This is a genomic window from Paraburkholderia mimosarum LMG 23256 = NBRC 106338 (assembly GCF_000739815.1).
Classification (GTDB): Bacteria; Pseudomonadota; Gammaproteobacteria; order Burkholderiales; family Burkholderiaceae; genus Paraburkholderia; species Paraburkholderia mimosarum.
In genome coordinates, this window is sequence record NZ_BBJJ01000014.1 from 1 (window position 1) to 57671 (window position 57671).

Here is a 57671-nt window from a genome sequence, read left to right on the forward strand (position 1 = left end):
GACGGACATCGTCGCAAGCGAGGCGGTCCAGGCTTCGAGGCGTTGCTCGTCGCGCGCGGAAATTTCCGCATGCAGGTTCGCGGCGGCCTTCGGTGCTTCGGCGGCCGCTTCTACCAGACGATCGATTTCGGCGATCGTCTTGCTCGATTGCTGCTGGGATTGCGCAGCGATCTCGTTCGCGGTTTGTGCAAGCGTCGCGCAGATGTCCTGCTGACGTTGCGCGGTGGCCGCACTTGTCGCTTCCCACTCCTTGCGCAGTGCGGCGGCCATCGTCGCGAGCGCTTCGGCCCAGCTTGCGAGCCGCGCTTCGTCGCGCTCACCGAGCTTCGTTTGCAGCTCGGCATGCGACTCGTCCACCGCGCGCAGCAGCGAAGCCGAGTGTTGTTCGAACGCGGCTGCGGCCCTGGCGAGCGCCTGTTCGTTGCCGGCAGCGAGCGTTTCGCCCGCGCGTTGCTGTTGTTCGAGCGCCGCTTGCCACGCTTGCGACATCGTTCCCGAGGCGCTTTCGATGCGCGTCGACACGTTTTCGAGCAGTCCCGCCGCCCGTTGCTCGAAGCTGGCGTTGAAGCGCTCGAGCGCGCCGCCCAGGCCGGCGGCGAACGCCTCGTTCGTCTCGCGATGCTGGGCGAGCGCGCGGTTCCAGATTTCGGCGACGTTCGCGGTCGAGGCCTCGAAGCCGCTTACGAGCCCTTCGACTTGCCGCTGCACGGCCTGCGTGAGCGCGCCCTGCATCGACGCCGATTCGCGCGCGAGGCCCGCCATGGTCGCTTCCACGACCGGCTGGAGCGCCGCCCCCGCGGCGCGCGCGCTTTCGGCGGCGCTCGACTTGAGCGACTGGCCCACGGAGGCCGCGAGACGGCTCCATGCGGCCTCCGCGTTGGCGGCGAAGGCCTGCTGGCTCGCGATCTGCTGCTCGTGCTGCGCGGCGCTCTGGCGCTCGATCAGCGTCATCAGCGCCTGCAGCTTGTCGACCAGCGCGGGCATGGCGTCGGCCTGGCGTTGCAGCAGCTTGAAAGAGGCGTCGCGCTGGTGGGCGGGCGAAAAGGCGCGCAGCGTCGTGGCGATCTTCACGTCGAGCTGTTGCGCGGCTTCGATGCGCTCGCGGCGGCAGAGCGCCGAAAGCAGGCCGAGCATGGCGGACGTGGCCACACCCGCGATCGAGGTGCCGAACGCGAAGCCGAGGCCGTTCACGGGCGCGGCGAGCGAGGCGCGGATCGCATCGAGGTCCGCGGCGCTCTCCAGCGCCGCGCCCGTGCCCTTGAGCGTGACGACCATGCCGAGCAGCGTGCCGAGCATGCCGAGCAGCACGAGCAGGCCCGTGAGGTACGGCGCGAGCGCGGGGCCAGGCAGGGCCGCGCGCTCGCCTTCGATGCGTGCGCGCACCGGGTTGCGCAGGCCGGGGCTCAGGGTGTCGAGCCAGCCGGCGAGGCGCGCGGGCGGCGCGCTCAGTTGCGCGATGGCCTTCGCCAGCGTAGCCGTGGCCTGGTGAAACCGATAAAGCTCCCACGCGCCCGTGACATAGCACGCGCCGATCAGCAGCGTGACGGCGCTCGCTAGCGGATTCGAGACGAGATAGCCCGCGCCGATCCAGCAAACGGCGGCGAGGCCCACGACGAAGACAACGGGTTCAATGCGAAAACGGGACATAGCGCGGGACATAGCGTTTGGGTTAGCGGGTGCGAAGGGCGGCAAGGAGCCCCTCCACCGGTTGAAACCGGATCTCAAGTTCGGCGAGCAACACGCTCTGCATATCCTTGCGAAAGTCTGCGAGCCAGGCGTGGGGCGCCGCGCTTTCTCCTGAGGATTCGACCTGCGCCGCGGCTGCCGCCGCGCGCAGACGCTCGAAATGCGTGCCCAGCAGCGCCGGCACCCCGGCGAGCAGGCTGCGCTCGCGGGCGCCGAGCGCCTGCTCCATCACGGCATCCACCGTGGCGAGGCGTGCGAGCGCGGGCGCGCGCGCGGCCAGCGCGGCACGCAGACGGACGCGCAGCGTGCCGATGTCCGTCTCCATGGCCTGCTGCAGGGCGAGGTAGCGCTGGCGGAAATCCGCGAAATCGGGTTCCACATCGGCTTGGGCCTGGGCGCTGGCGGCCGGTGTGCGCCGTCCGTCGCGGCGCGCGGACGCACCTTCGCCCACAATGGCCTTTCTCAGCGCCGCGCGCACGCGCTCGCTCTGGCTCTGCTCGGCGCTGGCGCCCACGCGCGCCGCTGGCTCGCCGCCCGGCGCCTGAGCGCTGAGCGCCGTCGAAAGCGCGATCGCGTCCGTCCAGCCGAGCCACTGGCTCAGATGGTCCGAGATCGATTGACGGGATTCGGTCACCTCGGCGTCGCCGAAGCGGGCGAGTAAGCGAACGAGCGTCGGGCCGCTCAACGCGAGGCGTTGCGGGGCTAGCACTTTTTCACCTGGGTCACCTGGGCAAAAACCCGCTAGTTTACACGCCCGGGAGGGCGCGGCCGGGATCGGCGGTGTAACGGGCGCGAGAGCCGCGAGCGCAGGAGGCGTTCTCGCGGTCGCGAGGCCCCGCCGCGCGGGGCTTCAGCGGTTTCAGGCCCTGGCTTCCCCGGCCAGGATCTGCAGGATCGCCCGCTCGAACGTTTCGACGGGCTGGCCGCCGCTGATCAGATACTGCTCGTCGAAGATGATCCCGGGCACCGACTGGATGCCCGCGGCCTGGTACTCGTGCTCTTCGGCGCGCACCTCGTCGGCGTACCGGCCGCTCTCCAGCACCTCGCGCGCTTGTTGCGCGTCGAGCCCCACGGACTGCGCCGCCGCGACGAGCACCGTGTGATCGCTCGTGTCCTTGCCCTCGCCGTGATACGCGCGCAGCAGCGCGAGCTTGAGCGGCACCTGCTTGCCCTCGATGCCGGCCCAGTGCAGCAGGCGATGCGCGTCGAAGGTGTTGTAGATCCGCTCGCGCGGGCCGAACTCAAAGCCGACGCTCGCGCCGCGCTCGCGGATCATGGCGTGCGTCTGCTCGATCTGTTCGGGCGTACGGCCGTACTTCTTGCCGAGATAGTCGAGCACGGACTCACCGCCCGGACCCATCTGCGGGTTGAGCTCGAAGGGATGCACGACGATCTGCGCGTCGACGCGTTCGCTCAGACGTTCGAGCGCGAGATTGAGCGACGAGAGGCCGATTGCACACCACGGGCATGCGATGTCGGAGACGAAGTCGATTCTGATCGGTTGTTTCATGGCATTCCTGATACGGTTGAGCGGCGGCGCCACGCATCGAGACTGAGCAATTGCCGTGCGCGCTTCGCTGCGGTTTCGTCGGCTCATTCGTCCATCATGCGGGCCCGGACCTTCTTGCCCTTGACCTTGCCCGCGTTGAGCTTGCGCAGCGCGTCGCGCGCGATGCTGCGCTCCACGGCCACGTAGGTCGAGAAGTCGGTCACGTTGATCTTGCCGATCTGCGTGCCGCTGAAGCCCGCTTCGCCGGTGAGCGCGCCCAGCACGTCGCCGGGGCGGATCTTGTCCTTCTTGCCGCCGAGGATCTGTAGCGTCTCCATGGGCGGCAGCAGCGGCTCGTTGCTGGCGGCGTTGAGTTCCGCGAGGGGACGCCATTCGACTTCGCGCTTGAGCGCCTGCTCGATGCCGCCCACGCGGCCCATCTCGTCCATGCTCGCGAGGCTGAGCGCCCAGCCGTCCTGATCGGCGCGGCCCGTGCGGCCGATGCGGTGCACGTACACTTCCGGGTCGGGCGTGACGTCCACGTTGATCACGGCTTCGAGCTGCGCGATGTCGAGGCCGCGCGCGGCCACGTCGGTGGCGACGAGCACCGAGCAGCTGCGGTTCGCGAACTGGATCAGCACCTGGTCGCGCTCGCGCTGGTCGAGCTCGCCGTGCAGCGCGAGCGCGTGGAAGCCCTGCGCGCGCAGCACGTCGAGCAGATCGCGGCATTGCTGCTTCGTGTTGCAGAACGCGAGCGTGCTCACGGGGCGATAGTGATTGAGCAGCATGCCCACGGCGTGCAGGCGCTCGTCCTCCGTCACTTCGTAGAAGCGCTGGCGGATCTTGCTGTCGTCGTGGTGCTCTTCGAGCTTCACTTCCTTCGGATTGCGAAGGAACTGCTGGCTCAGCTTCGCGATGCCCTCGGGGTAGGTCGCCGAAAAGAGCAGGGTTTGGCGCTCCTTGGGGCACTGGCGCGCCACGGTGGCGATGTCGTCGAAGAAGCCCATGTCGAGCATGCGGTCGGCTTCGTCGAGCACGAGCGTGTTGAGCGCGCCGAGCGCGAGATTGCCGCGCTCCAGATGATCCATGATGCGGCCCGGCGTGCCCACGACGATGTGGGCGCCATGTTCGAGGCTCGCGGCCTGCGGGCGCATGGGCGTGCCGCCGCACAGCGTGAGCACCTTGATGTTCTCCTCGGCGCGCGCGAGGCGGCGGATTTCCTGCGCGACCTGGTCGGCCAGCTCTCGCGTGGGGCAGAGGATCATGGCTTGCACGTCCTGGCGGCGCGCGTCGAGACGCGAGAGCAAAGCGAGCGAGAAGGCAGCGGTCTTGCCGCTGCCGGTTTTCGCCTGGGCGATGAGGTCGTGGCCCGCGAAAGCGATGGGCAGGCTCGCCGCCTGGATCGGCGTCATGTCGACGTAGCCGAGCCGGGTGAGGTTCTCGAGCATGGCGGGTGCGAGCGGCAGTTCGCTGAAGGGCGTGGCGGGCGTTGCAGTGGCTTTGTTTGTCATGACGGGGTCTCGCGCCGGACGGGGTGAGGGCGACGCGGCCGTTCGGTAGAAGTGGCGTCGATGCGGGTGATGCGGGCGCGGTGAATGCGCGCGTTGGGGATTTTAACGGATGCGGGCGATTGCGCCCGCGCGCGTGTTCGCGCGAGGGGTGATGGCGAGCGGCGCTTCAGAGCCCATTAGCTATGGGTTTGTTAAGGATGGTGGTACCGGGCAATCAATCGCAATCAATCATCAGTCGCGGCTCGACGACGGGCAAAGCAAGACGTCCACGCAGGGTCAAATGGAGTTGCCTGGCCACGTATCTTCACGTGCCGGGGAATGGGAACTGTCGCCGCCCGAAACAGCCGGATCAATCCGTGGGCTTTGGTCCTGGCAGTAAATGCCCAGGTACGCTGTCAGGTTGCCGGATTGCGTGCCATGACGATCCATGCCGCGCCGTCGATCATCACCGACCGCTCGCCGGGGAGGCCCGCGAAGGCGGCACGAACCGCGGCCGAGGCGCGGGCGCGAATGTCGTCGGGCTGATCTGCGAGCGCACGCGACAGTGGGCCGACCTCGAGCGTCATCTTCACCGCGTCGTCGATCGCAGCGTCCCGCGTCCCGCCCGCACCGAACGGGACGGAAGCATCGAAGGGCGCGATAGCGATGTCGGTGAGGCCGGCCGCCGTCAGCATGCGTGCCACGCGCCCCCGGTCGCCGAACGAAAATGGGCCGGGCGCTTCGGGATCGGGCGGCGCGCTCGGCGGGAGGATGCCCTTGATCGCGCCCATCGGCAGGCGCACCCAATCGTTCTCGGCCGCGCCGCGCCAGCAGACGAAAGCGACCCGCCCGCCTGGCCGCAGCGCGCGTCGCATATGGGCGAACGCCGCTGTCGGATCGTCGAAGAACATCACCCCGAAACGCGAGAAGAGGATGTCGAACGCGCCCTCGGGCAGCTCTGCGCTGCTGGCGTCGGCCACCTGGAACTGGACCGGCGCATCCTGTGGCGCAAGCGCGCGCGCCCGGCCGATCAGCGCTTCGGATATGTCCACGCCCAGCACCTGGCCCCCCGCGCCGACGCGGGCGGCCAGAGCCAGACTCGACGCGCCCGCGCCGCAGCCGACGTCCAGCACGCGCTCGCCCGTCATGGGCCCGGCGGCTTCTATCGCGGCCTGGCCGAACACCGCCACCATGGCGTCGAGCCGGGCCTGGTTGGCGACCCAGCGCTCCCCGCTTTGACCATTCCAGTCGGCCACCTGATAGGCGTTTTGCTCTGCCATGTCATCTCCTTGCTCTGATTCGTTCTGAACTAGCTACCCTTTGTTCGAGACAAGGGGAGCCGAACCGATGCCGAGGTGCGCATCGCAGTCAGAGCCCCGCTTGTTCGAGGAACGCCAGAGGCCAGCGCGCCAGGCGTTAAGCGTCCACTATTCTTTTCAACGTGGCCCTTTGCATTGATCGCGGCGTCAGACGATTCGAAAAGGCTGCCATCTTGTTCGACAGGCCCGCGACCACCATAGCCTTTCCTCGCAACAACGCCCGAATACCGCTCGCGGCGACCGGACGAGGCTTCATGGTGAGGAGGCGCAGCAAGGCCGATGGGGTTGCGCCGGCAGCCTCATCGAAGCCCGTCGCGGTGTGCCCCGGGCAGAGAGTGGTAGCAACCACACCATGCGGGCGCAGTTCGTCGTGCAGGGCCTCGCCAAGGGCGAGTACGTATGCCTTGGTCGCCGCATAGGCCGCGTAGCTGGGAACGGCCTGGAAGGCCATGAGGCTGGCGACGAGAAGTATATGTCCAGATCGCCGCCTGGCCATATCGCGGCCGAAGAGATAGGTCAGCTCCGTGAGCGTCGTGATGTTGAGCTGGATCATGTTCGCGGTGCGCTCGATCGGCGTTTCCAATAAGTCGCCGTGCAAGCCGTATCCGGCATTGTTCAACAAGATGTCGACGGTCACCGACCTCGCGTCGAGACTGCATTTCAAGCGGCTGGCCGCGCCCGGCGAGGCAAGATCGATCGCCTCGACCAGCACATCCACCCCGTATTTGCGGCGGAGATCGGAGGCAAGCTTTTCCATCGACTCCTGCCGTCGGGCCGCCAATACGAGATTGACTTTCTGCGCAGCCAGTAGATCTGCGAATTCAAGGCCGAGGCCACTCGACGCCCCGGTGATAACAGCCCATTTTCCGGCGAAGCTGCTCATTGGTTCTTTCGGCATCGTTCTCTTCCTCAACTCTTTGGTCAACGAATGGGGCTCCGCCCCATTCTCAATCGGAACACCCGCCTATCCTTTCGATCGGCGACGGTCTCGCGAACCTGTTCGGCCGCCGCATCCAGAAGGGCCTACGCCAGGTCGGGCTCGTTGACGACACGTGATGGCGTCACCGCGCCGGGCGGGCGCCGCCCGTTTCACACCTTCGCTGTCCGTTCGAGCGGTGGCTCATGATTTGGCGCTGCATTACCGGTGCCGTGACGAGCCGCGCCGCCGAGTCGATCCATGCTCGCCCGGAGAATTCGAAGCTGCCCGAGGCCGTTCGAATGTCTTCCAGGATCGCGTCCCGGGTCTTCTGATCGATCTCCCCAGGGATGGAATCTGTGCTCTCAAACCACCATCGACTGCTGGGCGAAGATACCCGCCATCGCGCCCTGCGATGATGCCTGGGTGACCGAGGGCAAGAGGGGCGTGGCGAGGTCGCCGGCGGCGTAGATGCCGGGCATGCTGGTTTGGCGGCGCTCGTCGACCTTGAGGACGATGCCGGTGGGCGTATCCACCGTGGCGAGGCCCAGCGATTCATGCAGGCTTGCGGACGGCTTGTTGCGCGGCTGGGCGAACAGGACGTCGACCGCGACATTGCGGCGGGTATCGAGATTGACGGTGGTGAGATGGCCCTTGTGGTGGGCGATCTCGACGATCCGGCCATCGACGACAGGGGTGTTGCGGCGCGCCAGATCGGCCTGGATATCGGGCGCAATGTCATGACCATCGGCGAAGACAGTCAACTTGTCCGTCCAATCGCGGAACAGCCTGACAGACGGATGCGACTGCGGGCCCGACCAAACGAGGCCCCAATGCTGGCCGGCGACTTCGAAGCCGTCGCAATAGGGGCAGGGCACGATGGACGTGCCCCAGCTTTCGGCAAAGCCGGGAACATCAGGCATCTGGTCGGCGACGCCATAGCTCAGGATCAGGCGGCGCGCCCTTAGGCTTTCGTTATCATCCGTGACGACGCAGAAGTCGTCGATGGCGCCAGACACGCTCTCGGCACGGGCATCGACCAGCCTGATCGTTGGATAGCGCGCCAGCTGCTGCCGCGCCTCGACCAGGATGTCCAGCGGCGGCTTGTGATCGTGGCCGAGCAGGCCATGCGAGTGTCCGGCAAAGCGGTTGCGCGGCCGACCGGTATCGAGAACCGTGACCTTGCGGCGGGCACGGCCGAGCTGCAGGGCGGCGGCGAGACCGGCAAAGCTGCCGCCGATGATGATGACGTCATTCACGGTGATCGGCTCCGTGCTGTGGATGAGGGCTTGGGTTGAGGCTGGCTTGCAGGTTTTAGATACTTCGTGGTATCGTAATGCAAGAATTTGAATACTGTCAAGTACTGGAATTGTCGTGACCGAAAACAACCAGGGCCGGCGCGGCCGGCCGGCCAACGAGGCGCTTCGCCAAACGATAGTCGACGCCGCGTGCGAACTCTTTGTGGAATTGGGTTTTCAAGCGACGACCATGGACAAGGTCGCCCAGCGGGCGAAGATATCCAAGCTCAGCATCTATCGGCACTTCGAAAACAAGGAGGCGCTGTTCAGCGCGGCGATGGCGGCCCGCTGCCATCAATTTGCACCACAGGCCCTTTCTGAAGGCGTCGACGGTTCGGCCGAAGATCAGCTCATGGCGGTGGGATCATCCCTGCTTCGCACGCTGTTGAGCCCGGACGTCCGCAGTGTCGAAGCCATGGTTTTGGCCGACAAGACGAATCAAAAGTCGTTAAGCAAGCTCCATTACGATGCCGGGCCCGCCCATGTCATCGCCCAAATCGAGGCCGTGTTGCGTCAGTTGCACGCGAAAGCGATTCTGAACGTACCCGATGCTCTCCGGTCCGCCCGCTTGTTTGCCGCGCTTTTCAAAGGATCCGATCTCCTGCTTATCGCACGCTTCGATGAGGCGAGAGCAGAGGACGACAACGAAATCGAATCCTGGTGCCGGTCGGCCGTCGCCATGTTCATCGCCGCGCACCGTCGCATCTAAATGTGCGCTATCGCGGCCTGATGAAGAACACGCAGCAATTGCATACGCTGTTCGCACTGAGCAATTTGTGGATGACGCGAACGACTGATGCGCGAGGCCACAGCATGGCGCAAGAGCCGCCCGAGCGGGCAGGCAATCGGCGCCTTTCCTTATGCCGACGTCGCGCTGCATTCGAGCCAGGTGCCGCACTGCTTGCGCCGCATCGGCTCTACGTTGATGGCTCAGTGCGGCGGAGTTCTGAGCAACGTCCTTAATCGTCATTTGCCGCAATAACAAATGTCGAAGAAGGAAATAATTCCCGCGCGCGCGAGTGACCGTATTTTCAATAAAAAGTTTCGCGGGCATCGAATCGATTGATCGCCGGGCAATTCCATAATTGAACCGATTTCCACAATAATCGAATCTTCACGCCGATCGGGCGTCGCGTCATTGCCACACGACCTATTCGATCCGATCGCCGGGTTACTCAATATTTCCCATTGAGTACAAAGACTTAAGGCATAATAACCCGATATTTCCAGATTTCGCAAATAACTGTTACAGCCCTTGCTGGCCCGATTTAATCTGTTTGCCACGTAGACTTCCGCCGGGATTGCGGGGGTGGCTCCAATACCCGGAGCCGCTTTAGCGCGGTCTGAATGTCATAAGGAAAGTCATGAAGAATACTTTGATTATCGCGGGCGTCCTCGGCGCATTCGCAGCCTCGGCTCATGCACAAAGCAGCGTTACGCTCTACGGCGCGCTGGATGCGGGTATCGTCTACGCGAACAATGCAGGCGGCCACGCAGCATGGAACCAGGGTAGCGGCACCGTTGGCGACACGTACTTCGGCCTGAAGGGCAGCGAAGACCTCGGCAATGGCCTGCATGCGATCTTCACGTTGGAAAACGGCTTCAACCTCAACAACGGCAAGTACACCGAGAACGGCACGATGTTCAACCGTCAGGCGTTCGTCGGTCTGCAAAGCAACCAATTCGGCACGCTGACGCTCGGCCGCCAGTACGACTCGATGGTCGACTACCTCGGCCAGTTCTCGGAAGCAGGCCAGGGCTACGGCAACAACCTCGCCGCCCACCCGTTCGACAACGACAACCTCGACCACTCGTTCTCGATCAAGAACTCGGTCAAGTACCAGAGCGTCAACTACCAGGGCTTCAAGTTCGGCGGCCTGTACGGCTTCAGCAACGACGCCGGCCAGTTCGCGAACAACCGCGCATGGAGCGTTGGCGCATCGTATGGCAACGGCCCGCTGAACTTCGCGGCTGCCTACCTGCAGATGAACAACACGCGCAGCGGCAACACGAACGGCGCGACTTCGGCATCGAACGGCAACAACTTCAACCTCTCGGCTGAAACCCAACGCACGTTCGGCGCAGGCGTGAACTACAACTACGGTCCGGCGACGGTCGGCTTCGTGTGGACGCACACGCAGTACCAGAACCTGATCGCCGGCGGCCAGGGCGGCAACACGTTCTCGATCCCGACGGGCTCGAACCTTCGCCTCGACAACTTCGAGCTGAACGGCGCGTACGCGCTCACGCCGGCTCTCGCGCTGAACGCGTCGTACACGTACACGGACGGCAAGGCCACGGGTTCGAACGGCGGCGGCGATCCGAAGTGGCACACCGTTTCGCTGACGGCTGACTACTCGCTCTCGAAGCGCACCGACGTCTACGCAGGCGCCGTGTACCAGCACGCTTCGGGCCAGCTCGGCAACCTCGGCACGAACGTCGCAATGATCAACACGCTGTCGCCTTCGACCACGCAGAACCAGGTCGCCGGAACGGTGGGTCTGCGTCACCGCTTCTAAGCATTCTTTGCTCGCTCCCTGTCGGAGCGACGAAGCGTGCGGACCCGATCGGCCGGTCGGGTTCCGCGCTTCACGCGGGCCAGTCCCGCAGTTTCAATTGCTTTCTACCTGAAGCACGACCGGTTCGCGGTGCGTTGCGCGCTCATGAGGTGCGCAACGCCTGCGAACCGGTTTTTTTTGGTTCTTCGCAGCGGCGTTGCGACGTCGTTATGCAGCCACGGCGCGCGGCCTGTCATCCTTCTGGTCGATGCCGTGCACGAGGCCATCTGCATAGAGTGAGGGTCGCGCCGCCTTCGCCACGGGCAACGGGTTCGGCGCACCCGTTCGACGAGCCAGCCAGGAGCCCAGCCCATCATGTCGCAACCCGTATTCATCCAGGTCGGCGCGCTTGCCGAAGGATTCGCCCCCGCGAGCCACATTCTTCAACCCGTGAACGATCTCGAAGGGCGCACTTTCGCGCTGCATTTCGACGACGGCGGCGCTGACACGCTGCATTTCGCGGGTGCGCAGAGCGTCGAAGTCGAACGCACGCTCAGAGGCGCGACGATGCCGGCGCAGCCGCGCGAACGGCATCCGTGCCGCGTGACGTCGGTGCGCGACGGCATTTATCTGGTCGACTATCTCGGCGCCGACGAGCGCCTGTGCGACGACGAAGGCAAGCTGCGCCCGGCCGCCACCAGCTACGTGCTCGACATACGCCGGCACCTTTGCACGGCTGTAACCGGCACGCTGCCGAGTGAAGCGGAAACCCATATCGACGCCTTCACGCGTGTACAACGCGGTCTGGAGCTCACGGGCGTGCAGGCGCGGCTTCGTCACGGCCGCATCGGCGCGCGAGGCACGCCGTCCGTATCGCAAGCGCCGTTGCATGCCCCGACGCGCGAACTCATCGGCATGCGTAATCTCTACGCTTATAGCGCGACCGAGTGCTACGAACACATTTATCTCAACGACAACTTCTACGCGTGGCAATGTCTCTCGGGCGTCGAAGCAGGGCTCGCCGACGTGGACCGCTGTCATATGATCGGCATCGACACGCAGCTCTACCTGTTCGTGTGGCGCGAGAAGATCGTGCCTACGCTCGGCGTGGTGATGATCGATCTCGAACGCATGAAGACCGATGGCAAGATATTCGGCTACCAGGGCAGCCGCTTCGATGCGCTCTCGAACTTTCCGGTCGGCGCGCATGCCCAGGTGCTCAACGTGACGCGCTATCCGTCATGACCGGCGCAACGTCGTACTCCCACGATTTCGAAGGCAAGACGGTGCTCGTGACAGGCGGCGCGCAGGGCATCGGGCGCGGCATCGCCCTGGCGTTCGTGCGGTGCGGCGCGAGCGTCGCGCTCGCCGATCTTCAGGCGAATGTCGCGTGCGACTGGCTCGCGCTCGAATGCGCTCGCGACGAACCAGAAGGGCCGACGTATCGCGTCTATGAAGTGGATCTTGCGAGGCGCGAGGAAGCCGTAGACCTGATCGGGCGCGTCGAGGCCGACTTCGGCCGGCTCGACGTGCTCGTGCACAATGCGGCGTATTTTCCGCTCACGCCGTTCGACGCCATCACGCCCGCTATCCTCGAGCGCACGCTGGCCGTCAATCTGTGCGCGGCTTTCTGGCTCACGCAGGCCGCCACGCCCGCGTTCGTGCGCCAGGGCGGCGGCCGGGTGCTCGTGACGTCGTCGGTGACGGGGCCGCGCGTGGCGTACCCGGGGCTCGCGCACTACGCGGCGTCCAAGGCCGGCGTCAACGGCTTTATCCGCGCGGCGGCGCTCGAGCTGGCGCCGCTCGGGGTCACGGTGAATGGCGTCGAGCCCGGCATGATCCGCACGCCTGCCATGGAGAACCTCGGCGACGCCGCGTTGTGCGGGCACATTGCCCGCGCGGTGCCGCTCGGGCGTCTTGGCGAGCCGCGCGATATCGCTGGCGCGATGCTCTACCTCGCGTCGGAGCATGCCGCTTATGTAACGGGCCAGACGATCGTGGTGGATGGCGGCGCGACGCTGCCCGAAGCGTCCGCTGCGTTCGCGTGACGGTACGTGGCTTCGAGGCGGCCGCAAGCCGCACTGAGGCGACTCACAGGTGGCCGAAGGCGAGCGTCGGCACGTCGACGATCGACGAGCCGCCGTCCGCGACGATCGCGGCCCCGGTCACGATCGATGCGGCAGGCGACGCGAGGAACGCACACACGGCGGCAATTTCGTCGGCGCTCGCGGCGCGCCGCAACGGCACATCGGCGCAGACGCGCGCATAGGCTTCGTCGAGCGTATCGCCGTAGCGTGCGATGAGGGGCTGCATTTCCTCGTCGGCCATCGGCGTTCGCACCCAGCCGGGGCAGACGGCATTCACGCGCACGCCATGCGGGCCGTAGTCGCGCGCCAGCGAGCGCGTCAGGCCGAGCAGGGCATGCTTGGCCGTGGTGTAGCCGCACACATCCGGGCCTGCCGCGAGCGATGCGATCGAGGCGACCAGCACGATCGCGCCGCGGCACGCGATCAATTGCGGCAGGCACGCGCGCGCGCTGACGAACGCGGTGTCGAGGTTCGTGCGCATCGCGGCGGCCCATGCCGTGTCGGCGGTTTCGGTCGCGCGGCCCGCGCCGAGGCCGCCCGCGCATGCGATCAACGCGCTGATGCCGCCATCCAGTTTTGCCGTGATGCGCGTCCAGTCGGCGGCGCTCGCAGCGTCACCTTCGAGGACGAGGCCGCCAGTCTCGGCTGCGACGCGCTCGAGCGGCGCACGCCTGCGGCCGACCAGCGCGACGCGTGCGCCCTGGGCGGCGAAGCGCCGCGCACACGCTTCACCGATGCCGGTGCCGGCTCCCGTAATGACGACGTGGCCCAAGCCGGCCGCGGAGGGGTAGTTCATGGGGCGCTCCTGGGGGTGTCGATGAACATGGGGCGAGCATAGGCAATGCGCGCGCAGCGGCCTATCGAGCAAAAGGATGACAAGGCGCGCCGCCTCCGTCGCGCGCCGTTTGCCGAATAGCGCTCACGCCGTGCGAACGCTCGTGCGTAGCATCGAACGTCTGTCGCGCGGGAACAGGAGGACCGGTCATGCAGAGCAATACGCAAGGCAATGCAGCGCTCGAGGCGGCGGTCGCCACGATCGCGGGACTCTTGCGGCCCGGCGCGGTGGTTTTCTATCGCATCGGCGCGGATCATGCACCGTCGGGGTTCGAGCTGTTCGGGCTCGCGGAGTCGATGCATCGAACCTGGCTGCAACGCTATTGCGCGCTCGATCCCATGCATCCTTCGCGCAGCGTGCAGCAGCGCGGCAACGTGCTCACGCTCGACGGCGAGCTGCCTGCAGCGCTGCGTGAAGCTTCGGCCTACTGGCTGCACTTTCTGAAGCCTTACAGGGTGGTCGACGTCATGGAAGTGCTGTTGCGTGAAGAGGGTCGTGCGGCCGCGGCATTCTCGCTGCTGCGCTTCGCGCCCGACGCGCCCTTCAGTGCCTGCGATATCGAGCGCATGCACGTACTCCAGCCGCTGCTCGAAGTCGCGTTGGCAGCCACATGGGGCAGCGAGCCCGCCATGCACGCGCCGCGGCACGGGACGAGCCTCGCGCCGTGCCTCACGCATCGCGAGGAACAGATTGCCCGGCTGGTACGCAGGGGCCTTTCCAACAAGGCGATCGCGCGCGAGCTCGACCTTTCGCCGCCGACGGTCAAGACCCATCTGCTGCGGATGTTTCGTAAGCTGGGCGTGTCGAGCCGCACCGAACTGGTCGGTGCGTTGTTCCTGTAAAGGCATACTTCGGCTTCGTGCCTCGGCGCGTGTCTCCGCACAAACCCTGGCTTTTCCGCTTTACCCGCGCGGGTTGCCAATTTGTGCTGCCGGACTTCATTTTTGGCCTTCTACATTGCGTCCCAGCGGCGCGTTGTCGCACACGCCTTCGGCGTATGGCAGCAGCCTCAACGGACACAAGAGCGGCTTAATGGAGAGAGAGCGAATGAACGTCATAGCGGAACCAGCATCCTCGACCGAGCTGCGCAAAGGCGCACTCGGGTTGGGTTTTATCGTCTTTTTCGTGATTTCCGCAGCCGGCCCGCTGGTGGCGATCGCGGGTGGCTTCCCGCTCGGCATCATGCTGGGCAATGGCGCCGGCACACCCGCGCTCCTGATCGCGACGGTCGCAATCCTCCTGATGTTTGCGTCCGGCTACACGGCCATGTCCCGTCACATCACCAATGCGGGCGGCTTTTACGCGTTCACGGCGCGTGGTTTGGGCGGCACGGCGGGTGGGGCCGCGGCATTGCTGGCGCTGCTCGGCTACAACACGATGCAGATCGGTCTGTATGGCATGTTCGGCGCCGTCTCAGCGGGCTTTCTCAGCATGCATCTGGGTATCGACGTGCCGTGGTGGGCGTGTTCGCTCGCTGCGATGGCGAGCATTGCCTTGCTGGGCTATCGTCAGATCGATCTCTCCGCGAAGGTGCTCTCGTTGCTGGTCATGGGCGAATACGTGGTCGTGCTGATTCTAGACCTGGCCATTCTGAAAGCGGGCGGCGCACACGGTATCGACACGGTTTCCTTCAGGCCGCATGTGTTCATGGCCGGATCGCCCGCAATCGGTTTTCTGTTCTGCTTTGCGAGCTTCATTGGCTTCGAGGCCACGACGATCTATAGCGAAGAAGCAAAAGACCCGAAGCGAACCGTGCCGCTGGCGACGTATATTTCCGTACTCCTGATCGGTGCCTTCTATGCATTTTCGGTCTGGTGCATGATCATCGGCGCAGGCAGCACTGACGTGGTGAAGACGCTCACGGCACTCCCGGACCCCACGACCTTCCTTTATTCGCTCTCGAGCCGCTACGCCAACGCAACGCTCACCGACGCGATGAGTGTGCTCTTCATCACGAGTGTGTACGCCGGTTTGCTGGCCTTCCATAATTCCGCGGCGCGATATTTTTACGCAACGGGCCGCGAAGGTCTGCTGCCTGCCCGGCTCGGCCGCACCCACCCGGTGCATGGCAGCCCGCACGCGGGATCGGTGATGCAGACTGCGCTCGCTGCGGCTGTCGTCCTGTTCTTTATCGTCGCCAGGGCCGATCCCGTGCTGACGCTCTTCTCCTGGCTCACGAACGTCGCGACGTTGTGCATCATCGCGCTGATGGCCTTGTCTTCGGCAGCGGTCATGGCGTTCTTCAGCCGGCAGCCGGCGAGGGAGGAGAGCACCCTGCGCGTTGGGTTCCTCCCGCTTGTCTCCGGTGTTGCGCTGGGCGCGGTACTGGTTCTGGCCATCGTCAATTTCCCGACGCTCACGGGAGCGGGTCCGCTGCTTTCCTACTCCCTCACGGCGCTGCTGCCCATATTTGCCGTGCTTGGCGTGGTTGCGGCCTCCCGTCTGAAACGACGCGACCCGCGGGCGTTCGCGCAACTCGGCAGCTCGAAGCTCTGATTCACCCGTCCGCCTGGGGGGCGCCGGCGCGCGCACCCAGGCGACGCCAACCAACTACAAAACGACCATGAAACGCGAAATCTCCATCAATTCATTAGTGATACTAACCGCTGGAGTATGCGGCAGTGCGTATGCACAAAGCAGCGTAACGCTTTATGGAACTGTCGACGCCGGTGTGATCTATTCGACCAACCAGCAGGTGACGCATGCGGACGGCTCGGTGAGCGGCGGTCATGCGGTTCAGATGAGCGGCGGCAATCTCGTGCCGTCGCGTTGGGGGCTGATGGGCTCTGAAGACCTGGGCGGCGGTATTAAAGCGACGTTCGCCCTCGAAAATCAGTTCCTGACCGGGACGGGCGCCATGCTGCAAAGCGGTGCGCTATTCAGCCGGCAAGCGTGGGTAGGTCTGGGCGATGAACGCTTCGGCACGCTCACAGCGGGTCGCCAATACGATTCGTATTCCGATTTCCTCGGCGTGTACGCCTCGAGCAATAGCTGGGCAACCTTGTACGGCGCTCATATCGGCGATGTCGACAATCTCAACGAGGCCTTCAACTTCAACAACGCGCTCAAATTCACGAGCGCGAACTTTGGCGGATTCACGTTCGGGGGAACGTTCAGTTTCGGCGGACAGGCGGGGGATTTCGCGGCGAAGCGTGGTTACGCGCTTGCCGCTGCATACAATCAGGGCCCGTTTTCGCTCAGTGCCGGCTATCTGTCGTTGAACCAGCCTTTAGACGCAGCCCTTGGCGGGAAAACCGGCTACATCGGCGACTTCGCCTGCAGTAACGCGGCCGCGCAGTATTGCCAGCTGCAAAATGCGCAATCGCTGAAGGCATGGGGCGTGGGCGGCTCGGTCGCAATCGACAAGCTGACGCTTGCGCTGGTGTATACGCACACGCGCCTTGAAGACAGCCAGTATTTCGCCAGCGCGACGAACCCGGTCGGCTCCGATGTTTCTTTCGATATCGCCGAACTGAACGCCGTCTACAACCTGAGTCCCGAGTGGACGTTCGGCGCGGCATACCTCTTCAACAATGCGAAAGTGAGCGGCGGGAGTTCGACACGCTTCCACCAGATCAATCTTGGCGCCAACTACGCACTGTCGAAAAGGACGGCGCTGTACATGGTGGCCATTGCCCAGAAGTCATCGGGCGCGGGCCTCGGCGTCGACCCGGCTACCGGCGCCAATACGAATTACGCGCAGATCCCCAATCTCGTGAACAGCAATTCCGACCGGCAGTTGGCCGTGATAGCTGGTGTGCGCGTGAACTTCTAGGCGGAGTGGTTTGGGTATGCGCTGCCCGCCAGGGCGGGGCGGTCGCCGCGTCGGGCCGGGCAGGGTGCTCTTCCGGCGTTAGCCCAGGTCGCGGCGCGATGATGACCTTTGCATCAGGTGATGTGCCCCTTCGGACCGCAGGGTATCCGCACTATCCCTAAGCCCTCCATTGCTTGCCGATCTGTGCTGACGGTCGCCATTTCCGGACGCGTAAAGTACTTCGAGCGTTCGCGATAGCGGCGGCAGGCACTGAGGGAGACTCAGCCTCGGCGCGACGATCATGGAACGGTGGGAGCAGACGCCGGGCTGGTCCGGTTGATTAATGAAATGCGTTCTGACGCGACAACGCGCGAGCGGGAAATACGATGCACACTGACGAAACGGCTACGTACTACACGGCCACGAAGAAATACGAGCTGAGCTTTCCTTCACTGGAAAACGATATCGAAGCCGACGTTGTCATCATCGGGGGCGGCTTTTCAGGCATCCACACCGCGCTCGAACTGGCCGAGCACGGCGTGACGAACACGGTGGTGCTCGAAGCGCGTTATCTCGGCTTTGGCGGGACCGGCCGCAATGGCGGGCAGGTGATGGCAGGCATCGGTCACGACCTCGACGCCATCAAGAAGGACGTGGGCGAAGACGGTCTGCGCACCATCTTCGCGCTCAGCGATCTGGGGCCGCAGATCATGCGCGAACGCATCAAGCGCTATAACATCGACGCCGATTTTTGCAGCGGTTACGGCTATCTTGCCTACAACGCGCGTCAAGCGAAAACGCTGCGCAGCTGGGAAAAGGATTTCAAGTCACTTGGCAGTTCGTATGAAATTCGCTATGTCGAGGGCGCGGACGTCAAGCAGATCATCGGCTCGGACGTCTATCACGCAGGCCTTCTCCATATGGGCGGCGGCCACGTTCACTCGTTGAACCTGCTGCTCGGCGAAGCCAGGGCCGCGTCGGAAATCTATGGCGTGCGCATCTTCGAGTACAGTCCCGCGCTGCAGATCACCTATGGCGGCACGGTACACGTGCGCACCGCGAAGGGCAGCGTCAAGGCGAAAAAAATCGTTTGGGCGTGCGACGGGTTCAACAACAACGTCGAGCCGGAACTGCACAAAAGCACGATCAACGTCTACGCGTTCAACTCGATGACCGAGCCCCTGAGCGACGAACTGATCGAGCGAATCAGCCCGATTCGTGGCGCTTACAGCGACATCCGGCCCGTCATCAATTATTACCGCGTCACGAACGAGAACCGGTTGCTGTTCGGCTCCTCCACGTCGCTCGTCGAGCACATTCCCGCCGACCTGAAAGCGTGGAACCGGAAGCTGATGCTCGAAGTGTTCCCTTATCTGCAGGACGTGAAGATCGATCTGGCGTGGGGCGGCCCGATGGCCTCGACGCTCAATCTGTTCCCCCAGATCGGCACGCTGCCCGACCGGCCCAATGCGTTCTTCGTGCAAGGCTATTCGGGATTCGGCGTCACGCCGAGCCAGATCATTTGCAAGATTCTCACGGAAGGCATTCTCGGCGGATCGGACCGTTACCGCCTGGTCAGCTCGATCCCGCGCGCCACGATACGCGGCAAGGATCAATATCGCGCGCTGCTGGTCACGCTGGGCAAAGTGATGCACCAGAGCTCGGGCTACTGGCACGGCCGCCGGTGAACGAGAGCCGCAACCCATTTATTGAAAAGGAGTCGTTGAACATGAGTCTTGGCGCAATTCAACAGGGCATCAAAATTTCGGAACTCGATGCATGGGGCAAGCTGAGCGACCTCGGTGCGCAAATCCTGGAGGGGGGTGACATCGCTGCATTCGGCAAGATGACGCATGGCGCGCCGACCGATCCCATTTCTGCGGCCTACTTCGGCACGACGAAGGGTAAGTTCCGCCTCGTGTATCCGTTCTCGGAGCAGGCCACCGTGGTCGATGGCCAGATTCGCATCACGGACGAATCGACGGGCGAAACGCGCACGTTCACGGCCGGCGATTCGTGGTTCGTGACCAAGGGGACGTCGACCGTTTGGGAAGTGCTATCGGAAGGCTTCGTCAAGCACTACCTCGCATTCGCGTGAGGCCCGCCAGGCTGCGTTCAAACCGATACACGGGCTTCGGCCCCTCTCTTGGTGCAAGCAAACAATGACGAATCCCGCCACGCAAGCGGCACGAGCCGCCTTCAAGCAGTTTCTCGACCGCGACCTCGGTCTCTTCGTCAATGGCGGCCCTCAGCGCGCGCACTCAGGGCGCTGGCTCGACGTATTCAATCCCGCTACGGGCGAGCCAATTGCGCGCGTGCCGGACGCGGACAGCGTTGACGTGGACCGTGCTGTCGCGAGCGCGCATGAAGCATTCGAACAGCGTCGCTGGAGCGGCCTGCGCCCCGCCGACCGCGAGCGCATCCTGCTGCAGCTTGCCGACGTACTCGAACGGCACGGCGAAGAACTCGCCCAGCTCGAAACCTTGAATCAGGGGAAATCGATCAACGTTGCGCGCGCAATCGAAGTCGGGGCGACCGTGGAGTACGTGCGGTACATGGCCGGCTGGGCGACGAAAATTCACGGCGAAACGCTCGATGTGTCGATTCCGTTTCCGCCTGGCGCGAAATACACGGCATTCACGCGCAAGGAGCCGGTTGGCGTGGTGGCCGGTATCGTGCCATGGAATTTTCCGTTGATGATCGCGGTGTGGAAGCTGATTCCGGCGCTCGCCGCGGGCTGCACGGTGGTCATCAAGCCGTCGCCGGAAACGCCGCTCACGGCGCTGCGCCTGGCCGAACTGGCCATCGAGGCGGGCATTCCGCCTGGCGTATTCAACGTCGTGACAGGCGGGCGGGAATGCGGCGCCGCGCTTGCCGCGCATCCCCGCATCGCGAAGATTTCCTTTACGGGTTCGACGCCTACCGGGAAGCTGGTTGGCGCGGCGGCGCTGCAGAACCTCACCCGCTTCTCGCTCGAACTGGGCGGAAAGAATCCGGCGGTGATGCTGGCCGACGTGGACGTCGACCAGGCCATTCAGGGCGTGCTGGCTGGCGGCTTTCTCAATCAAGGGCAGGTTTGCGCGGCGGTGTCGCGCGTGTACGTGCATCGCAGCCAATATCGCAGGATTGCCGATGGCCTCGCCGACATTGCGCTGCAGATGAAAATCGGGCCCGGCTGCGACCCGGACGCGCAGATCAATCCGCTCGTGTCGGCGGCGCATCGCGAGCGGGTGGAGCGTCACATCGCGGTCGCGAAGGAAGCGGGTCTTCGCTTTCTCGCAGGCGGCGCGGCCGTAGAGGGGCCTGGCTTTTACGTGCGTCCGACCGTGATTGCCGACGTGCCGCCCGATGCAGCGATCATTCGCGACGAGGTTTTCGGTCCGGTGATCGCGCTAGTTCCGTTCGACGATCCTCAAGATGCGCTGCGGCTCGCCAACGCGTCGCCTTATGGCCTCGCGGCGAGCTTGTGGACCAACGATCTGCGCGCCGCCATGAACATGGTGCGGGAGATCGATGCGGGCACAGTATGGGTGAACGCTCATGTACCGCTCGATCCGAACATGCCGTTCGGCGGTATGAAGCAGTCCGGCATGGGCCGCGAGTTCGGCAAGGGTGCCGTCGAGAGCTTCACGGAGACGAAATCCATCTGTATCGCGCACTGATTCTTCCGCACTGGCCCTCCCTGGCGTTTATTTAGAACTAAAATGTCGAACGAGCGCTGGCTTTCGGTATGCTCAAGCGCTGATGGGCACGAGGTAAGCCTGTGGGAGAGTGGCGATGGAATTCAGGGTCCGGGCAACGTCCGATGTGCATGATCATTCGTTCGCGGTGAACGGCTGGGAGCAGGTGTATAACCAGCTCACGCCGGGGCGTTTCGAGAGTGTCGTCATGCAGGCCCAGGCGCCCGGTTTCCTGTTTTTTCGCGAGTCGACGAACCGGCGGGTCGCGCAAGCGGGCATCGCACCGCGTGGGCTCTCTTCGTTGGCGCTGCCGCTCCAACGCCCCGTTTCCGGGACGTTCCAGGGGTGCCGCCTCGATGGCTACGCCCTCTGGTTGCTGGGGTCCGGGGAGGAGTTTCGCTTCTATACGCCGGAGACGATGCATTATCTCGGCGTCAGCATCCCCACCAGCGACCTGCATGCACTCGCGGCAGCAGTGCTGGGCGAGAAGGCGCTGCCGCTGCTCGAGCGCAGCGTGGTGCCGGTGCCGACCGAGGAGGGCGAACGGGTTAGCGCCGAACTTTCCCGATTCCTCGATGCATTCCAGCGGCAACCCGCTGCTTTCGAGAATCCCGCTGCGGGCAAGCGGTTTCGTGACGAAATCATGAGCATGCTGCTGGAACTCTTCAATCCCCATCACGCCGACAAGCGCGACGTAACGCACGCGACCTACGCCGAAATCGTTCGGCGCAGCGAGCGCATCCTTCAGGATCGCCTGGAGGAACCGCAGACGGTCCTCGACCTGTGCGTGGCGCTGCGTTGCAGCCGTCGTACCTTGCAGACGAGTTTTCAGCGCGTTGCCAACGTGACTCCCATCGAATACTTACGCTCCGTGCGTTTGAACGGCGTGCGCCGCCTGTTGCGTTCGACCAGCCAGGACGAGCTCATGGTGGGGGATGCAGCTGCCCGATGGGGCTTTACGCACCCTAGCTATTTCGCGCGCGAGTACCGCGATCTGTTCGGCGAATTGCCGTCCCAGACGCCTCGCAAAGGTTGAACGCCTCGCGACGCCTTTCCACCTGAAGCACGACCGGTTCGCGGTGCGTTGCGTGCTCATGAGGAAAAACACCCCAAAGATTGGATCAATGTCCAACTTTTGGGGTGCAAATTACTAGCCGGGCTTTTCTTTGCCGGGGTAATGCATTCACTACCCCAGGCATCTGAACCGGCGATCAGAAGCTGTGGTACATGCCAACGTTGGCTTTCCACTGGGTGCCGCCCGATGCGGTGGCGCCGCTGTCAGCAGCCGAAGCGAAAGCGCCCTGAGCATGGACGTAGGCGCCCATGGCGTACACCGAGGTGCTCTTCGACAGCGAGTACGTAGCACCCAGCGACGCCTGGTTGATCGAAGCCATCGTGCGGCCTTCAGCGGCTTGCGCAGGTGCGGCTGCCGAACCGTAGACGTACGTGTATCCAGCAGCCAGCGACAGTGCCGCGTTCGCCTGGTATTGCAGAAGGGCGCCCATCACGTTGAAGTGAATCGAGTCCTGGCCAACGGCGCCGTTGCCTTGGTACTGAGCGTTCGAGTAACGCAGGCCAGCCGTGAACTGGCCGAACTGGTATTGGCCTGCAACTTGAGCGATGCCTGCTTTCTTGAACGCAATGCCTTGGTTGTAACCCGAGCTCGCGTAGCCCAGCGCAGTACCGAACGACGGTTGTGCCGTTGCGTTACCCCAGAAGCCGTCCTGGCTATCAGCGCGGAAGTAGCCGCCAGCGACCGTCAGACCACCTTGAGCGTAGTCAGCAGCCACCGACCACGATTGATTCTGGCCCATAGAACCGGCAACGCCACCGAACGAGTACGCGCCTTCAGCCTGGAAGCCGCCGATGACCGGCGTGATGTACTTCACGGCGTTGTTTTGGTTCGTCGTGTTGTCGTTGTTGTCCACGTCGCCCGGGGTCGAGAATGCGAGTGCCGAAATGCAGTCGCCCGTCAGGCATTGAACCATTTCAGTCACGGCGTCGAGCTGGCGACCGAAACGCACGGTACCGTACTGGTCCGAAGCGAGGCCTACGTAGGCCTGGCGGTTGAACAGCGAACGCGTCTCAGCACCAGCGGCGTTGAAGGCAATGGGGCCCTGGCCGCCGATTTTACCGGTACCGATGCTGTAACCATTTTCGATCTTGAAGACTGCCTTGAGGCCGCCGCCGAGATCTTCCTGACCCTTCATGCCCCACTTGTTCGAACCGGAGGCACCGCCTTCCATCGCGACCAACGACTTGCCACCGACGTTCGAGGTGTAGCCGATACTCGAGTCGAGCATGCCGTACAGGGTGACCGACGACTGTGCCATTGCTGCCGAAGATGCTGCGAAAGCGGCAACAGCGATAACGCTTGCCTTGATTTTGCTGTGTTTCATCTGTATTTCAGTTCCCTGAGTGTCTTTTGGATTGTTTATGTGTTGTTGCGCGCTGGAGGATAAGGGACCCCCTGCAACTCAAGGAAACGAAAAAAAAAGCTGTCGCAAAAACGTAACAGGGCGCAATGTCTTGTGCGGCCGGCGCTTGATGGACTATTCCGTCCGAGGCCGGCAACGCCGAATGGGCGACCGCTTTCCGGCTGCCGCTGACGTTTGAATGTCAGGCCGAACCGTCCTGTGACTGACGCTTCATGGCCGACTGCGGCTCTACGCAGCCGGTAGAAGCCGGCCAAAGCCTTCCACGTGGAAGTGCGCGGGCCAGCAGCCTCTCCAGTTCGTCGTTGGAAAGACCGATGCGAATTCGCCCTCCGTTCAGTGCGATCGTCGCGGGGTCGGCGCCCGGATCACGGACCAACGCTTCCACTTCGCGCGCGGTGCGAACGTTCTCCGGATAGGGCATGCCGTGAGCGATGAAGGTCGACTCCAGCGCGACAACCGGGCGGCTGCCGGCGATCCTTGTAGCGGCGACAGGGGGCTGAACGCCAAAGGAATGTGCGAGGTCTGCAACCATGTCCCTGGATCTTCGGGTATCTTGAACTTGAGTATGCGGCATCGGAGCGCTTCACGGCTCGTTGCCGGACGGGCTTCGTGCTGTGATCTGACGTTTTGACAGGCGTTGCCATGTGGCAGGAACGTTTTATCTACTTTCCTGAGAAGGCTGCAATCGAGGACGTGGTATCCGATCGACTGGCGGCCTGGCCGGCTATGGAATCGTTCCGAGGCCTTGTCGCCGAACCGGCCGGAACCGTGCGCGGCACGGCCATTGTCTTTCATGGCAATGCGGGGCATGCGGGACACCGTGCCTTCTATGGCGAGGCGCTTAACCGGCTGGGGCTTCGCGTGATCCTCGCCGAATATCCGGGTTACGGGCCACGCGAGGGCTCGCCAGATGAAGAAGGGCTGGTCGCCGATGCGCGAGAGACCATCGAGCTTGCGCATCGTTTCTACGGCGCCCCGGTGCTGCTCATCGGGGAATCGCTCGGGGCCGGCGTGGTCGCTGCAGCCGGCTCGCGCGAACCCGACAAGATTGCCGGCCTGCTGCTCATCACGCCATGGGACAGGCTCGAGCACGTCGCCGCTTTCCACTACCCATGGGCGCCGGTGAAGTGGCTGGTGCATGGCCGATACGACAGCGTGGCCCACCTGGCTGCGTTCGGCCGCCCGGTTTTCGTCATGGTTGCCGAACGGGACACCATCGTCCCGGCACGTTTGGGCGAAGCGCTTTACAACGCGTTGAACGGTCCGAAACAACTGAAGATCGTGGAGGCGGCTGAGCACAACGACTGGATTGGCCGCGTCGACGCTAGTTGGTGGCGAGAGGCAATCGGTTTCCTGCTTGCCCCTTCCCGATCATGAAATCCCGCTCCGTCCCGCCCCAGTGTGAACGCTTCTATGTCCTCGATGCGAAGAACAGGCCTGTCGAAGTGTTCGATCGCAGCGAGTGGTCGCGCTGGATGGCCGAAAACGAATTGATCTTTCGCCGCACGCTGCTCGAGGAGTCCGGCGTGACGGTCACGACGCGCTTTCGCGGTGTGGCCGACACGCGGACTGGGGAGTCCGCGCTCTTCGTGACGCGCATCGCCGGAATGGCGGTTCAAGATGACAACGAGAGCTATGGCGCAAGCACGCTCGGTGAAGCGCTCGAGTGCCACGAACGTATCGTGCAGAAGATCCTTCGGATGTTGACCGGGCAGTGAGCGGTGCGGAGATTTACCGCTGAAGGCCTGCCGCTTTCGAGTGTGCATCCGTCGCCTGTTCCGACACGGGAGCGCGGACCCCGAGGTCCCCGAGGGTCCCCGGTAGTCAGACGAATCGCACCCTCGTTGTCTCCCGCAGCGCAGTGAATAAAATTTTTCTCGTTTTCACCATCTTGAAAATTTAAATTCACATGGTCATACTACACGCGTACCTTGACCAGGACGACTCATTCCTCCCGTGAGAAAAACCGAATTCCCCGGTGTGATCGAGCGCATTCACTATGCATCCGCCACCGCGTCGGCGGCGTTGAAGCCCGTCGCGCGATGGCTTGCCTCGCATTCGCTCGACGCCGCGACGCTCACGATCGAAGAAGTCGCGCAAGCGTGCGGCGGCTCCGCTGCCAGCGTCAACCGGTTTGCCAGGCACGCCGGATATCGCGGGTTTTCGGAGCTGAAGGCGGAACTCGCCGCAGTCGTGCGGCAAGCGTTGCAACCGGTGGAGAAACTGGAAGCGCCGACGGCCCAGCAAGGTATCGGCGCATGGCTGGCAGATCATCAACGCAACCTTGTCGCGATGGATTCGTCGTTGCAACAGGAGCGACTGGCCCAGACGGTGACGCGTATCGTTGCGAGCCACTCTGTGTATTGTCTCGGGCTCGGTTTGAGCACCTGGTTGACCGGACTATTGGCGGACACGCTGATGCCATATCACCGGCGCGTCGTATGGGCCGCTGCTGGAGGCGGCAGCGAGCAAGCCGCACGACACATGGCGCACATTGGCACAGGCGACACGTTGATCGCGATCTCGCTGCCCCGCTATTCGCGCGACACGGTCGAGCTTGCGCGATTTGCCCGCGAACGCGGCGCTTTCGTCGTCGCCCTGACCGACAACCCGACCGCGCCGCTCGCCGCGACGGCCGACGCGGTGTTGCTGGCTCCGGCTGAACATCGGGTGCTGTCGTCGAGTGCGGTGGCCATGGTGGCGCTCATCGAAACATTGACATCGGAAGTGCTGAAAGCAACACCGGAGACAAAAGCAATGGCGGCCACTTTGTCACAAACGGTGTTGCCGTACCTCGTGTTCGACACCACACCGTCGACGCAGGCTAAAGCCGAAGCGGGCACGAGGCGCAGCAGCAAGAGCAGGGGCATTAGCCGAACGGGCGGCGATGGCAGTGCTGGGGTGCCTCGCAGGGTTCGCAACCGATCGTGACGCCGCGACGGTCACCTTCAATTGTCTCAGCAGGTCGAGAAGCAGAGGAGACACCATGAACACAACCTCCGATAGCGCTGCCGGCTCATCGGTCCAGCAGCTCAGGGACACGACGGGACTTGCAGGGCATCCGCGCGGGCTCACCACGCTGTTCTTCACCGAGATGTGGGAGCGATTCAGCTTCTACGGCATGAGAGCCATTCTCGTGCTGTACATGGTTGCGGCCCCGGGGCTTGGCGGCCTTGGTTACGACACGCCCCATGCGACGGCGATCTATGGCACGTATTCGATGGCCGCGTTTCTGCTCGCGCTTCCCGGCGGCATCATCGCCGACCAGTGGCTCGGCACGCGTCGAGCGGTGCTGATCGGCGGCATCATCATCGCATGCGGCCACTTCACCATGGCCATTCCTGCGGTCCCGACGTTCTTCGCCGGGCTCGTGCTTGTCGCATGCGGGACGGGTCTGCTCAAGCCGAATGTGAGCGCACTCGTGGGCGGCCTCTACTCACAGGATGACGAGCGCCGCGACAGCGGATTTTCGATCTTCTACATGGGCATCAACATCGGCGCATTCCTCGCGCCGCTCGTCTGCGGCTTTCTTGCGGAAGCTGAGCCGTTCAGGAAGTTGCTTCGCTCATTCGGTATCGATCCGGTCAATAGCTGGCACTTCGGTTTTGCAGCCGCAGGCGTCGGCATGTTGATCGGGCTCATCGTTTTCTGGCGGCAAAGAGGCCGTCTCGCGCATGTCGGCAACCGGAACGTGGCAAAGCCTGTAGAGGCGACACAGAAGCCGCAAGGTGGTCTGCTGCGGACGTCGGTCTATATCGCGCTCGGCGTGTTCACCGTCATTGGCACGTTGCTCGCCGGAAGCAACTGGCAGAACGTGCTTCCTTTCCTGCTGGCCTTCGATGCGCTCGTTATCGTTGTGATGATGGGGATGCAGGAACAACTGACACGCGCCGAGTGGAAGCGCCTCGCCGTGATGGGCATCTATTTCGTCGTGACGATTGCTTTCTGGTCCGCATATGAACAGAAAGGCTCGAGCCTGAGTCTCTTTGCCAAGGATATGGTGCAGCGAAATCTCGGCAGCTTCCTCGTACCGGCAGCCTGGTTCCAGTCGCTGACCGCACTGTACGTGATCCTGCTCGCCCCGGTGTTCGCGGCGCTCTGGGCATGGCTCGGCCCCCGGCAACCCTCGAGCCTCGCGAAGCTCGCCCTGGCGCCGCTGTTGATCGGCATTGGCTACGCCGGGTTTGCGATCATGGCCTCGTCGCTCTATGTCGGCGCCAGGGTCAATCCGCTCTGGCTTGCCGGTCTGTTCCTGTTCGAAGTGTTTGGCGAACTCTGCCTGAGCCCTGTCGGCTTGAACCTCGTTACGAAGCTCGCACCCGTGAAGCTCGTTGGATTGATGATGGGACTCTGGTTCTTCGGTAGCTCGTTCGGGTACAAGCTCGCTGGTTACTTTGCGGGCTTTTACATGCCCGTCCCGGCACGGTTGACATTGCTCTATGGGGGCATCGCCGCAGGGCTCATCGCCGTTTCTGCCCTGCTGTTCCTCATGATGCCGATGATGAGAAAGCTCGTCGGGGAAGAGCCGGCCCAGGCGGCGACTCACGCGCATTGATCCGATACGTAGGAGGAGTGAAATGGCACAGTACGTCCTGGCAATCCACGGCGGCGCCGGAACGCTGCAGCGCGGCGTCATGTCGGCGGAACAGGAAGCCGCTCATCGGGCAGCACTCGAAGAAGCGCTCGAGGCAGGCCATCAGGTTCTAAAAGGCGGTGGATCGAGCGTCGAGGCCGTCGTCGCCGCCGTTGTCGCGTTGGAGAATTGCCCGCTTTTCAACGCAGGGCGCGGCTCCGTATTCACGCATGCGGGCACGCACGAAATGGACGCGGCCATCATGGAAGGCCATACGGGGCGCGCAGGCGCGGTGGCTGGCGTGTCCCGCATCAAGAATCCGGTCGTTGCGGCACAGCGCGTGATGGATCGCTCAACGCACGTGTTGCTCTCGGGAGCGGGGGCTGAGCAATTCGCCGCCGACGAAGGTCTGGCTCTCGAGAGCCCCGAATACTTCTACACCGACTTTCGCTGGCAGCAGTTGCTCGCCGTGCGCGACACCGGACGCGAATTGCTTGATCACGACGGCACGGCACTGCTTCGCAAACAAGATCCTGGCGACGCGAGCGGACTCATCAATGGCGAGCACAAGTTCGGCACGGTCGGTGCGGTCGCGCTCGATGCAATGGGGCATCTGGCAGCGGCGACCTCCACCGGTGGCTTGACGAACAAGCGCCACGGGCGAATCGGCGATTCCCCGCTGATCGGATGCGGCACGTTTGCGGACGCACGCGTAGCCGTGTCCACGACGGGAACGGGAGAAGCGTTTATCCGCGCTGTCGCGGCTCATGACGTCGCAGCGCGAATGAAGTACGGTCACGCAACAGTCGATGAGGCTGCGCGCGCGGTCGTGAGCGAGGCGATCCCGCAGCAACGCGGCACGGGAGGGCTCATTGCCGTCGATGTCGAGGGGCATGTTTCGATGCCGTTCAACACCGAAGGCATGTATCGCGGCGTTGTTCAGAGCGATGGCAAGCGGTACATCGATATCTATCGGTAGCTGGCGGCCTTCGCCTGGGAGCCGTTCGGATGAAATCGGTGCACTTGCGATAGCCATAGTCGGGGCAACGAGCCTGCACACTGGCGGAATTTCGTGAGCTGACGCCTCGCAAAGGTTGAACACCTGGCGGGCGTAAGCCTCGCGACGCCCTATCCACCTGAAGCACGACCGGTTCGCGGTGCGTTGCGCGCTCATGAGGTGCGCAACGCCTGCGAACCGGTTTTGTTTTATGGCGCCTGCGCGTGAATTTGCACGCAGATAGTGCCGCCGCATTGCTTTGGGGCAGTGCGCGCCCCATCAGCGGGCGGGGCCGGGCGTGGCCGCAGGCACTCGCCGCCTGTTCGACGGTGCCCGCAGTTGCGTATGCGGTGAGCGTCTACACGCTGCTCTTCGCCTCGAATCGAGGGGGCATGCACCTGCTGGCACGGATCTCGCTCAATGTCGTGCCGAGAGGTGCGAAGCAATTTGCATCATCTTAGGATCGCTAGGGTTCCGGTCGGTGCAACGCATGAGTCCATGCCGCGCGTTCGATGCCTGGTCCGAGAGCAATCCGGTCTCGTCCACCACCTTGTCCGCAAGGCGGCGATGAGGCTCCACGGAGGGATAAAAGCCCGGGAGGTCGCGATGTCGTTCGGTCGCCCTCTCACGTCCTATCCCTTCGCAAAGGAGCCTCCATGCCGTCCAGCTTCGCTTCAGCTACCGCGCAGCCTGATCTTCCACACGTCGATGTGCTTTGGGAAACCGTGATTCCCGCGGGCACGCACTGGTCGGGCATCCTGCGCCGCGGCCTCGCGCTGCGCGTGATCGACCTCGAAGGCGGCGCGAATCTCGCCGCCGTGTTTCATCGCCAGGAAGATCTGCTCGAACGCTACAACATGGCCGATACGCTCAAGGCGCAGCACACGGCCCATCTCACGCGCGGCCACGTGCTCTACACCGACATGGGCCGCGTGATTGCCTCGATCACGGCCGATACGCTCGGCTGGCACGATCCGCTCGGCGGCGTCGGCGACGCGGCACTGTTTGCACGCAAGTACGGCGAAAAGCGCTACCAGGCGCATCGCAACGAGATGATCCGCAACGGGCGCGACAGCCTCGTGCTCGAACTCGCCAAGTACGGCCTCGGCGCGCGCGATCTCGTGGCCAACGTGAACTTCTTCAGCAAGGTCGCCGTGGGGGAGGACGGTGCGCTCGAATTCGTGCCGCGCCACTCGCGCGCGGGCGCGGCGTTCGACCTGCGCTTCGAAATGAACACGCTCGCCGCGTTCTCGACGGCGCCGCATCCGCTCGATCCGCACGCTCAATACGCGCCGAAGCCCGTGAAGCTCGTCGCCTGGCGCGCCTATGCGGCCGACGCCTGCGCGCCTGCCGACGATCCGTGCCGCACGGCCTGCGCCGAGAACGAGCGCGGCTTCGTCAACACCGACCGTCTGTTCGCCTGAGCGCAAGGGAGCCGTCATGCCGATCATCGAAAGCGCGCTCGACGAGCGCAACGCACACACCGATTTCACCTTGCCCGCGGGCGAGCCGTGGCTGCACGACATGAAGCGTGGCGAGACGCTGCGCATCGTCGATCTCGAAGGCAACCAGGCCGTGGACACGCTCTTCTACAGCAGCGCCGACCCCACGGAGCGATATAGCGCGCAGGACACCATCCGCGCACAGCGCAACCTCTATCTGAGCGCGGGCAGCGTGCTCATGTCGAACCGTGGCGCGCCGCTCCTTACCATCGTCGCCGACACGTGCGGCCGTCATGACACGCTGGGCGGCGCCTGCGCGGCCGAGAGCAACACGGTGCGCTACGCGCTCGAAAAGCGCCATATGCACAGCTGCCGCGACAGCTACCTCAACGCGCTCGCGCACTGCACCTGCGGCGTCGGCGCACTGCTCGGCAAGCGCGACATCGTCAGCAACATCAACTTCTTCATGAACGTGCCCGTTACGCCGCTTGGCAAGCTCACGTTCGAAGACGGCATCTCCGCGCCGGGCAAATACGTCGAAGTGCGCGCGGAACAGGACGTGACGGTGCTGATTTCGAACTGCCCGCAGCTGAACAATCCCTGCAACGGTTACAACCCGACGCCCGTGCGTCTGCTCGTCTGGGGGGCATGACGATGGCGCTCGACAAGGTTCTTATTGCCAACCGCGGCGAGATTGCGTGCCGCGTGATCCGCACGCTCAAGCGCCTCGGCATCGCATCGGTGGCCGTGTACTCCGAGGCGGACCGCCACGCGATGCACGTGATGCTCGCGGACGAGGCCGTTTGCATCGGGCCCGCGCCCGTCGCGCAAAGCTATCTGAACGCCGAGGCCATTCTCGCGGCGGCGCGCAGCACCGGTGCACAGGCCGTGCATCCGGGCTACGGCTTTCTTTCGGAAAACGAAGCATTTGCGAGTGCATGCGAGCGGGCGGGCATCGCCTTCATCGGCCCGCGCCCCGAGCACATGACGGCCTTCGGCCTCAAGCACACGGCACGCGAGATCGCGCGCGCCAACGACGTGGCGCTGTTGCCGGGCACCGGCCTGCTGCCCGACGTGGCGTCGGCGCTCGAAGCGGCGGCAACGCTCGGCTACCCCGTGATGCTCAAGAGCACGGCGGGTGGCGGCGGCATCGGCATGTCGCTGTGCCACGATCCCGCGCAGCTCGAAACCGCCTTCGCCTCGGTCGTGCGCCTTGGCGAGAGCAACTTCGCGAATAGCGGCGTGTACCTGGAAAAGTTCGTCGAGCACGCGCGCCATATCGAAGTGCAGGTGTTCGGCGACGGCAGGGGCAACGTGATCTCGCTCGGCGAGCGCGACTGCTCGGTGCAGCGGCGCAACCAGAAAGTGATCGAGGAGACGCCCGCGCCGGGCCTGACCGACGACGAACGCCGCGCTTTGCACGCCACCGCCGTGCGTCTCGCGAAAGCGGTGAGCTATGCGAGCGCGGGCACGGTGGAGTTCGTGTTCGACACGCAAACCCGCGCGTTCTACTTCCTCGAAGTGAACACGCGGCTCCAGGTGGAGCATGGCGTGACCGAGGAGGTGTACGGCGTCGACCTCGTGGAATGGATGATCCGCCAGGCCGAGGGCACGCTTGCGCCGCTCGACACGCTCGCACCGGCCAATACGCTCGCGCCGGGCGCGGCGAGCATCCAGGTGCGCGTCTACGCCGAAGATCCGAATCGCCAGTTCCAGCCGAGTTCGGGGCTGCTCACGCACGTGGCGTTTCCCGCCGATGCGCGCGTGGACACGTGGATCGACGCGGGCACCGAAGTCAGCGCGTTCTACGACCCGCTGCTCGCGAAGATCATCGCCACGGGCGCGACGCGCGAAGCGGCGCTCGCGAAACTCGGCGAGGCGCTCTCGCGAACCGGGCTCTACGGCATCGAAACGAATCTCGACTATCTGCGCGCGATCGTTGGCTCCGCAACGTTCGTGGCCGGCGAGCAGACCACGGGTTTTCTCGGCCGCTTCCTCTTTGCGCCGCACACCATCGACGTGCTCGACGGCGGCGTGCAGACCACGGTGCAGCAGACGCCGGGGCGCCTCGGTTACTGGGACGTGGGCGTGCCGCCCTCGGGCCCGATGGACGACCGCTCGTTCAATCTCGCCAACGCGCTGCTCGGCAACGCGCCCGATGCGGCGGGCCTCGAATTCACGATGGTGGGCGCGACGCTGCGCTTCAACACGGAAACGCTGTTCGTGCTCGGCGGCGCGCCGCTGTCCGCGACGCTGGACCGCGAGCCGGTGCCGTACTGGCAGGTGGTGCGCGCGAGCGCGGGAATGGTGCTCAAGCTCGGCGGCGTGACGGGTGCCGGTGTGCGCGCGTGCCTCGCGGTGAAGGGCGGCCTGCAGGTGCCCGACTATCTTGGCAGCAAGGCGACCTTCACGCTCGGCCAGTTCGGCGGCCACGCGGGTCGCGCGCTGCGCAAGGGCGACGTGCTGCATCTCGCGCCGGATGCAGGCAAGGGCGGGACGGTCGAAGCGGGCACGCGGCTCGCGGCGGAACGCGTGCCGGTGCTCACGCACGAGTGGGCGCTGGCGGTGCTCGACGGCCCGCACGGCGCGCCCGACTTTCTCACGCGCGAAGACATTGCGATGCTCTACGAAGCGCGCTGGACCGTGCACTACAACTCGAGCCGCACAGGGGTGCGCCTGATCGGCCCGAAGCCGCAATGGGCGCGCGCGGACGGCGGCGAGGCGGGGCTGCATCCCTCGAACATCCACGACAACGCCTATGCGATCGGCGCCGTGGACTTCACGGGCGACATGCCCGTGATTCTCGGCCCGGACGGCCCGAGCCTGGGCGGCTTCGTGTGCCCGGTCACGGTGATCGGCGAGGAACTGTGGAAGCTCGGGCAGCTGCGCCCCGGCGATACGGTGCGGTTCGTGCCCGCCGCGCCTGACATGCTTGCCGCTGCAAAAGAAAATGCGCACGAATGCGTGCTCTATCGCGCCGAGCAGGCGGGCGAAGGCGTGGGCGTGGTCTATCGCCGTTCGGGCGACCGCAACCTGTTGATCGAATACGGGCCGCCCGTACTCGATCTGAAACTACGTTTCCGTGTGCATGCGCTGATGAACTGGCTCGAAGCGCACCGCCTGCCGGGTATCGTCGATCTCACGCCGGGTATTCGCTCGTTGCAGGTGCATTTCGATCCCGCGCTGCTCACGCGCGACCAGCTGATCGATCATCTCAAGGATGCCGAGGCAGCGCTGCCCGCCGTCGATGCGATGCGCGTGCCGAACCGCATCGTCCATTTGCCGCTCTCGTGGGACGACCCGTCCACGCGGGTCGCCATCGAGCGGTACATGCAGTCGGTGCGCCCCGACGCGCCGTGGTGCCCGAGCAATATCGAGTTCATCCGCCGCATCAACGGCCTGGCGAGCATCGACGACGTGAAACGCATCGTCTTCGACGCGCGCTATCTCGTGCTCGGCCTCGGCGACGTCTATCTCGGCGCGCCCGTGGCGACGCCGGTCGACCCGCGCCACCGGCTCGTCACCACCAAGTACAACCCGGCGCGCACGTGGACGCCGGAGAACGCCGTGGGCATCGGCGGCGCGTATCTCTGCGTGTACGGCATGGAGGGTCCGGGCGGTTATCAGTTCGTGGGCCGCACCGTGCAGATGTGGAATCGCTATCGCACGACGACCGAGTTCGCGCCGGGCAAGCCCTGGCTGCTGCGCTTCTTCGACGAAATCCGCTTCTACGAGGTGAGCGAAGCGGAACTTGCCGAGTGGCGCAGCGAATTCCTCGCGGGGCGGCGCAATCTGCGCATCGAGGAGTCGGTGTTCGATCTCGGCGAATACGAGCGCTTCCTGCGCGACGAGGCCGCTTCGATCGCCGCGTTCAAGGCGACGCAGCAAGCCTCGTTCGATGCCGAGCGCGAGCGCTGGCGCGCGGCGGGGCAGGCGGACTACGTGGCCGAGGCCGCGGAGGACGAAGCGGCAAGCGCGGCGCGCGCCGCCGTTGCCCTGGCCGACGACTGTCTTGCGATCGGCGCCGATGTTTCGGGCAGCGTCTGGAAGCTGCTCGTTGCAGTGGGTGAGCGCGTCGAAGAGGGCCAGGATCTGGCGATTCTCGAATCGATGAAGATGGAAGTGACCGTGACCGCGAGTGCGGCCGGGGTGATCGAAGCCCTCGATTGCGCGGCGGGCGACGCCGTGGTCACGGGCCAGCGCCTGATGGTGATTCGTGTGGAATCCGAAGTATCAGGCGATACCGAACAAGCAACCGCCGTAAGCGGCGAGGAGGCCGCATGCGAATGAATCAGCACGACGATCTGCCCATGACCATCGATGCGCTGCGCGCACGGTATCTGGAGGGCAGCCTCACCCCGGCGCAACTCGTCGAGCGCATCGCCGCGCGTACCGCCGGCGACGATCCGCATCGCGTGTGGATCCGCGCGCTCACGCGCGACGAGATGATGCGTTACGCCGATGCGCTCGCGCAACACGATCCGGCCACGTTGCCGCTTTACGGCGTGCCGTTCGCGATCAAGGACAACATCGATCTCGCGGGCGTGCCGACCACGGCCGGATGCCCCGCCTATGCGTACACGCCGGAGCGCAGCGCGCCCGTGGTCGAGCGGCTGATCGCGGCGGGCGCGATTCCGGTGGGCAAGACCAACCTCGACCAGTTCGCCACGGGGCTTTCGGGCCAGCGCTCACCCTATGGCGCGTGCCGCAACGCGCTCGATCCGGAGTACGCCTCGGGCGGTTCCAGCTCGGGCTCGGCCGTTGCCGTGGCGCTTGGTCTCGCCGCGTTCTCGCTAGGCACCGATACGGCGGGTTCGGGCCGCGTGCCGGCGGCCTTTCATGGTCTGGTGGGTCTCAAGCCGACGAAAGGCGTGCTGAGCACGATGGGCGTGGTGCCCGCGTGTCGCTCGCTAGATTGCGTCTCGATCTTCGCGCCTTCGGCAAACGACGCGCAGCGCGTGTTCGAATGCGCACGCGGCGTGACCGAAGGCGATCCCTATGCGCGCGCCTGGCAACCGGGAGGCCGCGAAGGCGGCTCGCTCGCGGGCGTGCGCTTCGGCGTGCCGCGCGCGGCGCAACTGAACTTCTACGGTGACGCCTCGTATGCGGCAGCGTTCGACGCGGCGCTCGCGAAGCTGCGCGCAGCCGGGGCAGAGCTCGTAGAGATCGACATCGAGCCGTTCCTCGCCACAGCGCGGCTGCTCTACGAAGGCCCGTTCGTGGCCGAGCGTCTTGCCGCGATTCGCCCGTTCTTCGAGGCGCAACCCGAGGCGCTCCATGCCGTGACGCGCGAGATCATCGGCGGCGCGGCGCGCTGGAGCGCGGCCGACGCTTTCGCGGCGTTCGACCGGCTCGCCGCGCTGCGCATGGAGAGCGAACGCGTGTGGCCGCATGTCGACGCGCTCGTCACGCCGACCTCGCCGACCACGTCGACGGTGGCGGAACTCGAAGCGGACCCGATCGGCGTGAACGCGCGCTTTGGCTACTACACGAACTTCGTGAACCTCCTCGATCTCAGTGCGCTCGCCGTGCCGGCGGGCGAATGCACGACGGGCCGGCACGCGGGCAAGCCGTTCGGCATCACATTCGTTGCGCGTGCACACGACGACGCCTATCTGCTCGGCCTCGCCCGTGCCTGGCTGGGTGAGCATGGGTGCCCGGCGCCGCGTGACGCAAAGGACGACCCGGCGCCCACGGTTCGCGTGGCCGTGGTGGGCGCGCACCTGAGCGGCGAACCGCTCAATGGGCAACTGACCGGGCGCGGCGCACGGCTCGTCGAAAGCACCACCACGGCGAATGCCTATCGTCTTTACGCGCTCCCGCAGGCCCGACCGCAAGATCCCGCGAAGCCTGGCCTCGTGCGTGTGAACGAAGGGGGCACGGCGATCGAGGTCGAAGTCTGGGAGATGCCGACGGCTGCCTTCGGCTCGTTCGTCGCGGCCATTCCGGCGCCGCTCGGCATCGGCACGCTCGAACTCGCGAGCGGGAGCACTGCGCTCGGCTTTCTGTGCGAGAGCGCCGCGCTGGCGAACGCACCCGACATCAGCGCTTACGGCGGTTGGCGCGCGTATCGCGCGGCACAGTCGCAGTCGCAAACCCAAACCGAGCGCATCGGAGCATGAATCCCCACGCCCTTATATCAAGCAGTCCGCTGCATCTTTACTCCTGGAGATCCGTCATGAAGAGAACTCACCTTTCGTTCGCAAGCAAGGCATTCGAGGCGAGCAACACGCGCCAGGCGCAAGCTTCCGCACCCCTGCGCCGCTGGGCGTTACGCGCCGCAAGCGCACTCGCCCTCGCCACGGGCCTCTTCGCAGCCGGCGTGCAGGCCGCGAACGCCGCGCCGCTGCGTATCGGCTATAGCGACTGGCCGGGCTGGGTGGCATGGCAGGTGGCGATCGACAAGGGATGGTTCAAGGAGGCCGGCCTCGACGTGAAGTTCGACTGGTTCGACTACGCGGCCTCGATGGACGCCTACGCGGCCAACAAGCTCGACGCCGTGCTCGTCACCAACGGCGACGCGCTCACGATGGGCGCGAACGGCGCGAAGAACGTGATGGCGCTCATCACCGACTATTCGAACGGCAACGACATGGTCATTGCCAAGCCGCCCGCGCGCAAGATCCAGGATCTCAAGGGCAAAAAGATCGGCGTGGAGTTCGGCGTGGTCGATCACCTGCTGCTGCTCGACGCGCTCCAGCGTGCAGGCATGAAGGAGAGCGACGTCACGCTCGTGAACGCGAAAACCAACGAAACGCCGCAGGTGCTGGCTTCCGCCGACGTCGCGGCCATCGCGGCGTGGCAGCCGAATGCGGGCGAGGCGCAGCGCGCCGTGCCTGGCGCGCGCCCCGTGTTCACCTCCGCCGACGAGCCTGGCCTCATCTACGACGTGCTCGCCGTGAACCCCGTGAGCCTGGCCGCGCACAAGGCCGATTACGAGAAGCTCGCGAAAGTCTGGTACCGCGTCGTGAAGTACATCGACGACCCCGCCACGCAGCCCGACGCCGTGAAGATCATGGCCGCGCGCGTGGGCCTCACGCCGGCGCAGTATCTGCCGCTCCTCAAGGGCACGAAGCTGCTCACGCTGCCCGAGGCGCAACAAGCCTACGTGAAGGCCGACGGCTTTCGCTCGCTCTATGGTTCGAGCAAAGCCGCCGACGTGTTCAACGTGAAGTACCAGGTCTACAAGAGCTCGCAGGACGTGAACGCCTACGTGGACCCGTCGCTCACGAGCGCGCTCAAGTAAGGCCACGCTCGTCGAGCCAGTCGTCATCTAGCAGGAGAACAACATGGCCGGAATCAGCCAGACAGGGTGGTTTGCCGTACGCCGCGAGCTTTCGCCGCGCGGGAAGTGGATGTTGGGCATCGGCTCGTTTTTGTTGCCGCTGCTCGTGTGGTGCGTGGTGAGCTACGTGCCCTTCGTCTGGCATCCGCAGGTCTTGATCACGCAACCGGGCAGCGTCGATTATTTCCAGCCCGGCATGCGTGTCGAGAAGGCCGTGTTCGCCGACGAACTCGACCATGCGCGCGAAACGCATGCGGCGCTGCCGGCGGGGGTGAGCGCGAACCCGGTGTATCTTCCCGCGCCGCACGAGGTGCTGCGCGCGTTCTATACCGCGTTCACGACACCGCCCGCCGCGCAGGACGGCGTATGGCTGCACCAGAGCCTTTGGCATAGCATCCAGATCATTTTCTGGGGCTTCGTCGTCTCGTCGCTCGTCGGCGTGCCGCTCGGCATCGTATGCGGCACCTATAGCGTGCTCGCGCGCCTGCAGGAGCCGTTCTTCGAGTTCTTCCGCTATTTGCCGGCGCCCGCGTTCGGTGCGCTGATGGTGGCCGTGCTCGGCATTTACGACGCGCCCAAGATCGCCATCATCGTGATCGGCACGCTGTTCCAGCAGGTGCTCATCGTCGCCAACACCACGCGCAAGCTCGAATACGGCCTGCTGGAAGCGGCGATGACGCTCGGCACCGCGCGCCTGAAACTGCTCACGCACGTGGTGGTACCCGGCATCCTGCCCGACCTCTACCGCGACCAGCGCATCCTGCTCGGCTGGGCGTGGACCTACCTGATCGTTGCGGAACTGGTGGGCACGAGTTCGGGCATCACCTGGTACATCACGCAGCAGGCGCGCTACCAGCACTTCGACAACGTCTACGCGGCGATCATGATGATCGGCATCATCGGCCTCGGCACCGATCTCGTGCTCGCCTGCCTCGGGCGCAAGCTGTTTCCGTGGGACCGCACGCTCAAGGCGTGAGGCATGTAACGCCCGGCAGTCATTCGCTCTAATCGCAGCGCATAGCATCTCAAGGACCGCATCATGTTCAATCCGCAAACCGTTCCCGACTATCTCCTCCAGTCCGATGCGGTGCGCGCGCGTTTCGAACGGCTGAAAACGCGTGAGCCGATTCTCGAAGTGCGCAATCTCACGAAGCGCTTCGTCACGCCGCAAGGCGAGCACACAGCGCTCGCCGACGTGAGCTTCACCACTCACCGGCGCGAGTTCGTGTGCGTGATCGGACCTTCGGGCTGCGGAAAATCCACGCTCATTCGGATTCTCGCGGGCCTCGAAACTCAATCGTCGGGTGAAGTGCGCGTGAACGGCAAGGCGGTGAGCGGGCCCGGCGCCGACCGCGGCATGGTATTCCAGGGCTATACGCTGTTTCCATGGCTCACCGTCAAGAAAAACGTCATGTTCGGACTACGAATGAACGGACAGGGGCGGGCGCAGGCCGAGCGAGAGGCGCTGCAATGGCTCGATCTCGTGGGTCTCGAAAAATTCGCCAACGCCTATCCGCACCAGCTTTCGGGAGGCATGAAGCAGCGGGTGGCGATTGCGCGCGCGCTCGCCAACCGGCCCGGCATCCTGTTGATGGACGAGCCGTTCGGCGCACTCGACGCCCAAACGCGCGCGAAGATGCAGGCCCACCTGCTCGACATCTGGCGCAACGTCGACGTCACGATTTTTTTCATTACGCACGATCTCGACGAGGCGATCTATCTCGCCGATCGCATTCTCGTGTTAAAGGCGAACCCCGGTGCGGTGCAGGAGCTGATCGAAGTGCCCGTGCCGAGGCCGCGCAGCTACGCACAGTTCAATTCGCCGGAGTTTCTCGCGACGCGTGCGCGGCTGGAAGGGCTCATTCATCCCCCTGAGCAGCCTTCCGGGGACGACGCCGCCGTCCAGCCGCACATGATCCGTCTCACGGACATTCACGATTCGGTCGAGTAATGAATACGGTTTAGACGACAGCGGCGGCGCGCGCGTTGGCCTCTTCGCGCTTGACGCGCTCGATATCGCGAAAGCGTGCGGCGGGATGGTGCGCCGGCAAGGTTGCCGCGGCGCCGAAGAGCTTCTCGCGCAAGGTGCCAGGCGCGTATTCGCGCGGGTAGACGCCGCGGCGCTGCAGCTCCGGCACGAGATGGTTGACGACGTCCTCGAAGGTCTCGTGCGCGACCGCGTAGGCGAGGTTGAAGCCGTCGACGTCGGTCGCCTCCACCCATTGCTGGAGGTTATCGGCGACGGTCGTGGGCGAGCCGACGAACACCGGCCCGAGGCCGCCAACACCGCCCCACCTGGCGAGTTCTTCGATGGTCCATGCCTTGTCGCCGCCGGAGAGGTGCTCGACCGCGGAAACGATCGCATTGGTCTCCACGCGCCTGACCGTATCGGTCGGCAGGTATTGGCCGAAGTCGATGCCGGTCCAGCCCGACATGAAGACGAGCGATCCGTCGTATGAGACATGCTTGCCGTATGCCTCGAATTTCGCTTGCGCCCTGGCATCGGTTTCGTCCACGATCACCGTCACCAGGTTGTAGACGAGCAGCTCGCGGGGGTCGCGTCCGGCGAGCGCTGCTTCGCGGCGCACGTCGCTCACATAGCTGCGCAGCAGCGACTGCGTGGGCGCGGCGACGAATACGCATTCGGCATGCCGGGCCGCGAAGGTCTTTCCGGGGCCGGACGCGCCGGCCTGAAACAACACGGGCGTGCGCTGGGGCGATGGCTCGCACAGGTGATAACCTGGCACATCGAAGTATTTGCCCTTGTGCCCAATTTCATGCACTTTTTCCGGCCGCGTGAACACCCGCCGCTCCCGGTCGCGAACGACGGCGCCGTCTTCCCAGCTGCCCTCCAGGAGCTTGTAGAGCACTTCCACGTACTCCGTTGCGACTTCGTAGCGGCTATTGTGGTCGAGCAGCCCCGCCTGTCCCGTGTTCTTCGCGCCGCTCTCGAGGTACGAAGTGACGACATTCCACGCGAGCCGGCCTTGCGTGTGATGGTCGGCCGTTGAGAGGCGCCGCGCGAACGTGTAGGGATGCTCGAAGCTCGTGGAAGCCGTGATGCCGATGCCAAGGTGCTCGGTGACCATCGCGATGGGCGCGGCGAGCTGGAGCGGATCGTTCACCGGAATCTGCGCGGCTTGATGGAGCGCGTGATAGTTGCTGCCCTTGTAGACGTCGTAATAGCCGATCACGTCGGCAATGAAGATCGCGTCGAACACGCCGCGTTCGAGGATCTTCGCGAGATCCGTCCAGTAGGCGAGATCCTTGTATTGCCACGAGCGGTCGCGCGGATGGGTCCAGAGTCCGGGAGACTGGTGGCCCACGCAGTTCATTTCGAAGGCGTTCAAGCGGATGTTCTTGCTCATGGTGCTCACGTGCTCCTGTCAGCCGGTGCGTGCCTGGTGGGAACGAGCAGTATAGAAATGCGCGATTGGGCGATCCAATATCGAATTCGCGAATCGATATCGGCGCAGCAGATTTGTGCGCAAGGCGGTGCGCCGCGCTTGTCTCCACGCAGCAATGACGGATGCGGTCCATAGGTCGCCTTAGCAATGGCGTTCGCATGAATATGAGCAACCCTTCGTTGGACTCGCCACGGCGCATCGTTAGGATGAACGCATTGCTTCGTCCACGCGACCTTCATGTCCTCGCCGATCCTCACTGCCCACGCCATCACGAAGCGCTTCGGCGCAACGATTGCCTTGGCGCGGCTCGACTTCTCGATCCGCGCAGGCGAAGTGGTGGCGCTCATGGGCGCCAATGGCGCCGGCAAGTCGACGCTCGTGAAGATCCTGAGCGGCGTGCAGGCGCCCGACGAAGGCCGCATGGCGCTCGGCGGAAGCGAATACGCGCCGCGCACGCCGCACGAAGCGCGGCGCCAGGGTGTGGCGACCGTGCACCAGTCGATCGCCGATACGGTCGTGCCGTCGCTTTCCATAGCGGAAAACCTGCTGCTGGAGCAGCTATGCGATCGCGGCGCGCCGTGGTGGACGCCGCGCGCGGCACGCCGTGCCCGCGCGAAATCGCTTGCCGCTCGTGTTGGGCTCGATGCCGACCTCGATGCACCGCTCGGCTCCCTGTCGCTTGCGGGACAGCAGCGCGTCGCGCTGGCGCGGGCGCTCTCGACGCGGCCGAGCCTGCTGATTCTCGACGAGCCGACGGCGAGCCTGTCGGCGGCGGAGGCGGAGCGTCTCTACGTCTTGATCGAGGCGTTGCGTGCCGAGGGTGTGGCGGTACTGCTCGTCTCGCATCGCGTTGCGGACTTGAGGCGGCTGGCGACGCGCGTCGCGATCGTTCGCGACGGACGGATCGTGGCGGAGCGCCGCGCACCGATCGATTTCGACGCGGCGCTCGAAACGATGATCGGCCGGCCATTGCCGTCGCGCCAGCGTGCGCGCGCAGCGGCCGGCGAGACGGCGGCTCCGGTGCTGAGCCTGCGCGGCATGCGGCTCGGCCCGCAGGGCGACGCCTTCGACCTGGCGGTGCGCGAAGGCGAAATCGTCGCCGTGGTCGGGCCGGTGGGTGCGGGCAAGTCCCGGCTTGCACAGGTGATCTTCGGGGCCGCGCGTGCGGGAGGCGGCACGATGACGCTCGACGCTCGCGCGTGGCAGCCGCGCTCACCCGCCGACGCGATCCGCGCAGGCGTGTTCCTTGCCGGCGAGGACCGCTGGCGCACGTCGCTATTCCCGGACACGGTGCCGTTCGCGTCTATCGCCGGAACGATCAGCTTTCCCTTTCTCGCGCGCTGGCGGCGTAGTGGTCTCGCGCCTCGGGCACGCGAAGAGGCCGCCGCCCGTGAGGCGATCCAGGCGTTCGGCATCCGATGCGCGGGGCCCGGCGATCGTCTCGCGCGGCTCTCCGGCGGCAATCAGCAGAAAGTGCTGCTCGCGCGCTGGCATACCGAACCCGCCCGCGTATTGCTGCTCGACGAGCCGTTCCAGGGCGTGGACGCGCTCGCGCGTGCGGACATCGCTTCCACGCTGCGGCGTGGCTCGGCTGGCCGCGCCACGATCGTATTCGTCAGCGATCTCGACGAGGCCCACGAAGTCGCCGATCGCATCGTGCATTTCGACCGCGGTTCGATCGAACGGACTCGACCCGCCATGCCCCTCATTCAAACGGAACCGTGAAGCATCATGAAATCAGCCGCACCGACTCTCGAGCATGATGAATCACGCGCATCCAGCACCAGGCCGCGCCGCCGTCCAAACGCGCTCGCGTTGCTCGAACGCGCTGCCATCCTGGCGGTGCTTGCCGTGCTCATTGCCGTCTTCAGCGTGAAAGAGCCGGCATTCATCAGCATTGCCAACCTTTTCAGCATTCTTCAGGCGGTGTCGATCGTCGCGCTGCTCGGCATTGGCGTGACGATCACGCTCGCGGCCGGCGGCTTCGATCTTTCCGTGGGCAGCGTGGCGGCTTCGGCGCAGATGGCCGCGAGTTACGTGCTCGTGGTGTGGCACGGTAATGCATGGGGCGCCGCAGCGGCGTGCCTCACCCTGGGCATTGCGGCAGGGCTCTTCAACGGTGTGCTGATCACGCGGCTGCACGTGCCGGATCAGCTCGCCACGCTCGGCACGCTATTCCTGCTTGCGGGCCTGCAACTCATTCCCACCGGCGGACGTTCGCTCGCCACCGGCACGATCCTTCCGGATGGCAGCGAAGCGAGCGGTATGTTTCCGGACGGCTTCCTCGCACTCGGACGCGCGCGTCTTTTCGAAGTCGTTCCGGTGCCCGTGCTCGTGCTGCTCGCCGTGAGCGTGGTGGTCTCGTTCGTCATGGCGTCGACGCGTTGGGGACGCGTGTTCTATGCGATCGGCGGCAACGAGACCGCCGCACGGCTGGCCGGCGCCCCCGCGGCGCGCTACCGGAGCGCGGCTTACGTGGCTTCCGCGACGATCGCGTCGCTGGGCGGCCTGCTCATTGCCGCGCGCGTGGGGCGCGGCGATGTCAGTGCGGGACATTCGTTGCTGCTCGATGCCGTGGCGGCCGCGCTCGTGGGCTACGCGGTGTGGGGCGCGCGGCGGCCGAACGTGCCCGGCACCGTGATCGGCGCGGTGTTCGTAGGCGTTCTGCTCAACGGGCTGACCATGCTCAACGCGCCGTATTACCTGCAGGACTTCATCAAAGGCGCGCTGCTGGTGGTGGCGCTGGCGTTCACCTTCAGCGTTGGACGCAGGGCCGATGCGCGAGGCTGAGCGCCGTTGCATCGACATGGGGGGGCGGTGGGTCCGTCATGTGATGAATGATCAGTTACTCAACCTGTTCGACTGGAGTGAAAAACATGGCAGAGATACGGGAGCGCAACGAGGCGGCGCAAGCGAGCACCGCAGCCGGCACGGCGCCGCAGGCGGTGCGGGTGATCGCCACTGACGCCGAAGCGATCGAGGTGGCCCGGGCAGTGGCCGCCCGCCTCGCGCAAGGCGCCGCTGCGCGCGATAGCGAAAGGCGACTGCCGCGCGAGGAAATCGAGTGGTTTTCGCAATCGGGACTGTGGGGCATCACGGTGCCGAAAGCATATGGTGGCGCGGGCGTGTCGTTCGTCACGCTCACGGAAGTCTTCAAGCTGATCTCAGCGGCGGATCCGTCGCTGGGCCAGTTGCCGCAGAATCATTTCGGCCTCGTGGACGTGATCGCGCTCACGGGCACCGAAGAGCAGAAGGTTTATCTGTTCGGTGAAGTGCTCGCGGGCAAACGCTTCGGCAACGGATTTTCCGAGAAAGGCACGAAACACGTGCTCGATCTGAAGACGCGCGTGCGGCGCGACGGCGACGACTACGTGGTGGACGGCACGAAGTTCTATTCGACAGGTGCGCTCTTCGCGCACTTCGTCCCGGTGCTCGGTCTCGACGAAGAAGGTCGCGGCTGGCTCGCCTACATCCCACGGGACACGCCAGGACTCGCGGTCGTGGACGACTGGTCCGGCTTCGGTCAGCGCACGACGGCGAGCGGCACGGTTACGCTGGAAAACGTGCGGGTGCCTGCTTCGCTCGTGTTGCCGGCGCATCGCGTTTCGGAACTGCCGACGCTCAATGGGCCCGTTTCGCAGATCCTGCAGGCCGCAATCGATGCCGGAATCGCGCGCGCCGCGATCGACGACACGCTTGCGTTCGTGCGCTCGCGTTCGCGCCCGTGGGTGGACAGCGGCGTGGAGCGTGCGAGCGAGGATCCGTTGACCGTGCGCGAAATCGGCAATTTGCACATTCGCCTGCATGCGGCGGAGGCGCTGCTCGAACGGGCGGCCCGCCTGTTCGACGAGATCGCGGCGCAAGGCACGACCACGGAAGACGACGTCGCGCGCGCATCGGTTGCGGTCGGCGAGGCCAAGGTGCTCACCACGGAAACGGCCCTGCTTGCGGGAGAGAAGCTCTTCGAACTCGCGGGATCCCAGTCGACGCTGGCCGCGCACAACCTCGACCGCCACTGGCGCAACGCGCGTACGCATACGCTGCACGATCCTGTGCGCTGGAAGTACCACCTCGTCGGTAACTTCTATCTCAATGGTGTCAAACCGGCGCGTCACGCCTGGAACTGATGCGCTCTCACCCACGATCTCGATCCACAATCCAAACGTATGGGAACATCATGAGCATAACGAAACAAAAAGTGGCGGACGGTGCGCGATGGGGTCTGCCGGTGCGTCGCGCATTCGGTGCGATCGCGCTTTGCGCGGCCGGGATGCTGGGTGCGGCCGCACATGCGGATGCGCTCAAGGGAGCGCCTGCTCCTTTCGACCGGGGCGGCGTGAAGATCGCTTTGGTCAACTACCTTTCGGAGGGCGACTTCTTCCAGGCGTATGAGGCCGGCGCCCAGAAGCAAGCGAGGGCGCTCGGGGTCGATCTGCGGATCTACGAGGGGCGCCAGGACGCGGCGCAGCAGCGCGACCAGATCCAGCAGGCGATCAACCTGGGCGTGGCGGCCATCATCGTCAACCACGGCTTGCCGGAATCGCTCAAGGACGTCGTGCAGCAGGCGCTGGACAAAGGTATCAAGGTCGTGGCGTTCGACGTCAATCTCGCCAATCCGCGGATTGCGCAGATAGAGCAGAGCGATCATGATCTCGCGTCCCTGCTGCTCGCCCAGGCGGTGAAGGATAACGGCAAGTCGTTTTCGGCGGGCTACGTGTATGTAGCAGGCTTCGCGCCGCTCGACCGGCGAGACGAAGTGTGGCAGGCGTTCAAGCACGACAATCCGGGCGTGCAGGAGAAGGCGCGTTGGGGCACGGTGGACAATCCCATCGCTCAGTCGGTGGCGAACCAGGCGGCAGCGGCGTACCGCGCCCACCCGGAGATCCGGGTGGTATTCGCCCCTTACGACGAGTTCGCACGCGGCGCCAATCTGGCGGCCGGCGAGGCGAATCTCTCCGATAAGGTGCGCATCTATAGCGCGGACATTTCGACGGCGGATATCGAAGCGATCCGCGCGCCCAATAGCGCATGGGTCGCGACGGCCGCGACGAATCCAGCCGTGGTGGGCGCGGTATCGGTGCGGGCTGCGGCGCTCGAAGTGGCGGGGCAGCCGCCCGCTCGTCACATCGTGGTCAGACCCACGCTCGTGACGCGAGACGACCTCGTGAAGAACGACATTCGTACCGTTGCCGATCTCGGCGCGAAATTCCCGGCTTTCCGCGCGAGCGACGCCGCCACGGCGCCGTGGATACCGGCGGCCCAGTAGCGGGTCCGGGCCCGCGTCCCCATGCTGCGGGCGCGGGCGTTCGATGCGCCCGCGGCGGGCGGTGCCGCAAATAAATGCTTTCTTTGACGGCGGAAATCTATTCGTGCGTCGCGCTAACGGGCGCGGCATGCCGTCAGGATGCCTCGCAGCAGATCGATAGGGGGCGGCGGGCAGCCGGGGATTGCCACATCGACGGGCAAGATCGATGACACCGGACCGCACACTGCATAGCTGCCGGCGAATATGCCACCCGTGCACGCGCATTCACCTGCCGCGACAACGAGCTTCGGCGCAGGCGTTGCCTCATAGGCGGCGAGCACGGCCGCCTTCATGTTGAGCGTCACGGGGCCGGTTATCAGCAGCAGATCGGCGTGCCGCGGACTGGCGACGAATTTGATCCCCAGACCTTCGATGTTGTAGTAAGGATTGTTCAACGCGTGAATCTCCAGCTCGCAGCCGTTGCAGGAGCCCGCATCGATCTGCCGGATGCACAGCGCGCGACCGAGAACATCGAGTATTTCGCGGCGTATCTCCCGCTCCTCATGTTGCCATGCGTCTTCTGCCGTGGGCGCCGGTTCGTCTGGATGACCGCTGCGCGCGAATTGCCGGATAAGCTGCCACATCAGAGATCGTGCCCCGCGTAGTTCAGGTTGAACGACTTGTTGATCAAGGGGAAATCGGCAACGATGTTGCCGATGATCGCGTGCTCGAGCGCTGGCCAGGCCTGCCACGAAGGGTCGTGGCAATGGCAGCGCGAAACCTCGTCGTCGGCGCCGACTTCGAGCGCGACGAGCACATCGCCACGCCAGCCTTCCACCCAGCCCGTCCCGCGCGAAGGCGCGGTTGCCGGCTTCAGTTCGACGGCAAACGGTCCGGCCGGAAGATTGGCCAGCAGCGCACGTATCAGACGCAGGGACGCGTCGATTTCATCGAAGCGCACGGCAACCCGCGCCGCGACGTCGCCGCGCGGATCAGTTGCCGGCTGAACGGCGACGTCGTCATACGGAGCGGGTCGCAAGGATGCGCGCACATCGAAGGTATGGCCGCTGGCGCGGGCCGCGAGGCCGCGCACGCCGAAATGCGCGGCAACGTCGGCGGTCAATCGGCCTGTGCCGGCAAACCGGTCCTGCAATCCCGACTGGTCTTCGTAAATCTTGCGCATGGCGTGGACGTCGCGCTCCATCTGCTCACACTGCATGACCAATGCCTTAGCCGTCTCTGGGCGCATATCGACTGCCACGCCCCCCGGCACGATCCGGTCCATCAGATAACGATGCCCGAAGGCGTGAGCGTTCAGCCGGATCCAGTCCTCCTTGAGTCGTGAGAACTGGGCGAGTCCGAAGGCAAACCCCGCATCGTTGCCTAGCGCCCCAAGGTCGCCCAGATGATTGGCGACACGCTCCCTTTCCAGCAGCAGGGCGCGCAGATGCAACGCGCGGTTCGGCACCGCGACAGCGCATGCCTGCTCCAGCGCCATGCAGTACGCCCATGAAAACGCAACGGTCGAGTCGCCCGCGATTCGGCCCGCGACCCGATGCCCACCGGAGGCCGGGGTACGTTGGAACAGCCGCTCGACGCCGCGGTGCAAATAGCCTAGACGCTCCTCCAGGCGCAGCACCTTTTCCCCTACGACCGAAAACCGGAAATGCCCCGGCTCGATGATGCCGGCGTGGATGGGGCCGACCGCGATTTCGTGAACGCCGTCTCCCGCCACTTGCACAAAGGGGTAATCCGCTTCGCTCGATTCGAATCGTTCGACACCGGTTGCCTGTCCTTGCAACGGAAAATAGTCGCGCGGCCAGTTGCCGTGATTGAGCCACGGCCGGGTGTCCTCGGCACCGCGGGCCTGCAAGCCGGCGAGATCGAAGATCGCGCGCTGCATGCGGGCCGCGTAGGGAAATATGGCGGCCAGATCGGGGAAGCCACTTTCGCCATGCGGGCTACGCGCCATCGCAAGACGCGCCCACAGTATCCCGTCTTCACATTCGTACGCGGCGTTCGCCGAAAGAACCCCTTGGGGTGTTTCGCTCCCCCACATCGCAATGAGCCGGCTCCCCTCGGATCGTGCAGTACGCGCAATGTCGAGCCAGCCCGCCTCGTCGACTTCAGCAACGCTTGCCGATACCTGGCCGGGGCTGCGCTGGAGGCGGGTCGCCGAGTCGAACGACAACGAATCGAGTCGCATGGTCTAACCCCCCAGCATCGTCGCGGCCTGGCGATACCAGGTTGCGAGGTAAGGCGGCACATAGAGACCGAGCATCAGCCCGAGGCCCAGATGCACGAATACCGGCAGCAGAGCGGGGCGATGCTCGAGCGATTTCGCCGTTGTCGTTCCACCGAACACCATCTGCTGTACGCGCGCGAAGATGGCCGCGAATGCGACGGCGAGCGCGAGCAGAAGCAAGGGCGCGGTCCAGGGGACGGTGTTCATCGCGGTCGTCAGGATCAGGAATTCGCTTGCAAACACGCCGAACGGCGGCAGGCCGAGAATCGCGAGCGCGCCGAGCATCATTCCCCAGCCGACTGTGGGGCTGACCTGCAACAGCCCGCGAATCCCCTCGATGGTTTGCGTGCCTGCCTTCTGCGCCGCATGGCCGACCGTGAAGAAAATTGCCGACTTGACGAGGGAATGGACGGTCATGTGGAGCAGTCCGGCGAATGTCGCGATCGGGCCGCCAAGTCCGAACGCAAACGTCATGAGCCCCATGTGCTCGATCGAGGAATACGAGAACAGCCGCTTGACGTCCTTCTGGCGAAACAGCGAGAAAGACGCAATCAGCACTGACACCAGCCCGAACCCGACCAGCATCTTTCCGGGCAGCCCATTGCCCAGCGCGCCATCGGCAAGCACCTTGCAGCGCAGCACCGCATAGAGCGCGACATTGAGCAGCAGTCCTGAAAGTACCGCCGATATCGGTGTGGGGCCTTCCGCGTGGGCGTCGGGCAACCAGCTGTGCATCGGTACGAGTCCGACCTTGGTGCCGTAACCCACGAGCAGGAACACGAAGGCGATCGACACGATGTTCGGGTCGAGCTGCGTCCTGGCCGCGGCGAGGCTCGTCCAGAGCAGCGCATCGCTGCCGCTCAACTGCTGGCTGGCGGCGAGGTAAAGCAGGATCGTGCCGAACAACGCCTGCGCGATCCCGACACCGCACAGGATGAAATACTTCCACGCGGCCTCGAGGCTCGCGGCCGTGCGATAGACGCTCACTAGCAGCACGGTCGCGAGCGTGGCGGCTTCCATCGCGACCCACAGCACGCCGAGATTGTCGGTGAGCAGCGCGAGCAGCATCGCGAACATGAAGAGCTGGTACATGCTGTGGTAGAGCCGCATGCGGTTTGGCGTCATCCGGCCGCGGTCCTCTTCGACCTGCATGTACGGCCGCGAGAACAGCGACGTCGTCCAGCCGACGAACGCGGTCAGCGCGACGAGGTACACGTTGAGCGGATCGACGAAGAATGCGCGTCCGAATGCGAACGACGGCCCATGCTCGACGGTGCGCGCGGCGAGCACGACCGTCGCCGCGAAGGTCGCGAAGCTGAAGGCGACGTTCAGGTGACGTGCGACATGGCTCGCTCGCGTGAGCGCGAGGCATGCGGCGGCCACGAGCGGAATGCCGAGCACGGCTAGCACGACGTGGGCGTCACTCATCCTTGAGTTTCTCGATGTGATGGATGTCCAGGCTGTCGAACTGCTCGCGGATCTGGAACATGAATACGCCCAGAATCAGGAGTCCGACCAGCACGTCGAGCCCGATGCCTAGCTCCACGATCATCGGCATGCCGTTGGTCGCGGCCGTTGCGGCGAAGAACAGGCCGTTCTCCATCGACAGAAAGCCGATGACCTGGGGAATCGCCTTCGCGCGCGTGATCATCGCCATGAACGACAGCAGCACGCACGCGAGCGCGATTCCGAGCGTGCCGTGCGCGACCGAAGTCGCGAGCTGGCTGATCGGCGAGGCGACGTTGAACGCGATGATGACGAGCACGATGCCGATCAGCATCGTCGTCGGAATGTTGATGAGCGGCTCGACATCGGTGCGGACGTCGAGCCTGCGCACGAGCCGGTACAGGATCCACGGAAGCAGGCCGACTTTCAGCACCAGCGTCAGGCCGGCGGACACGTACAGGTGCGCATCGTCCGTCACGAATCCGAGGATCGCGTTGGCGAGCACCAGTGCGACGCCCTGCAGCGTATAGAGGTGAATCAGCGAGAGAATGCGGCGCTGGCTGAGCATCGCGAACGACAACGCGAGCAGGACGGCCGCGAGAAAATTGATGAGTTGCGTGGCGTAACCGTGCATTCATGCCCCCAGCAGAATGTGCACGAGCATGCCGATTACCGCGAGCAGGAAAGCGGTGGCGAGAAACTCGGGAACCCGAAATATGCGCATCTTCGCGTTGGCGGTTTCCACGGCGGCGAGCGCCGCGCCCCCCACCATCAGCTTGATGAAAAGCGCTGGCAACGCGAGCAGCAGGGCAAACGGGTTGCCCGCCCCGGCGATCCCCCACGGCACGAACAGCGCCAGACCGATGCACGAGTACGCGAACAGCTTGAGGCTCGCCGCCCATTCCATCAGCGCGAGGTGACGCCCTGAATATTCGAGGATCAGCGCCTCGTGGATCATCGTCAGTTCGAGGTGAGTGGTCGGATTGTCGACGGGCAGTCGTGCATTCTCGGCGAGCGACACCAGCGTGAACGCGATGCCCGCGAAGGCGAGGCTCGGATAGATCGTGAGCTCGCCCCGGCCGAGTGTCGCGACGATGCTCGTGAGCAGGGTCGACTGCGTGATCAGCGAGGCCGAGAACAGCACCATCAGCAGCGCGGGTTCCGCGAGAAAGCCGATCAGCATTTCGCGGCGGGCGCCGAGCGTGCCGAACGCGGTGCCGATATCCATCGCGGCGAGCGACAGCGCGACGCGCGCCAGCGCGAAGAGGCCGACGAGCGCGATCGCATCCGCGGCGGGCGACAGCGGCAGTTCGGTCGACAGTGTGGGCACGATCGCACACGCGAGCGTCATCGCTGCCCAGACGACGTAGGGTGCGCCACGGAACACCGGACTTGCGCTGTGCGCGACGACCGACTCCTTGTTGAAGAGCTTGTGGAGCATCCGGTAGGGCTGCCAGATCGACGGCGCGCGCCGGTTCTGCAGCCATGCCCGGCACTGGTTGATCCAGCCCGTCAGCAGCGGTGCGCCGGCAAGCGCCACGACAATTTCGAGGGCCTGGGAAATCACGCCGGAGAGGCTCACCATCGTCTCACCAGCATCAGGAGGATGATCAGCACCGCGAAGCTGTAGGTCAGGTACACGGCGATCTTGCCCGTCTGCAGCCGGCCCGCCCATTGCGCCGCGCGTTGCGTGAGCGCGGCGATGCGCTCGTAGAGCATGGACCAGGTGCGGTCGGTGACCGACACCCGGTAGACCGGCTGCGCATCGAACGGCGACGGCAATTGCCGCTCGACCTGCAGCAGCGGTGCGAAGATCTCCCGGATCGGCTGCCCGAACCCTTCGGCCGTGTCCTGCATCCGTGCTGTCGGGAACGGGAAGCCGCAGCTCCAGGGGGCGGCGCGCCGCAGACGGCCGTGGTAGAAGCGCCGCACCAGCACCCACGCGAGCGCGCAGCAGGCGATGAAGAACAGCATGAACACGGCGGGCATGTAACTCGCCCGGGCCGTCGACACCGGCGCGAACAGCAGCCAACCGTGATTGCTCCCGGCGACACCGGCTCCGACGAGCGAATGCGTGACAGGGTCGAGCAGCTTGACGAACTGCACGGGCATCAGCCCGAGCAGCACCCCCGCCACGGCGAACCAGCAGAACGCGAGCCGTTCCCAGGTATTCGCGTCGCGCGCGCGGCCCAGTTTTGCTTCTCTCGGCTGCCCGAGGAACACGATGCCGAAGAACTTGACCATCGTATAGCCCGCGAGCGCGGCCGACATCGCGACCAGCGCGGCCACGATCGGCACCGTCATGGCGAGCACGGAATCGGGCAAGCCCGGCGCGAACAGGAAGCTCTGCAGCAGGAGCCACTCCGCGACGAATCCGCTCAGCGGCGGCAATCCTGCGCTGGCAGCAACGCCGGCGAGCACGGCCCACGCGGTCCACGGCATGTAGCGGATCAGGCCGCCGAGCTTGCCGAGATTGCGCTCGCCGGTGGCGTGCAGCACGGCGCCCGTACCGAGGAACAGCAGACTCTTGAACGATGCGTGCGCAACGATCTGATAGAGCATCGCGGTCATCGCGAGGGCCGACAGGCGCGGCATGCCGCATGAATGAAACAGCACTGCGAGCCCGAGCGCCGCGAACATCAAGCCGACGTTGTCGATCGACGAATAGGCGAGCAGGCGCTTCATGTCGACCTGGATCGTGCTGAACACCACCCCGAGCAGCGTGGTGCCGACGCCAAGCACGAGCAGCAGCACGCCCCACCACGCGATCTGCACATGGAGCAGGTCGAACAGGGTGCGCAGCATGCCGTAGAGGCCGACTTTCAGCACGAATCCGCTCAGGAGCGCGGACACCGGAGACGGTGCCGCGGGGTGGGCATCGGGCAGCCAGACATGCAGCGGGAACAGGCCCGCCTTGGCGCCGAATCCGGTGAGCGCGAACAGGAACGCAAGCGACGCCCAGAATGCGTCGAGCGACTGCGCGCGCATGTTCGCGAATGTGTAATCGCCGGTGCGAGCCTGCAGAATGCCGAAGCAAAGGAGCAGTGCGAGCGCGCCGACGTGCGAAATCAGGAAATACAGGTAAGCGGCGCGACGGATTTCGCCGATTCGATGGTTGGTCATCACGAGGAACGTTGCCGACAGCGTCAGCGTTTCCCAGGCGACCATGAACACGTAGGCGTCGTCCGCGACGAGCACGAGCGCGATGCTCGCGACACACACGTGGTATTCGAAACAGATGAGCCCCGGTGCGGTCCCTTCGCCCTTGCGGAAATAGCCGGCGGAAAAGGCTCCGATCCCCGCGCTGACGAGGCCTAGAACGAACAGGAAATAGCCGGACAAGCGGTCGAGGCGCAGATGGAACGGAAGGCCGGGCAGGCCGACGGGCAGGACCAGGGTGGATGGCTCGGCGAAGATGCCGGCAAGGCCTGTCGCGCCCAGCAGCAATCCGGCGAGCGCGCCGAGCGGAAACAGACCGTGTGCGACAACACGCGTGCGATGCAGAACACAGAGACCCAGCGCGCCGACCGCGAGCCAGGCAGCCACGACCAGCAGGACGAAATGGACGACAGGCACGGGTGCCATCCGCAATGTCTCCAGTGCACTCGGATTGGAGGAGGATGGACAGTGCCCGGTACACCGGCCCTGTCCTGGCCGTAATATTACATCGAAAGTTTCATATAGCTAGCAGCATATGATAATGACGTTATCATATGAGATACATGCGGCGAAAAGCGGGGGCTTCACGCGCGCCGGATCGCGTCGCCATTGGATTCGAGGGCGAGTGTATTATAATCTGATTATCATACTTGCCTTTTCTTCCCTGCCAATGGAAACGAAAACCGCGCGCTTGACCATCCTGATCGACCCCGCCAAGAAGGAAGCATTCGAGAAGCTCTGTGCCGCGCAGGATCTGACGTCGTCTCAGGTTGTCCGGCAGCTGATCCGCGAATATCTCGAACAGCACGGCGTGACCTACAAGACCAAGAGCCCGCTCGCCAAGCGGGTCGGGCGTAACGCTGGCTAAACCCGGGCTGGCTGAACCCGGGAGCGGTTTCAGGCGCCGCATTCCCAGTGCGCGTGCCCGTTCGCGCGCCAGATCAACCGTTTCGGGTCCAGGCTTGCGCCGCTCTTGAGCCGCCTCGCAATGGAAGGCAGCTTCAGGTCATCGGCCCACGCATACGAGAAGGCGCGATCGAGCAGCACCTGCGAGGACGGCAGGCGGCTTCTGCCTTTCCAGGCGAAAGCGACGAAATTGCTGTCGTCCGCGCATCGGACCACCGCGTATGAGCAACCGAACACGGATTTCAGTCGTTCGACGTACAGGTCGAGCGCCGGTTCGTCGTCGGTAAAATTCATCGCGAGGACGCCCGTTTCCGACAACCGTTCGCGGCATGCGGAGAAGAACGCGATATCGGCGCACTGGTGGGCGATCCCGCCCGGCACGTAGGCGTCGACCAGGATGGCGTCCGCGGCGAAGCCTTCGTGGCGGATGTAGTCCGCGCCATCGGCGAGCACGACGCGCAAACGCGCGTCGTCTGCCGGTATCCTGAACACGTCGCGCAGCGCAATCACTTCAGGGTCGACCTCGACCGCGGTGATCTTCACCTCAGGCAGATGCCGATAGCAGTACTTTGCCAGCGACCCCCCGCCCAGCCCGATCATGCAGATGTGCCTCGGAGCCGGCTGCAGCAGCAGGAATCCCATCATCGTGCGCGTGTAGCCGAGCGTGAGCCTGTCCGGCGCGCGAAGCGACATGCAGCTCTGGGTGGCAAAGTGATCGAAGTGCAAGGACACCGCGTGCTGCGTTTCCAGCACGAAGGGTCGCTTGTCGTTCAATGGCGTCGAGAGGAACTCGAGGAATGCGTCACTGGATGTCCGGTCGCCGTCCATTCTCGATATATCCCATAGTCAAACAAGTGCGTAAGCACCGATGCGTTTCGCGTGCGGTTGCAAGGCGCCAGATCGGGCCCGTTTCCGGAAAGCCGGCCTTGCACAGGAAGCAGCCGCGCGCACACGGCATTATAATGCAAAGCACATTTCCTTACCTCTGGATTATAATTGGTGAATTGCCGCCCTTCAGCGAACTTGCGGGCGGATTCGCTGAGGATGTCGTCATGTTCGATCTGGATGGAGCGTTGCTGCTGCCTGACCGGCGCCTGGTGCGTCTGCGGGAAATTACCGGAAATCGGGGGCTGGTCGCGGTGGGAGTCGGGCGCGGCGGCGAACGCGGCTTCCAGATGGTCCACCGGTTCCATGAGGTCGGCGAGCAGCTCGCGGCGGGCGGCATTCACCTGGCGTTTGTTTATCCGCGCGAATCGTCCCGGCACGTGCTGGATGCGATCTCGGTGGCGAGCGCGCGGTTCCGGCGCCATCCATGGCTCCTTCTGGACGTGGACGGACAATGTTTCAGGCAGGGCGTGTGGCCCCGATCGCTCGAGGCGGTGCACCTGGACCAGGACATGAAGCGACTCGCCGGCGTCGGCATCGACCTGCAAGACACGTCGTGGGAAAGCCAGCTCCGGGCGTTCCTCACGCGCTGCCAGATGGAGACTTCGGCCTGAATCCGCGCCGTCGGCGCGCTTCAGAATTCCCGCATTCTGCCGTTATGCAGTGGATTGCATGCCGAGTTGCGCAGCTGAGGTTGCCGAATGCCGGGAACGCCTGCGTAGATGGGCTTGTGCGGGCACACAGTCTCCTTAATAGCATGGAAAACCCTGGAATGGATGCCGGAAGCGACTACTGCATTCCGGTCGGCGACCTGCCTATGCCCGTCATTCGTTACGACGCGCGTGGCCAACGGCGCTATATGAATCGCGCAGCCAGGGCGATGATGAACGCCGCAACAGGCGTGTCGAACGTCGAAGCCGGCGTGCTTTTACCGCAGGCGCTGCAGAAATACCTCGATGCGATCCAGGAGGTCGCGTCCACCGGCATCGCGCGCGAAATCGAGCTCACGTTCGATGCCTTGCCGGAGGCCCAGCGCAAACACTACCTGGTGCAGTTCGTAAGCGAGCCGGTTCAGAACGGCGCCGCGGGGGTGCTCGCGATCTACGTCGATATCACTGCCCGCAAACAGGCGGAGGCGAAGCTGCGCGAGCGCGAGGCGTTTCTCGAATCGCTGCTCGATACCGTCCCCATTCCTGTCTTTTCCAAGGACAGGGAAGGGCGGTATCTACACCTGAATCGGGCTTTCGAAGAATTCCTTGGGATTGCGAAGCAACGATTCATTGGCAAGACCGTCTTCGAGACGAGCCCATACGAGTTGGCCCAAACCTATTTCGACATGGACGAGGATCTCTTTGCGAAAGGCGGGATCCAGCGATACGAATTCAAGGTTCAGAACGCAAGCAAGGCCGTGCGCGACGTGGAGTTCAGCAAGGCGGTTTTCCACGACGATGAAGGTCGCCAGGCCGGTTTGATCGGCGCCATCCTGGACATCACCGAACGCAAACAGGCTGAATTCGAGCAGCGGGCACAGTTCGAGAGGATTGTTCAGCTCAACAGGCGTCTCGAAGACAAGGCGCTCGAACTTTCCGACGCACGCGCACAGCTGATGACGGTGCTGCATACCATCCCCGACATGGTTTGGCTGAAGAGCACCGCTGGCAATTTTCTGCTGTGCAATCACAGCTTCGAGCAGTTCGTCGGCAAACCGAAAGCGGGAATTCTCGGAAAAACCGGGTACGACATCTTCGATGCCGACGTCGCCGATTTCTTCCGGGAACGCAACGAGGCCGCAATCGGCGCGATGCACGTTTGCGTGAGCGAGGAGTGGGTGGTGGCGCCGGCCACCGGCGAAAAGACCCTGCTCGAGACCCGAATGCTGCCCGTGTTCGACGCGGGAGGAACGGTGGCGGGCGTACTCGGCGTGGCGCGAGACACGACCGAAAGGCGGCGCTTCGACGAAAGGCTCGCCACCCGGGAGCGGGAGTTCAGAACGCTCGTCGAGAATTCTCCTGACACGGTCGCCCGTTACGGCAGGGACTTCCGGCGTATTTACGTCAATCCGACTTTCGCATCGCTTTCTGCTGGCGGTGCAGACGCGCTGCTCGGCAAGACGCCGAGTGAGTTTCCGGGCGGTCCCAGTACGGTTCTCTATGAGCAGCAGATTGCGGAAGTGTTCGCAAGCGCGAGCGACAGGGAGTTCGAGTTGACCTGGCCGGCCAGCGGCGGCAAGCAACTTTGTCATCTGATCAGGTTGACGCCGGAACTGGGGCCGGGCGGAGCAGTTGAAACCGTCCTCGCCGTGGGGCGCGACATCTCGGAACTCCACGCGTCCAGAGGAAAAATCCATCGTATGGCGTATTTCGATGCGCTCACGACGCTGCCGAACCGCGTCATGTTCAACGAGCATCTGCGCCGGGCAATCTCCGTGCGTTCATCGGGCCGTTTTACCGCCGTCATGATGATCGACATGGACCGCTTCAAGGAGGTCAACGATACGATGGGCCACGCGGTCGGTGATGATCTGCTGCGTGAGGCGGCGCGCCGTCTGCTCGCGTGCGTGCGTCCCGGCGATACCGTTGCCCGTTTTGGAG

48 protein-coding genes, 1 pseudogene and 1 riboswitch (1 of these 50 running past the window's edge) are annotated in these 57671 nt (G+C 64.6%); of the genes and pseudogenes, 31 read left to right on the forward strand and 18 right to left on the reverse strand.

The window, feature by feature from the left end:
* The 7 genes from BMI01S_RS13015 to BMI01S_RS13045 form a co-directional block, all read right to left on the reverse strand.
* On the reverse strand, positions 1-1647 hold a 1647-nt coding region (locus BMI01S_RS13015), incomplete at its 3' end, for a DUF802 domain-containing protein (RefSeq protein WP_042289429.1).
* Between the two features lie 22 nt (positions 1648-1669).
* Positions 1670-2395, reverse strand: a complete 726-nt coding sequence (locus tag BMI01S_RS13020; protein WP_028230374.1) for a DUF3348 domain-containing protein — start codon at positions 2393-2395, stop codon at positions 1670-1672.
* A gap of 150 nt (positions 2396-2545) precedes the next feature.
* Positions 2546-3196 carry a DsbA family oxidoreductase gene (locus tag BMI01S_RS13025; protein WP_028230375.1) on the reverse strand — a complete coding sequence of 217 codons (651 nt, stop codon included), beginning with the start codon at positions 3194-3196 and terminating at the stop codon, positions 2546-2548.
* 83 nt (positions 3197-3279) lie between these two features.
* Entirely contained in the window at positions 3280-4686 is a 1407-nt protein-coding gene (dbpA, locus tag BMI01S_RS13030) for an ATP-dependent RNA helicase DbpA (RefSeq protein ID WP_028230376.1), read from the reverse strand.
* Positions 4687-5081: 395 nt separating this feature from the next.
* Positions 5082-5945, reverse strand: a complete 864-nt coding sequence (locus tag BMI01S_RS13035; RefSeq protein ID WP_028230377.1) for a class I SAM-dependent methyltransferase — start codon at positions 5943-5945, stop codon at positions 5082-5084.
* Positions 5946-6081: 136 nt separating this feature from the next.
* Positions 6082-6882 carry an SDR family NAD(P)-dependent oxidoreductase gene (locus BMI01S_RS13040; RefSeq protein WP_028230378.1) on the reverse strand — a complete coding sequence of 267 codons (801 nt, stop codon included), beginning with the start codon at positions 6880-6882 and terminating at the stop codon, positions 6082-6084.
* Between the two features lie 383 nt (positions 6883-7265).
* Entirely contained in the window at positions 7266-8159 is an 894-nt protein-coding gene (locus tag BMI01S_RS13045; protein ID WP_028230379.1) for an NAD(P)/FAD-dependent oxidoreductase, read from the reverse strand.
* A gap of 115 nt (positions 8160-8274) precedes the next feature.
* Between BMI01S_RS13045 and BMI01S_RS13050 the strand changes: the two genes are divergently transcribed.
* The 5 genes from BMI01S_RS13050 to BMI01S_RS13070 all read left to right on the forward strand — a co-directional run bounded on the left by BMI01S_RS13050 (position 8275) and on the right by BMI01S_RS13070 (position 12744).
* A complete protein-coding gene (locus BMI01S_RS13050) occupies positions 8275-8907 on the forward strand; it encodes a TetR/AcrR family transcriptional regulator (RefSeq protein WP_028230380.1) in 633 nt (210 codons plus the stop codon).
* Positions 8908-8994: 87 nt separating this feature from the next.
* Entirely contained in the window at positions 8995-9180 is a 186-nt protein-coding gene (locus BMI01S_RS41915) for a hypothetical protein (protein WP_028230381.1), read from the forward strand.
* Between the two features lie 382 nt (positions 9181-9562).
* Positions 9563-10717 carry a porin gene (locus BMI01S_RS13060; RefSeq protein ID WP_028210341.1) on the forward strand — a complete coding sequence of 385 codons (1155 nt, stop codon included), beginning with the start codon at positions 9563-9565 and terminating at the stop codon, positions 10715-10717.
* A gap of 351 nt (positions 10718-11068) precedes the next feature.
* Positions 11069-11941, forward strand: a complete 873-nt coding sequence (locus BMI01S_RS13065) for a MoaF C-terminal domain-containing protein (protein WP_028230382.1) — start codon at positions 11069-11071, stop codon at positions 11939-11941.
* Complete coding sequence (locus tag BMI01S_RS13070) at positions 11938-12744, forward strand: SDR family oxidoreductase (protein ID WP_028230383.1); 807 nt, start codon at positions 11938-11940, stop codon at positions 12742-12744. Before BMI01S_RS13065 ends, BMI01S_RS13070 begins: the two co-directional genes overlap by 4 nt.
* Positions 12745-12787: 43 nt before the next feature.
* Here BMI01S_RS13070 and BMI01S_RS13075 read toward each other — a convergent pair whose 3' ends face one another.
* Positions 12788-13579, reverse strand: a complete 792-nt coding sequence (locus BMI01S_RS13075; protein WP_028230384.1) for an SDR family NAD(P)-dependent oxidoreductase — start codon at positions 13577-13579, stop codon at positions 12788-12790.
* Between the two features lie 188 nt (positions 13580-13767).
* Between BMI01S_RS13075 and BMI01S_RS13080 the strand changes: the two genes are divergently transcribed.
* The 7 genes from BMI01S_RS13080 to BMI01S_RS13110 all read left to right on the forward strand — a co-directional run bounded on the left by BMI01S_RS13080 (position 13768) and on the right by BMI01S_RS13110 (position 22088).
* A complete protein-coding gene (locus BMI01S_RS13080) occupies positions 13768-14460 on the forward strand; it encodes a helix-turn-helix transcriptional regulator (protein ID WP_028210337.1) in 693 nt (230 codons plus the stop codon).
* A gap of 205 nt (positions 14461-14665) precedes the next feature.
* Entirely contained in the window at positions 14666-16114 is a 1449-nt protein-coding gene (locus BMI01S_RS13085) for an APC family permease (protein ID WP_028210336.1), read from the forward strand.
* 67 nt (positions 16115-16181) lie between these two features.
* Positions 16182-17393, forward strand: coding sequence for a porin (locus BMI01S_RS13090; RefSeq protein WP_042289434.1), 1212 nt, complete (start codon positions 16182-16184; stop codon positions 17391-17393).
* 365 nt (positions 17394-17758) lie between these two features.
* Entirely contained in the window at positions 17759-19060 is a 1302-nt protein-coding gene (locus BMI01S_RS13095) for an NAD(P)/FAD-dependent oxidoreductase (RefSeq protein ID WP_028210334.1), read from the forward strand.
* 41 nt (positions 19061-19101) lie between these two features.
* Positions 19102-19470: a cupin domain-containing protein gene (locus BMI01S_RS13100; RefSeq protein ID WP_028210333.1), complete on the forward strand. Its 369-nt coding sequence runs from the start codon at positions 19102-19104 to the stop codon at positions 19468-19470.
* Positions 19471-19534: 64 nt separating this feature from the next.
* A complete protein-coding gene (locus tag BMI01S_RS13105) occupies positions 19535-21034 on the forward strand; it encodes an aldehyde dehydrogenase family protein (protein ID WP_028210332.1) in 1500 nt (499 codons plus the stop codon).
* A 115-nt stretch (positions 21035-21149) separates the two neighbouring features.
* Positions 21150-22088, forward strand: a complete 939-nt coding sequence (locus BMI01S_RS13110; protein ID WP_028210331.1) for a helix-turn-helix domain-containing protein — start codon at positions 21150-21152, stop codon at positions 22086-22088.
* A gap of 175 nt (positions 22089-22263) precedes the next feature.
* On the opposite strand, the gene BMI01S_RS13115 is transcribed toward BMI01S_RS13110, so the two are convergent.
* Positions 22264-23451, reverse strand: a complete 1188-nt coding sequence (locus tag BMI01S_RS13115) for a porin (protein WP_028210330.1) — start codon at positions 23449-23451, stop codon at positions 22264-22266.
* A 322-nt stretch (positions 23452-23773) separates the two neighbouring features.
* Positions 23774-24022, reverse strand: a pseudogene (locus BMI01S_RS13120) (pseudouridine-5'-phosphate glycosidase); the annotation flags it as partial.
* 110 nt (positions 24023-24132) lie between these two features.
* Here BMI01S_RS13120 and BMI01S_RS13125 point away from each other — a divergent pair.
* The 12 genes from BMI01S_RS13125 (at position 24133) to BMI01S_RS13180 (ending at position 39738) form a co-directional block, all read left to right on the forward strand.
* Positions 24133-24867 (forward strand): alpha/beta hydrolase, encoded by a 735-nt coding sequence (locus BMI01S_RS13125; RefSeq protein ID WP_036044449.1) that lies wholly within the window; start codon positions 24133-24135, stop codon positions 24865-24867.
* Positions 24864-25208 (forward strand): hypothetical protein, encoded by a 345-nt coding sequence (locus BMI01S_RS13130; protein WP_028210328.1) that lies wholly within the window; start codon positions 24864-24866, stop codon positions 25206-25208. The genes BMI01S_RS13125 and BMI01S_RS13130 overlap by 4 nt, the downstream gene beginning before the upstream one ends.
* Before the next feature lie 262 nt (positions 25209-25470).
* Positions 25471-26421 (forward strand): MurR/RpiR family transcriptional regulator, encoded by a 951-nt coding sequence (locus BMI01S_RS13135; RefSeq protein WP_051381345.1) that lies wholly within the window; start codon positions 25471-25473, stop codon positions 26419-26421.
* 55 nt (positions 26422-26476) lie between these two features.
* Positions 26477-28045, forward strand: coding sequence for a peptide MFS transporter (locus BMI01S_RS13140; protein ID WP_028210327.1), 1569 nt, complete (start codon positions 26477-26479; stop codon positions 28043-28045).
* A gap of 22 nt (positions 28046-28067) precedes the next feature.
* On the forward strand, positions 28068-29042 hold the full coding sequence (locus tag BMI01S_RS13145) for an isoaspartyl peptidase/L-asparaginase family protein (RefSeq protein ID WP_028230388.1): 975 nt from the start codon (positions 28068-28070) through the stop codon (positions 29040-29042).
* 473 nt (positions 29043-29515) lie between these two features.
* A riboswitch (guanidine-I (ykkC/yxkD leader) is annotated at positions 29516-29662 on the forward strand.
* 54 nt (positions 29663-29716) lie between these two features.
* Positions 29717-30484 carry an urea amidolyase associated protein UAAP1 gene (locus BMI01S_RS13150; RefSeq protein WP_028230389.1) on the forward strand — a complete coding sequence of 256 codons (768 nt, stop codon included), beginning with the start codon at positions 29717-29719 and terminating at the stop codon, positions 30482-30484.
* A gap of 16 nt (positions 30485-30500) precedes the next feature.
* Positions 30501-31154: an urea amidolyase associated protein UAAP2 gene (locus tag BMI01S_RS13155; RefSeq protein WP_028210324.1), complete on the forward strand. Its 654-nt coding sequence runs from the start codon at positions 30501-30503 to the stop codon at positions 31152-31154.
* A 2-nt stretch (positions 31155-31156) separates the two neighbouring features.
* Positions 31157-34792, forward strand: coding sequence for a 5-oxoprolinase/urea amidolyase family protein (locus BMI01S_RS13160; protein ID WP_036044451.1), 3636 nt, complete (start codon positions 31157-31159; stop codon positions 34790-34792).
* Positions 34783-36624, forward strand: coding sequence for an allophanate hydrolase (gene atzF / locus BMI01S_RS13165; protein ID WP_028230390.1), 1842 nt, complete (start codon positions 34783-34785; stop codon positions 36622-36624). Before BMI01S_RS13160 ends, atzF begins: the two co-directional genes overlap by 10 nt.
* A 56-nt stretch (positions 36625-36680) precedes the next feature.
* Positions 36681-37748, forward strand: a complete 1068-nt coding sequence (locus tag BMI01S_RS13170) for an ABC transporter substrate-binding protein (protein WP_028230391.1) — start codon at positions 36681-36683, stop codon at positions 37746-37748.
* 43 nt (positions 37749-37791) lie between these two features.
* On the forward strand, positions 37792-38763 hold the full coding sequence (locus tag BMI01S_RS13175; RefSeq protein ID WP_028210320.1) for an ABC transporter permease: 972 nt from the start codon (positions 37792-37794) through the stop codon (positions 38761-38763).
* 63 nt (positions 38764-38826) lie between these two features.
* Positions 38827-39738 carry an ABC transporter ATP-binding protein gene (locus tag BMI01S_RS13180; protein WP_028210319.1) on the forward strand — a complete coding sequence of 304 codons (912 nt, stop codon included), beginning with the start codon at positions 38827-38829 and terminating at the stop codon, positions 39736-39738.
* Between the two features lie 10 nt (positions 39739-39748).
* Here the strand turns inward: BMI01S_RS13180 and BMI01S_RS13185 are convergent, their stop codons facing one another.
* Entirely contained in the window at positions 39749-41155 is a 1407-nt protein-coding gene (locus BMI01S_RS13185) for an LLM class flavin-dependent oxidoreductase (protein ID WP_028230392.1), read from the reverse strand.
* Positions 41156-41431: 276 nt separating this feature from the next.
* Between BMI01S_RS13185 and BMI01S_RS13190 the strand changes: the two genes are divergently transcribed.
* The 4 genes from BMI01S_RS13190 to BMI01S_RS13205 all read left to right on the forward strand — a co-directional run bounded on the left by BMI01S_RS13190 (position 41432) and on the right by BMI01S_RS13205 (position 46460).
* The gene (locus BMI01S_RS13190) at positions 41432-42919 is read left to right on the forward strand and encodes a sugar ABC transporter ATP-binding protein (protein ID WP_028210317.1); all 1488 of its coding nucleotides are present in this window, start codon (positions 41432-41434) and stop codon (positions 42917-42919) included.
* A gap of 6 nt (positions 42920-42925) precedes the next feature.
* Positions 42926-43984: an ABC transporter permease gene (locus BMI01S_RS13195; protein ID WP_028230393.1), complete on the forward strand. Its 1059-nt coding sequence runs from the start codon at positions 42926-42928 to the stop codon at positions 43982-43984.
* A gap of 86 nt (positions 43985-44070) precedes the next feature.
* Complete coding sequence (locus BMI01S_RS13200; protein WP_028230394.1) at positions 44071-45321, forward strand: SfnB family sulfur acquisition oxidoreductase; 1251 nt, start codon at positions 44071-44073, stop codon at positions 45319-45321.
* 143 nt (positions 45322-45464) lie between these two features.
* The gene (locus BMI01S_RS13205) at positions 45465-46460 is read left to right on the forward strand and encodes a substrate-binding domain-containing protein (RefSeq protein ID WP_154671168.1); all 996 of its coding nucleotides are present in this window, start codon (positions 45465-45467) and stop codon (positions 46458-46460) included.
* A gap of 113 nt (positions 46461-46573) precedes the next feature.
* Here the strand turns inward: BMI01S_RS13205 and BMI01S_RS13210 are convergent, their stop codons facing one another.
* Genes BMI01S_RS13210 through hyfB form a run of 6 tightly spaced genes read right to left on the reverse strand, consistent with a single transcriptional unit; the run spans position 46574 to position 53715 of the window.
* Positions 46574-47083, reverse strand: a complete 510-nt coding sequence (locus BMI01S_RS13210; RefSeq protein ID WP_028210313.1) for an NADH-quinone oxidoreductase subunit B family protein — start codon at positions 47081-47083, stop codon at positions 46574-46576.
* Positions 47083-48645, reverse strand: coding sequence for a hydrogenase large subunit (locus BMI01S_RS13215; protein ID WP_028230395.1), 1563 nt, complete (start codon positions 48643-48645; stop codon positions 47083-47085). Before BMI01S_RS13215 ends, BMI01S_RS13210 begins: the two co-directional genes overlap by 1 nt.
* Before the next feature lie 3 nt (positions 48646-48648).
* Positions 48649-50112 carry a hydrogenase 4 subunit F gene (locus tag BMI01S_RS13220; protein WP_028230396.1) on the reverse strand — a complete coding sequence of 488 codons (1464 nt, stop codon included), beginning with the start codon at positions 50110-50112 and terminating at the stop codon, positions 48649-48651.
* Complete coding sequence (locus BMI01S_RS13225; RefSeq protein WP_028210310.1) at positions 50105-50764, reverse strand: formate hydrogenlyase; 660 nt, start codon at positions 50762-50764, stop codon at positions 50105-50107. Before BMI01S_RS13225 ends, BMI01S_RS13220 begins: the two co-directional genes overlap by 8 nt.
* Complete coding sequence (locus BMI01S_RS13230) at positions 50765-51715, reverse strand: respiratory chain complex I subunit 1 family protein (protein ID WP_028210309.1); 951 nt, start codon at positions 51713-51715, stop codon at positions 50765-50767. It abuts the gene before it with no gap.
* Positions 51709-53715, reverse strand: a complete 2007-nt coding sequence (gene hyfB, locus BMI01S_RS13235) for a hydrogenase 4 subunit B (RefSeq protein WP_028230397.1) — start codon at positions 53713-53715, stop codon at positions 51709-51711. The genes BMI01S_RS13230 and hyfB overlap by 7 nt, the downstream gene beginning before the upstream one ends.
* Before the next feature lie 244 nt (positions 53716-53959).
* Here hyfB and BMI01S_RS13240 point away from each other — a divergent pair, with 244 nt between their 5' ends.
* A complete protein-coding gene (locus BMI01S_RS13240) occupies positions 53960-54157 on the forward strand; it encodes a ribbon-helix-helix protein, CopG family (RefSeq protein ID WP_028210307.1) in 198 nt (65 codons plus the stop codon).
* 29 nt (positions 54158-54186) lie between these two features.
* Here BMI01S_RS13240 and BMI01S_RS13245 read toward each other — a convergent pair whose 3' ends face one another.
* Entirely contained in the window at positions 54187-55023 is an 837-nt protein-coding gene (locus tag BMI01S_RS13245; protein ID WP_028210306.1) for a spermine/spermidine synthase domain-containing protein, read from the reverse strand.
* Between the two features lie 224 nt (positions 55024-55247).
* Between BMI01S_RS13245 and BMI01S_RS13250 the strand changes: the two genes are divergently transcribed.
* Together BMI01S_RS13250 and BMI01S_RS13255 are read left to right on the forward strand one after the other, a co-directional pair.
* Complete coding sequence (locus BMI01S_RS13250; RefSeq protein ID WP_028230398.1) at positions 55248-55694, forward strand: hypothetical protein; 447 nt, start codon at positions 55248-55250, stop codon at positions 55692-55694.
* 80 nt (positions 55695-55774) lie between these two features.
* A protein-coding gene (locus BMI01S_RS13255; RefSeq protein WP_169745487.1) for a sensor domain-containing protein crosses the window boundary here: on the forward strand, positions 55775-57671 show its 5' portion. It continues 1073 nt past the right edge of the window; the window shows 1897 of its 2970 coding nt (coding positions 1-1897); it begins with the start codon at positions 55775-55777; the stop codon falls past the right edge of the window.

Bases quoted from the DNA above. Each gene is read 5' to 3' on its own strand.
- BMI01S_RS13025 (WP_028230375.1), bottom strand. From the start codon at position 3,196: ATGAAACAACCGATCAGAATCGACTTCGTCTCCGACATCGCATGCCCG.
- dbpA (WP_028230376.1), bottom strand. From the start codon at position 4,686: ATGACAAACAAAGCCACTGCAACGCCCGCCACGCCCTTCAGCGAACTG.
- BMI01S_RS13035 (WP_028230377.1), bottom strand. From the start codon at position 5,945: ATGGCAGAGCAAAACGCCTATCAGGTGGCCGACTGGAATGGTCAAAGC.
- BMI01S_RS13040 (WP_028230378.1), bottom strand. From the start codon at position 6,882: ATGCCGAAAGAACCAATGAGCAGCTTCGCCGGAAAATGGGCTGTTATC.
- BMI01S_RS41915 (WP_028230381.1), top strand. From the start codon at position 8,995: ATGCGCGAGGCCACAGCATGGCGCAAGAGCCGCCCGAGCGGGCAGGCA.
- BMI01S_RS13060 (WP_028210341.1), top strand. From the start codon at position 9,563: ATGAAGAATACTTTGATTATCGCGGGCGTCCTCGGCGCATTCGCAGCC.
- BMI01S_RS13070 (WP_028230383.1), top strand. From the start codon at position 11,938: ATGACCGGCGCAACGTCGTACTCCCACGATTTCGAAGGCAAGACGGTG.
- BMI01S_RS13075 (WP_028230384.1), bottom strand. From the start codon at position 13,579: ATGAACTACCCCTCCGCGGCCGGCTTGGGCCACGTCGTCATTACGGGA.
- BMI01S_RS13080 (WP_028210337.1), top strand. From the start codon at position 13,768: ATGCAGAGCAATACGCAAGGCAATGCAGCGCTCGAGGCGGCGGTCGCC.
- BMI01S_RS13085 (WP_028210336.1), top strand. From the start codon at position 14,666: ATGAACGTCATAGCGGAACCAGCATCCTCGACCGAGCTGCGCAAAGGC.
- BMI01S_RS13090 (WP_042289434.1), top strand. From the start codon at position 16,182: ATGAAACGCGAAATCTCCATCAATTCATTAGTGATACTAACCGCTGGA.
- BMI01S_RS13095 (WP_028210334.1), top strand. From the start codon at position 17,759: ATGCACACTGACGAAACGGCTACGTACTACACGGCCACGAAGAAATAC.
- BMI01S_RS13100 (WP_028210333.1), top strand. From the start codon at position 19,102: ATGAGTCTTGGCGCAATTCAACAGGGCATCAAAATTTCGGAACTCGAT.
- BMI01S_RS13105 (WP_028210332.1), top strand. From the start codon at position 19,535: ATGACGAATCCCGCCACGCAAGCGGCACGAGCCGCCTTCAAGCAGTTT.
- BMI01S_RS13110 (WP_028210331.1), top strand. From the start codon at position 21,150: ATGGAATTCAGGGTCCGGGCAACGTCCGATGTGCATGATCATTCGTTC.
- BMI01S_RS13115 (WP_028210330.1), bottom strand. From the start codon at position 23,451: ATGAAACACAGCAAAATCAAGGCAAGCGTTATCGCTGTTGCCGCTTTC.
- BMI01S_RS13125 (WP_036044449.1), top strand. From the start codon at position 24,133: ATGTGGCAGGAACGTTTTATCTACTTTCCTGAGAAGGCTGCAATCGAG.
- BMI01S_RS13130 (WP_028210328.1), top strand. From the start codon at position 24,864: ATGAAATCCCGCTCCGTCCCGCCCCAGTGTGAACGCTTCTATGTCCTC.
- BMI01S_RS13140 (WP_028210327.1), top strand. From the start codon at position 26,477: ATGAACACAACCTCCGATAGCGCTGCCGGCTCATCGGTCCAGCAGCTC.
- BMI01S_RS13145 (WP_028230388.1), top strand. From the start codon at position 28,068: ATGGCACAGTACGTCCTGGCAATCCACGGCGGCGCCGGAACGCTGCAG.
- BMI01S_RS13150 (WP_028230389.1), top strand. From the start codon at position 29,717: ATGCCGTCCAGCTTCGCTTCAGCTACCGCGCAGCCTGATCTTCCACAC.
- BMI01S_RS13155 (WP_028210324.1), top strand. From the start codon at position 30,501: ATGCCGATCATCGAAAGCGCGCTCGACGAGCGCAACGCACACACCGAT.
- BMI01S_RS13160 (WP_036044451.1), top strand. From the start codon at position 31,157: ATGGCGCTCGACAAGGTTCTTATTGCCAACCGCGGCGAGATTGCGTGC.
- atzF (WP_028230390.1), top strand. From the start codon at position 34,783: ATGCGAATGAATCAGCACGACGATCTGCCCATGACCATCGATGCGCTG.
- BMI01S_RS13170 (WP_028230391.1), top strand. From the start codon at position 36,681: ATGAAGAGAACTCACCTTTCGTTCGCAAGCAAGGCATTCGAGGCGAGC.
- BMI01S_RS13175 (WP_028210320.1), top strand. From the start codon at position 37,792: ATGGCCGGAATCAGCCAGACAGGGTGGTTTGCCGTACGCCGCGAGCTT.
- BMI01S_RS13180 (WP_028210319.1), top strand. From the start codon at position 38,827: ATGTTCAATCCGCAAACCGTTCCCGACTATCTCCTCCAGTCCGATGCG.
- BMI01S_RS13185 (WP_028230392.1), bottom strand. From the start codon at position 41,155: ATGAGCAAGAACATCCGCTTGAACGCCTTCGAAATGAACTGCGTGGGC.
- BMI01S_RS13190 (WP_028210317.1), top strand. From the start codon at position 41,432: ATGTCCTCGCCGATCCTCACTGCCCACGCCATCACGAAGCGCTTCGGC.
- BMI01S_RS13195 (WP_028230393.1), top strand. From the start codon at position 42,926: ATGAAATCAGCCGCACCGACTCTCGAGCATGATGAATCACGCGCATCC.
- BMI01S_RS13200 (WP_028230394.1), top strand. From the start codon at position 44,071: ATGGCAGAGATACGGGAGCGCAACGAGGCGGCGCAAGCGAGCACCGCA.
- BMI01S_RS13205 (WP_154671168.1), top strand. From the start codon at position 45,465: ATGCTGGGTGCGGCCGCACATGCGGATGCGCTCAAGGGAGCGCCTGCT.
- BMI01S_RS13210 (WP_028210313.1), bottom strand. From the start codon at position 47,083: ATGTGGCAGCTTATCCGGCAATTCGCGCGCAGCGGTCATCCAGACGAA.
- BMI01S_RS13215 (WP_028230395.1), bottom strand. From the start codon at position 48,645: ATGCGACTCGATTCGTTGTCGTTCGACTCGGCGACCCGCCTCCAGCGC.
- BMI01S_RS13220 (WP_028230396.1), bottom strand. From the start codon at position 50,112: ATGAGTGACGCCCACGTCGTGCTAGCCGTGCTCGGCATTCCGCTCGTG.
- BMI01S_RS13225 (WP_028210310.1), bottom strand. From the start codon at position 50,764: ATGCACGGTTACGCCACGCAACTCATCAATTTTCTCGCGGCCGTCCTG.
- BMI01S_RS13230 (WP_028210309.1), bottom strand. From the start codon at position 51,715: ATGGTGAGCCTCTCCGGCGTGATTTCCCAGGCCCTCGAAATTGTCGTG.
- hyfB (WP_028230397.1), bottom strand. From the start codon at position 53,715: ATGGCACCCGTGCCTGTCGTCCATTTCGTCCTGCTGGTCGTGGCTGCC.
- BMI01S_RS13240 (WP_028210307.1), top strand. From the start codon at position 53,960: ATGGAAACGAAAACCGCGCGCTTGACCATCCTGATCGACCCCGCCAAG.
- BMI01S_RS13245 (WP_028210306.1), bottom strand. From the start codon at position 55,023: ATGGACGGCGACCGGACATCCAGTGACGCATTCCTCGAGTTCCTCTCG.
- BMI01S_RS13250 (WP_028230398.1), top strand. From the start codon at position 55,248: ATGTTCGATCTGGATGGAGCGTTGCTGCTGCCTGACCGGCGCCTGGTG.